The organism is Streptomyces sp. NPDC017676 (assembly GCF_044329325.1).
Classification (GTDB): domain Bacteria; phylum Actinomycetota; class Actinomycetes; order Streptomycetales; family Streptomycetaceae; genus Streptomyces.
In genome coordinates this window covers 56,983-114,653 of the sequence record NZ_JBIRJA010000012.1, presented here as the reverse complement: position 1 = coordinate 114,653, position 57,671 = coordinate 56,983, and the positions used below count along the sequence as shown (strand labels likewise).

The following is a 57,671-nucleotide window of genomic DNA, read 5'->3' as shown; positions in this document are numbered from 1 at the left end:
ACCATCCGGACGCGATCACGCTCGCCCGCAGCCGCCGCCTCTACGTACGCCAGGAGTACGCAGCCTGGACGGCTGCCGGACACCCCGGAACCTGAACCGGCCCCAACCGGCCAGGAGCAGGCTCCAACCCGACCGGAAGAAGGAAACATGACCAGCAACGACTGCGACACCTGGCACGGCTCCGCGCCAGCCGGCCAACCCCACTCACCCCACCTTCCCCGCCCGACAGTCGTGCGGGAAGGAGCCGACCGGCAGCAGGAGCGGTCACGCGGTATCGGCGCCGACGCGTTCGAAAGGGCGGTGTGACGATGTTCCGCAACGCGCTGGAGCCCTGGCACCTGCTGGTCCTGGTCGCGGTGGTGATCATGATCTTCGGCTCCAAGAAGCTGCCCGACACCGCCCGGGCGCTGGGCAGGTCCATGCGGATCCTCAAGAGCGAGACCAAGGCGATGCAGGACGACGGCGCCTCGGACGAGGCACGCCCCGAGCCGGGGTCCGCACCGGAACCGCGGACGCCCCCGGACGCTCCCACGGACGCCGCCACCGCCCGCACCACGCCCACGGAGGGCACGACCGGCCACCATGCCTGAGCCCGGCCTTCCCCGCTCGCGGCCTTCCCCGGTCCCGGCCCACCCCACTCCCGGCCCACCCGGTCCCGGCATTCCCCGCTCCCGGCCCTCCCGGGCTGCCGGTCCGTCCGCGCGGGGGACTGCCCGAGACCGTTGGCGACCGGTCCGCCGCACGAGAAGAGGACATGGCATGCCCCAGTCGGTCCGCGACAAGGAGAAGGACCCCGAAGGGCGGATGCCGCTCGCGGAGCACCTTCGTGAGCTCCGCAACCGGCTCGCCAAGGCCGTCCTCGCCATCCTGGTCCTCACGGTCGCCGCGGCCTTCTCCTACAAGGGGATCATCAACTTCCTCACCAGGCCGGTACTGGCATCGGTCGGCTGCCCGACCTCCTTCGCCGCTCTGGCCAGACGGCCCACGCACACCACCTGCGCCCACATCACGATCAACGGCCTGCTCGCGCCCTTCACCCTGGCGCTGAAGGTCTCGCTGGTCGGCGGTGTCGTGCTGGCCTCTCCGGTATGGCTTTACCAACTGTGGGCGTTCGTCGCCCCCGGCCTGCACAAGCGTGAGCGGAGATACGCCTACGCGTTCGTCGGAACGGGCGTCCCGCTGTTCCTCGGCGGCGCCTTCTTCGCCTACCAGGTGCTGCCCAGGACCGCGAGGGTGTTGATCGGCCTCACACCGCACGGGGTGAACAACCTGCTGCCGCTGGACGATCTCCTCGACCTCGTCACCCGCATGGTGGTCGTCTTCGGTCTCGCCTTCGAGATGCCGCTGCTGCTGGTGATGCTGAACCTCACCGGAGCGCTGTCAGGCCGGCGGATGCTCGGCCGATGGCGCGCCATGGTCGTGGGCATCACGGTCTTCTCGGCCGTGGCGACGCCGAGCACGGACCCCCTGACCATGCTGGCGCTGGCCGCGCCGATCTGGGCGCTCTACTTCGCCGCCGTCGCCTTCTCACTCCTCGGGGACCGGCGCAAGGCGCTGAGAGAGCATCCGATCTAGATCAAGCACTCTCGTTCGGATCACCGGCGGACCATTCGGGTCAGCGGCGGACCAGAGGAAGATTCGTGTCCTCGGTGCGTTCGCCGGCGCCGTCGACAGATTCTCTCGCGGCACGGTGATCAACAAGGGCCGGAGGCGCCGCGGGCCTAGGCGCTGTTCAAGGAAAGCAGGACGGCTGCGGGCGCGGTGATGCGGCCGGGCGGCCGACCGTGGACCCCCACCGGCGCTCCTTGCACCAGTTTGCCGTCTGAGCAGGTGGGGACCCGGCTGACCATGAGTACTACGCCACGCCGCCGCCCGCGGACGCGGCAGAACCGCCTCCTGTGGCTGCTGGACCGCCTGGAGCGGGAGCCCAGGGCCGACGCGCTGATCGCTACGCTCCGCAAGGGGGTGCAGGCCCTGCCGCTCGGCGACGGGCGGGATCTCCTGCACGGCAGGTGGCTGGGCCACCCGGTACATCCGCTGATGGTGCAGGTGCCGATCGGCAGCTGGTTGTCGGCGGCGGTACTGGACCTGTACCCCGGCCGCTCCCGCGAGGCGGGCCTCCTGGTCGGCGTCGGACTGGCCTCGGCCGCACCAGCGGCTCTGGCGGGCTGGGTCGACTGGGCGGAACTGCACCGCCAACAGCAGCGTGTCGGACTGGTGCACGCCCTCGCGAACTCGGCGGCCGTCGGTCTGTACGCCGCCTCGCTCACCAGCCGCGTCCGAGGACGGCACGCAGCAGGCCGGGGCTATGGCTTCCTGGGACTGACGGCGGTTGCGCTCGGCGGCATGCTGGGCGGCCACCTGGCCTACCGCCAGGCATCCGGCGCCAACCACGCCGAAGAGGTCCCGCACGTCGTCACTCAGGGCTGGCACCGGATCGGATCCGTGACCGAGTTCCCGGTCGACCGGCCGGTACGGCGCAGCGTGGACGACGTTCCGGTCCTGGTCGTCCGGGAAACCGGAGGGCAGATCCACGCCCTGGCCGAGCGCTGCAGCCACCTTGCCGGACCGCTCTCCGAAGGCACGATCAGCGACGGATGCGTCCAGTGCCCCTGGCACGGCAGCGTCTTCCGGCTCTCGGACGGCTGGAACGTCCGCGGCCCGGCCACCGCACCCCAGCCGTCCTTCGACACCCGGATCACCGACGGCCACGTCGAGATACGACTGCGCCAACAGGACCGGGACGGGCAGGCGCCGGACGAGGTCGAAACGGGGCAGCGACGCACGGGCAGCTGACGGCTGCCTCACACCACGTCTGTACGGGCTGCCGCAGCGCACCAGGGTCAGTACGCGCCAGGTCGGGACCGGCCGCCGGGCGGCTACCTCGCAGCCATGGCAGGCTCGGCCACGTACACGACGGCCCGGCGGGCCTCCGCTGCAGGGCTCCGCGGCCGCCCGCAACGGTTCGCCGAGGTCCGTGACGCGTCACCAACGACACCGGCTGCGGCGATCGGGAGATGCTCCTCGCCGCCGCCGCGCGCGATGCGGCCGAGACCGGCACCCAGCTGACCATCGCGAGGCCCGCGTCCTCCACCCGACATACGCCCCTCGTCAGCGAGTTGCAGCCCTGCCTCCGCAGCACGGTCATCTTCGCCGACGAGGCGGCTCTGCAACCGGTGGGCAGCATCACCGGCGTCCCAGCCGTGTACGCCGTACGCCGTGTACGCCGTGGCGGTGGCCTCCCCTTGTACCCCCCGTGCGCGGCACCGGTCTCGGCCTCGCGGACACCATTGCGCCGCGCAGTACCGCCCTGGGTACGCCCAGTGGAGCCGACCTCGCGCAGACACCGACGCCGCAGCCTCTTGACGTCCAGCCCGACCGGCCGTTGGTGGCACCCACACGAGTCACAGTGATCCACACCACATCGCCCTCGGGGCCCGTGATGTTTGACGGCCGGGGTGCGCTGGACGGATGAGCCGCCCATGTGACGGGTGTGCTTCCTGTGTTCTTCTACGGCCCTTTGCGGGCCTTGTGTGGGGTGGATACGTCGTGAGCCGTCGTACGTCGCATGCGTACAGACCGCTGAACCTGAAACGCCGGGTGTGGCTGACGCTGGGCGCCGTGGTTCTGGGAGGAGGAGGGGTGGTGACCTACGCCGTCGCCAGCCCGTCGGCCGATCCCGGCGCCACTGGCCGGGCCAAGCGGCCGGTCAGGGTCTATGACCTCGCGCTGAAAGGCACCGCCGCCGACCGTCAGGACCTGGCGCGCACGGACACCTCGCAGTTCTCGATGCTCGGCGTCTCCTGGACGGGTGCCACCACGCGGTTGCACGGCACGGCACAGGTGCGCACCCGCAGCACGGCGACCGGGGAGTGGAGCGCCTGGCACGACCTGGAACTGGACGTGGATCCGCTGGAGAAGCCGGGGCGCCGCGTGCGCGGCGCGTCCGAGCCGTTGTGGGTCGGATCCTCCAACGGTGTTCAGGTACAGGTCGTCCGCAAGAACGGCACGACCGCCCCCCTGCCCAAGGGACTCCAGGTCAACCTGGTCGATCCGGGTGTGGTGACCGACGCCGAGGCCAAGGCGCCCGGCAGCGAGTCGGCCGCGTTCGTCGCAGAGGGAAGCCCCGACGCCACGAGCAGCAGCACACCCGCCGATCCTGCCTCTCCCGGCGACGGCACCGCCGTGACGCCGACGGATGGCCAGACCGCCACGTCCCCGGCCCCGACCGCTCCCACCGACCCGAGCTCCGCCTCCGCTTCCGCCACGGCGAGCGCCTCCGTCACCGGGAGCGCCTCCGCCGGCCCATCGCCCACCGGGCCGACCGCGCCGCCGTCCACGGTGCCCGAGCCGCCGATCGTCGACCGCGCCGGCTGGGGCGCGGACGAGTCGATCAGCCCGCAGGCGCCGGAGTACAACGCGGACGTGAAAGCCGTGTTCGTCCATCACACCGACGGCGCCAACGACTACTCCTGCACCGACTCCCCGTCGATCGTGCGGAGCATCTACGCCTACCACGTACAGGTCGAGGGCTGGAACGACATCGGCTACAACTTCCTCGTCGACAAGTGCGGCACCATCTTCGAGGGCCGCAAAGGCGGCGTAGGACTGCCCGTGCTGGGCGCCCACACCTACGGCTGGAACCGGGAGGCCGCGGGCATCGCAGTCCTCGGGGACTACACCACCACCAGCGCCTCCAACGCCGCGCTGGCCTCGATCGCCCGTCTGGCGGCCTGGAAGCTGGGCCAGTACGGCGCCGACCCGGCCGGGACCACCCAGCTCACCGCAGGCGCCACCCAGAAGAACTACTTCGGCACCGGTTTCACCGCAGGAAGCGCCTACACCTTCCAGCGGATCTCCGGCCACCGCGACGGCTACAACACCCAATGCCCCGGCAACTCCCTCTACCCCCAGCTGCCGACCATCCGGGCCTGGGCGGCCGGACCGGTACAGGGCCTGAAGATCACGTCACCGGGCGGCGCGACCGCGTCCGGATCGACCTACTACACCAAGGGCGCGATCACCGCGCACTGGACAGCCACCACACCTGCCGCGCTCATCAAGAACTTCCAACTGCTCGTCGACGGCAAGACCGTGGCCACCACCTCCGGCACCGCCACCTCCGTCGGTGCCACCCTGCCCCTGGGCAGCCACACCATCGCCGTGCGGGCCGTACACCAGTCCGGCAAGGCCGCGACCAGCTCCGCGCTGAACGTCGTGGCGGAGACGACCGCACCGACCTTCACCACCACCCCGAACCTCTCCCTGCGTTCCGGCACCGTCAACACCTCCGCCGTGCCGGTCACCCTCGGTTGGAAGGCCACCGACGACAAGGCGCTGCAGAGTGTGAGGCTGCTGTCCCCGACCACGGCGACGTTCGGCCCGACCACCACAAGCTCCAGCCGCACCGCCAACTCGGGGACCGCCACGACCTGGTCGATGCGCGCCTACGACTACGCCGGCAACTACCGCACGTCCTCCCCGGCCTACACCCCGGTGATCCTGCAGGAGAGCTCCGCCACGAAGACCGGCAGTTGGACCACCCGGTCCTCCACCAGCTACCTCGGCGGCAAGTCCTACTCCAGCGCCTCCAAGGGCGCCGGCCTCACCTGGACCTTCACCGGCCGCTCCGCGGCCTGGGTGGTGTCCCGGGCCTCCAGCTCGGGCCAGGCGTACGTCTACGTCGACGGCACCAAGGTGGCCACTGTCGACCTCAAGTCGGCAACGACCCTGTACCGGCAGGCGATCTGGACCAAGAGCTGGTCCAGCAGCGCCAAGCACACGATCAAGATCGTCGTCGTGGGCACCAGCGGCCGCCCCACCATCACCACTGACGGCCTCGTCTACATCAAGTAACCGTCTGAGCCGAGCTGAGCCGCCCCAAACTGCCCACTGCGACAGGAACGGCGAAGCCAGGGGAGATCCACAGCAGACAGTGACGGCTACGGGGACTCTCCCAAGGATCGAGGGCACCGGACACCTGTTGTGGTGTCATGCCGCCGGCCCGGCACCGGATCCGCTCCCAGGGCCCGCGCCCGGAGATGCGCTCAACTTGCTTCCGGGACGCGGGCCTCGTGCTGCCACCGCCCGCAGCCCGTGGCGCCGACCGCCGCGGCCGCGATGAGCCCCCGGCACCGGCCGCACGCTTGCCGCGACCGCCCGGGCCAGTGGGCGGCAGCGGCAGTACCCAGTGCGGCAGCCGCTGCGTGCCAGCCGCCGGCGCAGCCAACCACGAGCGCCATGGTCGTGCTGCGTGCGCTTCACGGCCGCTCCTCATCGGTGGCAGGGGCTGGGGAGAACGGGGTGCAGCCGGACGGGGGACCCAGGTGCCACGGTACGAGGGCGTCCGGGAGGTGGCTGATCATTGGTCCGACTGTCGGGATGTGCCCGTCAGGCCCTCGACCGGGTGCCGCTTCGACGGAGGATGGGGAAGAGAGCGGTCTGTGTGGTGAAGTGTGGGCCTATGACAACTCCGACAGCAGGGAGCGTTTCTTCGGATGACCACACAGCCCGCACGCCCTGAGCACAGCGGACCCGGGACCGCTTCGGTCATGGATGTCTCGCCGTTCAAGCCTTCTCTCGTCAAAGCGGTGTTCAGGGACGTGACTTCGATGCACGTCTCTCAGTCGGCCGCGTGGGCCGCCGCGTCGGTGACGCGGACAGTGCTCACGGAGATCATCGACGGCGCGCGGAGAGCGGCGGCGGAGGAGGCCCGGAAGAAGCTGATTCCCGCTGACCTTCTCTCGGCGATCGACCGGAACGTCGAACTGGAGGTGGGGAACAAGTGGTACGACCACAGTCCGACGTTCCAAGGCCTGACCGGTGTCCTGTACGACGCCGAGGGCATCGTCGTGTCTCCTCGTAGGCGCAGCAGGTCGCGCAAACCGAGTGCTGTGGTCGGCGCCCACAGGTTCGAGGCCGGGGTCAAGAAGCTGCTGCGGAACCAGGGAGCGACGGCCGTCCCACAGATGGTCCGCGACCTGGACGGGATCGCGAGCGTGTTCCTGACGGACCTCGCCCGGGACGCGGCCATGGTCGTCCGCGAGGGCGGGGTCAAACGCTTTGGTACGGTCGCCCCAGTGATGTCGGGCGAACCAGCCCCGCCCCCGTTCTTCAAGGGCCCCCTCCCTGCCCTCCCGGCCCTGTCCACCCGCAGAGGGGACGAGCGGACCATCGGCAGGGATGACATCCTGGCCGCGGCCACGATTCAGCTGTTCGGCGGCGACCTCAGGCAGCGAGCCCTCACCGAAGCACGCGCGGTGACACGGAACACGTCGTTCGGCTGAGCGGGTGCGACCAGCATTGCCGCCTGCCCGGTCATCTGTAACCGCAGGCTCGCCACATGAGATGGCCTCTCTGCGGCGGTGGCCCCGCTGAAGGGCGGGGCCATCGAGCGGGAGCCGGCGTCTTCGAGTGGCATCGACACCGTACGGTCCCGGTTGTCGCGGAGTGTCCGCGTGGTGTGCCTGGTGAGAACCACGCATATTGGATTGACCGATCCAGAAAAGGTTGTACAGTGTGGGTATGGGCCGCACCAGGGAGTTCGACGCAGATCAGGCCATCGACCGCGCGATGGACCTGTTCTGGCGCCGCGGCTACGCCGACACATCCCTGCAGGACCTCCTCAAGGAACTGGCGATAGGCAGTGGCAGCCTCTACGCGGCGTTCGGATCGAAGGAGCAGCTTTACGCCAGGGCCCTGGAACGCTACTGCGCGCTGCAGGCCGGGGCTCTCGTGGAAAGCCTGGAGAACGCGACCGAGATCCGGCCCGCGGTGCGCCAGGTCCTCATGGGCATGATCGAAGCGGACCTGACCGACCCGTCCCGAGGCTGCCTCGTGGTCAGTGCCGCCACCGAGCGCGGCGACGATCCTGCCACCGTGGAGCGCGTCGCTGCCGCCCTGCGGCACGTCGAGTCGGCCCTGGCGGGGGCCCTGGAGCGAGCGAAGGTGCGGGGTGAACTGTCGGCCGACAAGAATCCCGTGGAGTTGGCCCGCTTCCTGACCACCTTCGTCCAGGGACTCCGCGTCGTCGGCCAGGCGCGTCTCGGCCGGCCCTTCACGCAGGACGCCCTCGACACGGCCATGCGCGTCCTGGACTAGGTCCGCCGCTTCTGCACCATATCGTCACCCCGGTGGCGCTCAACGCGCCGCCGACGTCCACCCCTGCACTCATACTTTAACAATCAATCCAGAAAAGGATGTCGTCATGGAACTGCATCTGAAGGACAAGGTCGCCGTCGTCACCGGGGCGAGCAAGGGCATCGGCCTGGCCGTCGTCGAGGCACTGAGCCGCGAGGGCGTCCGCGTCGTCGCCGGAAGCCGCACCTCCACGCCCGAACTCGACGCGCTGCGCGACACCTACGACGTCACCGTCGTCCAGGTCGACCTCTCCACCGCCGAGGGAGCCGAAACCCTGGTCCGGCACGCCACGGAACGGCACCACCGGATCGACATCCTCGTCAACAACCTCGGCGCCGGCGAGCCGCGCAACGGATTCCTGGAGATCGACGACGCGGAGTGGCGACGGATCTTCGATCTGACCTTCTTCAGCGCCGTGCGCACCAGTCGCGCCGCGCTGCCCCACCTCATGAGGGCCGACGGCGCGGCGATCGTCAACATCAGCTCGATCAACGCACGGCTCCCCTTCCCGATGGTCGTGGACTACTCAGCCGCCAAGGCCGCGCTGACCAACCTCAACAAGTCCCTGTCCGAGGAGTTCGCACCACGCGGCGTCCGCGTCAACGCGATCTCCCCCGGACCGGTCCGCACGCCCTTCTGGACGGCGCCGGGCGGCTTCGCCGATGCCACGGCGGCGGCCGCCGGCACCACGGCCCAGGAGGCGCTCGACGTGGTGGTGCCACAGAGCATGGGCATCAGCACGGGCCGGATCACCGAACCGCAGGAAGTCGCCGACCTCGCCATCTTCCTGGCCTCACCACTGGCCGCCAACATCACCGGTACCGAGATCCTCATCGACGGAGGACAGACCAAGACGCTCTGAGGCGCCACTGGCGCAAGGCCGGCCGCGACGGGCAACACGGCACGGCCGTCACCAGCACCGTCTTGACCGTCAGCGGCGGCCGCCACGGATCTGACGGCCGTCGCGCTTCACCATCCTCAGCACCATGTCCCTGACGACCTGTCGCCCGAGCCGCTCCAGGCCCAACGCCGTAGCAGTACAGACGGAGCAGTGCTGAAAGGTCGTAACATCACCTCTTGGCCTCAGAGAGGGAGCACCGATGCTCACTTCTCGGAGTCGGGCCAAGTCGCCACAAGTGCTCGCTGATCTGGAAAGCGGGGACCGGAGAGCATCTCCTGGGTGGGTTCACCGTTGAGCCGACACACCTGCTCGGGGGCACCGTCGCCAGTGTCGAACAGGCAGCACACTCCTCCGCTGTCGGCGGTGAGGTCGGTGAACGCCTTGCGGATGTCGGCCGACCGCGCAAACAAGCGGCTCATCCCCGACGTCGCTGCCCAGCACTCCAACGACGTGCAGCCAGGGTGCAGAAGGGACTCGAACCGGATCGTCGCGTAGATGTACCCGATCTGGATGCGCCCGTCCGCCTCGGATTCAGGACCGTCCGTCTGCGCAAACTCACGCAGTGCGTCATCGACGTCGAACATGAGAGAGGTGTCGAGGTCCAGCGTACTGCTCGTGGAGCAGTCGACCGGCTCGCTCCTGAAACGGGACGTGAAGGGGAGGACGAGCCGCTCACCGCCGGGCAAGGTGACCTCAAGCGGCGGCACGGCACGGGCCGGTGGCGCCAGCTCGGCCAGATTGGCCAATGCCCTGGCGACATTCCGAGGACGCAGATAGATGTCGTAGCCGTAGACCAGCCCCACATCTCCTCCCGCCCTGGATCGCACCACACCCTCTCACGACACACCCCTTGGGCGCTTGCCGGTTCAGAGCTCGCAACACGTTCACGAGTGGTTCCTTTTGAGGCGCCGCCAGCAGATCAGGCCGCCGGCCAGCGGAAGGAAGGCGTCGGCACCCTGGGCCCCTGCTCCACCTCAACGCCCGCATCCCTAGGGGCGTTTCGCTCACCGGCTTCGACGAGGCGGAGAAGATCCCGGGGCGGCGCTCGGGCCGGGCCGGTGGGCCGGGCGGGGGATGGCGGTCGCCGGGCAGCTGGGTGTGCCCATCGGCAGCAGACCCCGTCGGGCGGGCGCGGCCCGCCGGACGCGTCGTTCACGAGACCGGTGACATTGCCGGTCCCGTCATGCCCCCCGACCGTCGACAGTGACACCGCCAGCCCCATGGCGGTGTCCTTCGGCCGTCGGACGCGTGTGCGTGCCGGCGGGGCCGAACGGGCAGCTCGCCGCGACAGAGAGGACGACTCGTCGTGCCGCAGCCCCACACCAGCACCACGTCACCGGTCCACCCTCCGCACCCGGCCCTTCGTGACCCGCGCACCAGCCGTCGTGGTCCCCGTACGGGACGGCTCGCGGCCCTCGCCGCCGCCGTCAGCGCCGTGTTCGCCCTGACCACACTCGGCGGACCGGCGGCCCACGGCGCGGACAACCCCTTCGAGCGCGGTCCCGCGCCGACCGAATCGAGCATCGAGGCGCTCCGCGGGCCGTACGCGGTGTCGGAGACCACCGTCTCCAGGCTCGCCGTCAGCGGATTCGGCGGAGGCACCATCTACTACCCGACCAGCACCGCCGACGGCACCTTCGGGGCCGTGGCCGTCTCACCCGGCTACACCGGCACCCAGTCCTCCATCTCCTGGCTGGGCCCGCGTCTGGCGTCGCAAGGGTTCGTGGTCTTCACGATCGACACGCTCACCACGCTGGACCAACCGGACTCCCGGGGGAACCAACTGCTCGCCGCGCTCGACTATCTGACGAAGAGCAGCTCGGTCCGCGGCCGCGTCGACTCCACCCGTCTCGGCGTGATGGGCCACTCGATGGGCGGTGGCGGCAGTCTGGAGGCCGCGAAGTCGCGTCCCTCGCTGCAGGCGGCGATCCCGCTGACCCCGTGGAACCTCGACAAGACCTGGCCCGAGATCAAGACACCCACCCTGATCTTCGGAGCCGACGGCGACACGATCGCTCCCGTCGCGACACACGCCGAACCCTTCTACACCACTCTCCCCAGCTCCCTCGACCGCGCGTACCTGGAGCTGAACGGCGCCACCCACTTCACGCCCAACACCTCGAACACGACGATCGCGAAGTACAGCATCTCCTGGCTGAAGCGGTTCATCGACAACGACACCCGCTACGAGCAGTTCCTGTGCCCGCTGCCGCGGCCGAGCCTCACCATCGAGGAGTACCGGGGCAACTGCCCGCACACCGGCTGACCGAGTGCTCGTACTGTGCATGGACCGCCCGTCCATGACCCGGCGGCGGTCGCCCGTGACGGCGACCGCCGCCGGCGTTGTGCCGGAGCACCGCCCGCAGCGGCGCGCGGTGTGCCACGGCACAAGCCGTTCCCCGGCGGCCTCCACGGAATGCGCAGGTGACGTCCCCGAAGCCTGGAGCGGGAAGCCCGGACGCACGCCTTCCACGCTTCCTTACGCGTCAGTAAGGTCGTGGGAATGACCGGACAGACGCCCCTGGGACTCGCCTCACCGCGGTACCGGCCGGGTCCGCAGCGGCACGTGATGGCCGCGTTGTCGGACCGGCTGCGTCGCGGCGGCTCCTGCGCCGTGACCGGCGAGCCGGGAAGCGGTCGCTCGGCCCTCCTCACCCACGTCGCCCGCACGTTCACCGCCGGGCCCGTCGTGACCGTGCGCGCCGGCGCCGGGGAGTTCCGGGAGCCGCTGGCCGGGATCCGCTCGTTGTGCCACGCGGCCGGGACGACCGTCGTGGCCGAGGCCGACCAGGTGCCGCAACTCGTCGGTGCGCTGCGGCCGTCCACGGCCGCGCACCGGACCGTTCTCCTGTGCGTCGACGACGCCCACCTGTGGGACGCACCCTCCCGGTCCGCACTCGGCCGACTCGCCGCTCAGCTACCCGACGGGGGCCGTGTCGCCCTGCTGTTCACCGTCGCCGGACACCGCCCCCCGGATCCGGAGTTCGCCGGCCTGCCGCTGCTGCGCCTGGCCCCCCTGCCACCGCCGGACTCCGCCGCCCTGCTGGACGACCTCGCACAGGGCGGGATCGATCCCGGGGTGCGCGACGAGATCTCAGCCGCGGCGGAAGGCAACCCGGGCCTCCTGCTGCGGGTCTTCCACCGCCTGACATCGGCCCAGCTGCGCGGGCTCGCACCCCTGCCGCGACCCGTGGTCGACGCCGAGACGCTGACCGCGCTGGCCGGCGGCCACCTCACCGGGACGCTTCCCGGGCAACGCGACCTCCTCCTGGTGACCGCCGCTGCCTTACAGGTGACGGGCGAGACCACCGTCGACGCCGACCTCGCGCGGCGCGCAGCCGCGCGGCTTTCCGAGGGAGTGTCCTCCGGCTTCGGGCCATCGCCGCGGCCACTCGCCGACGAGAACCGTTCCGCGCCCAACTCCGGCCCGCCGTCCCAGCGGTTCGACAGCTCCGGGGTACGGCGTGATGCGCGTCGGGTGTCGCCGTACGGGCCGCGCCCCGCTGTGCACGGCGGCGGTGACAGCGGGCACTGCGGTGACAGCGGGGACCGCGGTGCCTGTGGTGACCTCGGGGACCGCGGCGACCTCGGGGACAGCCGGTTCCCGGCGCAGGACGCCCCGCTGCCCGAGCTGCTCCGTGCTCGCGACGGCCGGATCGGTTTCCGCAGCGCATTGCTGTGCCGCACGGTGTACGCGGAAGCGCCGGCCGAGCGGCGCCGTGCCGCCCACGACGCGCTGGCCCGTGCGCTACCCGACGCACGCGGCGTCATGGCACTGCTGCACCGCTCGTGGGCCGCCACGGCTCCGGCTCCGTCGCCGGCGTCCGACCTCGCCGCCGCCACGGCCCGGGCGGATCCGGCGGTGTCGCCCATACTGCGCTGCACGGCCCTCACCCGCGCCGCCGACCTCACCCCGGACAGCGCTCAGCAGGTCCGGTGGTACACCGCCGCCGCCGAACAGGCGCTGCTGGCCGGGCAGTCCGACCGGGCTCTGCGGCTGCTCGACACGGCCCGCGGCCGCCCGGCGCCGTCGACCGTTCGCGCACGTGCCGAGCTGCTGCGAGGAACGGTGCTGCGGTGGGACGGCCCCGTCGACGACGCCCGCGAGACCTTGCTGCTCGCAGCGGAGCTGTTCGCTCCGCACGACCCCGAGCGGTCCGCCGAGGCCGCCCTGGCCGCCGCGGCCGCCGCCTGGTCGTCGGGCGACCTTTCGGCGTGCCTGCGCGCGCTGGCGGGGGAGAGCCCGGACCGGGACTCCTCCTGGTCCGGCGCTCACAGTGCGGGACACGCGGACGGTCCGGGTGGCGGGGGGCGGCCGTCCGGGGGCCTTCGCCCGTTCGCCGGCCGCCGCCTCACGGGGGAGCCGGTTGGCACCGCCGTACCGTCCCCGGCCCTGCGCGACCACATGGCGGGCATGCGGGCGGTCCTGCAAGGCCGCTTCGACCTGGCCACCGCACCCTTGCGGCGGGTGGTGGACCGCGCGTGGACGACGGCCGAACGTGACCGGTTCGCACAAGCGGCCGACTTCGACCCGGACCGGTTCGCGCACGCGGCCGACTTCGGCCCGGACCGGTGCGCGCAAGCATCCGACTTCGGCCTCGACCGGTGCGCGGACAAGGCGGAGGATCGCCTCGACCGTTCCGCGCACGCAGCCGATGCCGACCAGGACCGTTGCGCGCACAAGGCCGAGGACCACCTTCACCGGCTTCCGCGCACCCCCCACAACCACCACGAAGAGCCGCACACGGCCGGTGACGGCCCCAGGCAGGCGCCTACCGCAGTCCGCGCCCAACAGCCTCCGCCCCCCACGGCCGAACAGCCTCCCCCCTCCACGGCCGAACAGCATCCACCCCCCACGGCCGATCACCCTCGACAACCACGCAGCACACACGCCCCCGACCGGCGCCCCCGCACGGCCGACGCCTCCCGGTGGTTCCCGTCCCCGCCACACGACCCCGACACGCTCTTGCGAGCGGCCTCCGCGGCCCTGCTGCTCGGTGACACCACCGCCGCGCGGCGGACCGGTGCGCGGGCGCTCGCGGTGGCCCGCGCGGACGGGTCCGCCGTGCACGAGGCGCGGGCCCTGGAGTTCCTGGCCTACGGCGAACTCCGGGCGGGACGGCACGCGTCGGCGCGGGCCCATGCCGAGGAGGGCCTGGGCAGCGCGTACCGCACCGGACAGCGCAACACCGCCGCCCATCACCACGCCGTGCTGGCCCTGGCGGCGTCGATCGAGGGCGAGGCGCACACCGTCACCGAGCATGTGACCGCCGCGCTGGCCACCGCCCGACGGCACGGGCTGGCGCAGGCCGCCACGCTGGCTCAGTGGGCCACCGCCCGCGCCGATCTGGGCCACGGCCGTCCCCGCGAGGCCGCTGAGCGGCTCGGCCCGCTGGTGCGGCCCGGCCCTGGGCGCGGGCACTTCGCCGTGTGGATGCTCGCCGTGCCGTGTTACGTGGAGGCGTGCGCGCTGGCCGGGCAGCCGGACGAGGCCCGGGAGGCGGTCGAGGACTTCGCGCGATGGGCGGCGTGCGACGCCGACCGCCAGGCCCCGGCCCAACTGCTGCGCTGCCGCGCCCTGCTGGCTCCGCCCGAGCCGGCCGACGCGCTGTACCGGGAGGCCCTGCGGCGGCACGGGGAGGCAGCCGGGGACTTCGAGCGGGCCCGCACCGAGTTGCTGTACGGCAAGTGGTTGCGCAGACGCCGCCGACTGCGCGAGGCGCGCGGCCATCTGCGGGCCGCCCTGCTCGGTTTCGAACGCTGCGGTGCTCGCCCGTGGGCGCAGCAGGCGGCGGCCGAACTGCGGGCGAACGGCGTGGCCGGGACGGCGGGGACGGCCGGAGCGGACGCGGCGGTGGGCGGAGGCGGCGCGTGGGCCCCGGGCGGGGTCCTGCCGGAGGGGCTGGACCGGCTCACCCCGCAGCAGTTGCGCATCGCCCGCCGTGTCGCCCAGGGCCTCACCAACCGTGAGGTGGCCCTGAGCCTGTCGGTGAGCACCCGCACCGTCGACTATCACCTGCGCAACGTCTTCGCCGCCCTCGGCGTCCGCTCCCGGGTGGAGCTGGTCCGCCTGGTGGAGCAGGCGGAAAAGACTGGTGCACAACTCTAGGGACCGACCGGACGGTATGTCATTCTTCGGAGCACGACGCGTCAGCCGACCCTGGGGGAGACTCCTATGCGTCCTGCCGTACGGCCACGACCCGCGTTCCGCCCGGCGCCCCAGCCGGCGTCCCGGCCGCGCGCACCACACCCCCGGTCGCTGATCGACGCAGAGGCCCTGCGGGTGCTGCACCGCGCCGCCCGGGCGCTGCTGGACGACCTGCCCGGTCTCACCGACCGGCTGGTCTGCGCCCTCCGGGAACGGGAACCGGCCTACCGGGCCGCGCTGGAAGACGACCACCCCGGCGTCTGGCAGGAGGTGCACCGCTCGTTGCGGCACAGCGTCTCCTCGCTGCTCGACCCGCGCGGTACCCGCGACTCCGCACACCGCTGCTCCTGGCGCATCGGCGTCGGCCGTGCCGAACAGGGGCTGCCCCTGGACGCGTTGCTGCACGCCTTCCGGCTGGGCGGCTCGCTGGTGTGGCAGGAACTGGTCGACGTCACCTCCCGCACCGCCCCTGAGGACGTACGGCTGCTGGTGCATGTGGCCGGCGACGTCTGGGACTTCGTCGACGAACACTGCACGCTCGTCGCGGACGCCTACCGGCAGACCGAACGGCGGCTCGCGTGGCGGCGCGAGAACCGGGTGCGGCTGCTGGCCGCCGCGCTGCTGGACGGTACCGGCCGCATCGCCGACCTGCCGGAGACCGCGCAGGCCCTCGGTCTGCCCGAGCAGGGCCGTTACGTCGTCGTCGCGGTCGCGGGCGAGCGGTCCGCCGAGGCCGTACGGGCGCTGTTGCCCCCGAGCGTGCGGGCCCACTGGCACACCGGTCCGGAGACGGACCACGGCATCGTCCTGGCCGAGGACGGCGTCGTGCCGGTGCCGGACCAGCCGCCGCACGGGCTGCGCGTCGGGATCGGCCTGCCCTGCGACGGACTGGCCGGGGTCGGCGAGGCGCGCCGGCTGGCGGACACCGCCCTGCGGCTGTGCGATGACGCGGGCCGCACGGTACGGCTCGCCGACCATCTCCCCGAGGCGCTCGTCGTGTCCTGCCCGGAACTCGCGGGCCTCCTCGTCGAGCGCGCGTTCGGCCCGCTCGCACGGCTGGAACCGGCCGACGCGGACGTGCTGCTCGACACGCTGGCCGCCTGGCTGGCCTGCGACGGCTCCGCCCAGCGGGCGAGCAGAGGGCTGTACTGCCACCGCAACACGGTGCTGAACCGCCTGCGCCGCTACGAGCAGCTGACCGGCCGTTCCCTGTCCCGCCCCGCCGACCTGATCGAGATCGCCCTGGCCCTGACCGCCCGTCGACTCGTCCCTCAACAGCCGACCTCCTGACGACCGAGCGACTCCACCGTCGGCGGCTGCCCCCGGCTGCCGTGTGGCTCCGCCCAGCTAGGTCGCCCCGCGAACCCCGCTCGGACCATTGGTCAACCGGCCGCCCACCGGACCGTGCCGCCTGCAATGCGCCCGTGGCTCCGTCCACCGCCCCCGCGCGCGACACGCCGCCGGCACCGACGCCACGCTCCGCCGCCCTGCCCGGAAGGCCACTTCCCGCTTGGAAGCGAACCCCGACGGCAAGGCCACCCGTACCCGGAGAGCCACCCCATGCCCCGCTCGCCGGCCCGCCCCCCCCGCAGCCAACCTCCTGACCGCCCAGCGACTCCACCGTCAACAGAAGCCCTCCGGCTCCCGCGCAGTTCCGCCCGGCCACCGCCCCGCGTGCTCCACCCGGCCCGCCCTCCGGACCACCCACCAGCTCGGCACGGACCCGCCCCCACCCCGACCGCTGGGCACCCGCACAGCTCCCCGGTGTGCTCGTTGGGCCGCCGCACCGAACGCGCCCCCTTGCCTGTCCCCGCTTCGGCCACCCGTGGTCTCGTGAGCTTCCTCCCAGCCCCGAGCACCCAGCCCGGGCCGTACGCCGGCCCGGTTCAGAGGAGCCGCGATGCCCCAAGCACCACCGGACGACTTGCCCGCCCTGCGCGTCGAGCACATGGACGTGACGTACGGGCGTGCCGTCTCCGCTCTGCGCGACGTGTCCCTGACCGTGCCGCACGACAGTGTGGTCGCGTTGCTCGGTGCCAACGGCGCCGGGAAGACCACGCTGCTGCGCGCCCTGTCGGGCACGCTCCGCCTGCACCGGGGCGCGATCAGCGCCGGCCGCGTCCGCTACGGCGGCACCGTCCTCGACGGCCGCGACCCCGTGGCCGCCGTACGGGCCGGGGTGGTGCAGGTGCCCGAGGGGCGGCGGGTCTTCACCGGCCTCACCGTCGACGAGAACCTGCGCAGCGGCGGCCTCGGTCTCAGCCGGCGCGGCGCCGCGCAGGTGGCCGAGGCCCGCGACCGCGTCTTCACGCTGTTCCCGAGGCTGGCCGAACGCCGCCGGCAAGCCGCCGGGCTGCTGTCCGGCGGCGAGCAGCAGATGCTGGCCATCGGCCGCGCCCTCATGGCGGCCCCGCGTCTGCTCCTGCTGGACGAGCCGTCGCTCGGCCTCGCCCCGCTCATGGTGGACCGGATCGCCGAGGTGGTCCGCGAGATCCACGCCCAGGGCACCGCCGTACTCCTGGTGGAGCAGAACGCCGGCATGGCCCTGTCCCTCGCCGACCACGCCCACGTCCTGGAGACCGGCGAGGTGCGGCTGTCCGGCCCCGCCGCCGCACTCGCCGGCACGGACGCGGTGCGCCGTCTCTACCTGGGCGAGGAGGGGGCCGCATGACCGTCCCCGTTCTGAGCGTGCGGGACGTCACGGTCCGGTTCGCCGGTCTGACCGCCCTGGACGGCGTCTCCTTCACGGTCAGCCCCCGCACGGTGCACGCCCTCATCGGGCCCAACGGCGCCGGCAAGTCCACCTGCTTCAACGTGCTGTCCGGCCTCACCCGCCCCGCCGGCGGCACGGTCCGGCTCGGTGACACGGACCTGACCAGGCTCGCCCCGCACCGCATCGCCCGGCTCGGCATGGCCCGCACGTTCCAGAACATCGTCACCACCGCGGGCACGGTCGCCGACAACCTGATGCTCGGCCGGCACCTCCACGCGCGGGCCGGCTTCCTGACGAGCGCCCTGCGTCTGCCGTGGGCGGTGCGCGAGGAGCGCGCACACCTCTCCCACGCCCGGCGGATCGCCGAACTGACCGGCCTGGGCGCGCTCTTCGACAGTCCGGTGGGCCTGCTGCCGTACGGCGACCGCAAGCGCGTGGAGCTGGCCCGCGCCCTGTGCCTGGAGCCGCGCGTGCTTCTCCTGGACGAGCCGGTGGCCGGCATGAACGCCGCCGAACGCGCCCGCACCGCCGAGGTGATCGGGCGGATCCGCACCGAACTCGACCTGTCCGTCCTGCTGGTGGAACACGACATGGGCCTGGTGATGCGCCTCGCCGACGAGGTGACGGTCCTCGACTTCGGCCGTCGTATCGCCCACGGCACACCGGACGAGGTCCGCCGCGATCCCGAGGTGCTGCGCGCCTACCTCGGCACGCCACAGGAGGGAGCCGCGTGACCGGTCTTCTCGACGACCTGCTCGGCGGACTCGCCCTCGGCGCGGTCTACGCCCTGGTCGCACTCGGCTTCGTCGTCATCTTCAAGGCGTCGGGCGTCCTGAACTTCGCCCACGGCTCGCTGCTCCTGCTCGGCGGCTACCTCACCGCCGTGCTGCACGACGACATCGGCTTCGCCGGGGCCCTCGCGGTGGGTGTCCTCGCCACCGCCGTCCTCGCCGGACTGATCGACCGGCTGCTGCTGCGACGCGGAGATCCCGACCCGCACACCGCGCACGTCCAGACCATCGTCACGATCGGTGTCGACATCGTGCTGCTCACCGACCTGTCCCGGCGCATCGGGGGAGACCTGCTGTCGCTGGGCGATCCCTGGGGTGACGCGGTGACCAGGGTCGGGCCGGTGACGGTCGCCGACAGCAGACTCGCCGCGATCGCGGTGTCCGCAGTGGCCATCGCCGTCGTCTTCGGCCTGTTCCGCCACACCCGCTGGGGGTTGTCCCTGCGGGCCGCCGGGGAGGACCTGGAGGCGGCCGCGCTCATGGGCGTACGCCTGTCCCGGGTGCGCACGCTCGCCTGGTGCCTGGCGGGTGCGCTGGCCGCGCTGGCGGCGGTGTTCCTCGCCGCGTTCCCCGCGCCGGGCCTGGAGCGGACCACCGGTCAGATCGCGTTGAAGGCGTTCCCGGCCGCCATCCTCGGCGGCATGGCCTCACCGCCCGGCGCGCTCGCCGGCAGCCTGCTGATCGGGCTGACGGAGGCGCTGGTCGCCGGTCACCAGTCGGAACTGAGCCTGCTGGGCGACGGGTTCGGCGATGTCGCCCCCTACGCCGTGATGGTCCTGGTCCTGCTCGTCAGGCCCACCGGACTGTTCGGCACGAAGGGAGCGGCCCGTGTCTGACCGCCGTCTGCCGGGGCCGGCCCGGACGCTCCTGGTCGCCCTCGTCCTGTGCGTTCCTCCGTTCTACCTGGACGCCTTCTGGCTGCGCATCGGCCTGTTCTCGGTGGCCGCGGCCATCGGAGCCGTCGGGCTGTCACTGCTCAGCGGCACGGCCGGCCAGCTCTCCCTCGGCCACGCCTTCTTCCTCGCGGTCGGCGCCTACGGCTACACCTGGCTGGCCGGAGAGCCGGGGCCTGGGCTCCCGACGGCCGTCGCCGCCGTCCTCGCGGTCCTGCTGGCCGGGGTCGCGGGAGGTCTGTTCAGCCCCGTCGCCGGCCGGGTGCGCGGCATCTACCTGGGCGTCGCCACGCTCGCCCTGGTCTTCCTCGGCCACCATGTGCTGCTCACCGCGGACTCCGTCACCGGCGGCTTCAACGGCCGCTCCGTGCCACCGCTGCGTCTCGGCGGTTTCGGCTTCATGGCGGACGAGCCCGAACTCACCGTGCTGGGCGTGCCGTTCGGTGCCGAGGAGCGCCTGTGGTTCCTGGCCGTGGCACTGCTCGGGCTGACCTGGTTCACCGGCCGGGGCCTGGTGCGCTCCCGCCCCGGCCGGGCCCTCGCGGCGCTGCGGGACAGCGAGATCGCGGCCGCCGTGATGGGTGTGGACGTGGCCCGCCACCGTGCGACCGCCTTCGTCGTGTCGTCGATGTACGCGGGCACGGCCGGCGTCCTGCTGGCCCTGACCTTCCGGCGCATCGTCCCCGACTACTTCTCCCTCGCCCTCTCGGTCGACTACCTCGCCATGATCGTGCTCGGCGGCCTGGGCTCGGTCGCCGGGGCCACGGCGGGCGCCTTCTTCGTCACCGCGCTGCCCCTGCTGCTGACCCGGTACGCCGACCAGCTGCCCCTGGTCGCCGCCCCGGGCTCCGCCGACGGCACGGTCGGCCCGACGGAAGCGGCCCGCTACCTCTACGGGGCCGCCATCGTCGTCGTCCTGCTCCACGCCCCCGACGGCCTGCACGGCCTCACCCGCCGCCTGCGCGCCCGCCTCCGCCCCGGCCCGCACGCCCACCCCTCTGCTCATCCCTCCACGCGCCCGCCCGGACATCCGCCCGCCCACCCGCCCGCGCCCCCCATCGCCCCCGTACGACCCGAGGAGCAGACCCCGTGAACACCCCGCACCCCAGACACCGCGTCACCACGGCCGTCGCGGCCGGAGCCCTGGCCCTGCTGGTCGCCGCCACCGGATGCAGCGCCAAGGCGGGCGGCAAGAGCGGCACCGAAGGCGCCGACGGCGTCCGCACCGGCCCCGGGGTCTCCGCCGGGACCATCAGACTGGGCGCCCTCACCGACCTGACCGGCCCCTACGCCACCCTCGGCAAGAGCATCGTCCAGGCCCAGCAGATGTGGGCCGACGAGACCAACGCGGCCGGTGGCATCTGCGGCCGCAAGGTCGAGATCATCGTCAAGGACCACGGTTACGACGTCCAGAAGGCGGTCACCGCCTACGCCGACATCTCTCCCGACGTCGTCGCCCTGCCGCAGGTCATCGGCTCACCCGTGGTCGCCGCCCTGCTCGACGACGTCCAACGCGACCACCTGCTCACCTTCCCGCAGGCCTGGGCCGCCTCCCTGCTCGGGAAGGACTCCGTCCAGGTCCTCGGCACCACCTACGACCTCGACATGATCGCCGCCGTCGACTTCCTCACCCGCACGAAGAAGCTGCGCAAGGGCGACACCATCGGCCACGTCTACTTCGAAGGCGACTACGGCGCCAACGCCCTGGAGGGCTCCACCTGGGCGGCGAGGAAGGCGGGCGTGAAGGTCGTCGGACAGAAGATCAAGGCCACCGACACCGACCTGTCCGCACAGGTCTCGGCGCTGCGCAAGGAGGGGGTGAAGGCGATCCTGATCAGCGCCGGGCCCGCGCAGACCGCGTCCCTCGTCGGTGTCGCCGCCTCCCGCGGCCTGCGCGTCCCCGTCGTCAGCAGCGCGCCGGGCTACGCCCCCCAACTGATGAAGACCCCGGCCGCGCCGGCCCTGACCGCGATGCTCCACGTGGTCAGCTCCGCCCCTGCGGTCAGCTCCCAACTACCTGCTGTACGACGGATGGTGACGACCTACCAGGACAGGTACCCGGATTCCCCCGTCGACTCGGGCGTGCTGTCCGGCTACAACGCCGCCAAGCTGCTCGGCGCCGACCTCAAAAAGGCCTGTGCCGCGGGCAGTCTCGCCCGCGAGGACGTCGTGAAGGCCCACCGCTCGCAACGTCACGCGGACACCGGTCTCGGCGTCCCGCAGGACTTCTCCGACGTGCACCGTCCGGCGAGCGTCGCCGCCTACACGCTCAAGCCGGACGCGGACGCGCCGGGCGGCCTGGTGGGCGCCGAGGACGCGCATCGGATACCGGGCGCGGAAGAGTACCTGTCCGAGCACGGATCCGCTGGGTCGCGGCCGTAGGGCGTTGAGCAGGCCAGAGCGGAAGACGCCGGCAACGGCGTGCAGTTCCCGCCGCCGGACCCCACCGTAGGGGCGGGTCCGGCGGCACGGCCGGCGTCCGCCTGCCGTCGGCGCAGCCCGAAAGGCGTGCGCATGCGCGGGACCGCCGTGATGCGCTTCGTCGCGCCCATGCCGAGAGACCGCCGACGGCGCGCAGGAGGCTCCGGCCCGCATCGGTCACGCCGACCATGCCGTTGACAACGACGGTCCGCCGCACCCGAGTTGACGAGGAGCCGATGCCCGAGGAGGCCGGGCCCGGGCCCGAGGCAGACGTTTTCGGCGCGGAGCGTCACCCATCGCCGGCCCGGCGCCGAGAACTGGCGACAGTGCGCGGCGCGGTAGCGGACAGGAGTCATGGCGGACGGGTCGGGGTGCGCCTGTACCGCTGCTGATCGACCCGCACGAATCGTCCCGGAGCTCGGTAGCGTGGGGGCGAAGACAGAGGAACGGGGACGGCACGATGACGGATGTGCTGAAGACCGCATTCCCAGTCGAGGACCGCCTCGGCGCGTTCGCCGCGCTGGATGCCGCCATGCGCCAGGCCGGGGCGGTGTGCGCCCTCTTCCCCGGATGTGAGGACGCCGAGGACGAGGAAGAGGAGTTGGCGAGGCGCCTGTTCACGGCGGTGGGTGAGCATCTCGGACTGTCGCTGCCGCGCCGGGAGATCGAACAGGGGCTGCTGCCCGCGGTACACCTGCCCTCACCGGTGTAAGCCGGTAGTTGCGGGGCACCGCGTCCTCTCGGCGCGGCGCCCCTTGTGAGCGACGTGGATGGAGGGGCGGTGCCGTTGTCGATCAGGTGATGCCCTCATGACGAGGACGCGTCCGAGGGCTTCCAGGGCAAAGGCCTCGCTCGGCTCGCCGGTGTCTGCGCCGGGCAGCGCGGTGACGGGAACGCCCAGCGGGAGGCGCGGCAGCCGATGTGCTCATGCTCCGGGGCGAGGTTCACCGACCAGCACTGGGAGCAGGCAGCGGCAAAGCGTCCGGCCGCTCGACAAGGCCTCGGTGCGGCTGAGGTCCTGTTGGGCCCAGTAGCCCAATGGGTGCGTGCGCCTGCTGGTGTCATCGTCTGCTGCGAACAGGAGGAACCCCACGTGCGCTCCTCGTTGACCGAGCACTCGGGCAGCGTTTTCGTCGCCCGGCGGATACCGTCGCTCCTGCCTCGCGTGTGCCAGGACCGCGAGGTGGGGGCGGTCCTTCTTGCCCGTGGGCCCTCGTACGGGCCGCCCGTCGGCTTGCCTGTCGCCGGCCCACAATGCTGCACCAGCCGCGCCCGGCACGTCTTGATGAGCCCCTTGTGGGACAGCAGCCCCCGCTTGCCGGACCACGGTGCGCGCCGACCGGATACCGGCCGGGGTGGACGGCCCGGACGTCGGTGCCCGCGTACGCCTCAGGTCTCCGGCCTCGGTGGCCTCGCCGCCGTCCCCACAGTGACCGGGGTGGGGCCCGTGGCGCTGTCACGGTCGTGGACGGCCACGGGAACGTGGACGTGGACGAGATCGAGTTCGCGTCGATGGAGACAGCGGGCGAACGACTGCCCCTGCTCACGCCTCAGGAGGCACACGACTTGCCGAACCGGCTGCGCCGTACCGCGGCCGAGTCCGGCGCCCATGCGGCGGAGGCCGGCGGAGGCCGGGCGCTCCTGGCCGCCTCCGCCACAGACGCCACCGTCATCGCGTCGGCCACCCGACAACAGTTCCCCGGCAACGACTCCTCATCGCCCCGGCTGAGACAGCGAGGTCAGAGCGCTGGTGAGACGTCCGGCCGGCCGCGCCTACGGGTGCGTGTCCGTGATCGCGATGACCTCGTCGAGGCGGTCCAGGGCGGCCTGCAGGTCCTCGATCTTTGCCGCGATGCGCTCGCGCTCGGCGCGCAGCATGGCTCGTTGCTCGGCGTCGGTGTGCCCGGAGTCCCAGCACGGAAGGAGTTCGGCGATCCTTCGGCTGGTCAGGCCTACGGCGAACATCTGCTGGAAGAAGCGGACCAAGGGGATGGCGTCCTGCCGGTACAGGCGCTGGCCGGACGGGCTGCGCTCCGGGATGAGCAGCCCCTGCTGCTCGTAGTAGCGCACGGCGCGCACCGAGACACCGGCACCCCGTGCCACCTCGCCGATGCGGATCAACCGCTCGGCCGCGGCCACTGTGGCAGTCATGGTGATTCCTCTCACCCATGGCCCTGACGACCAGCACTTGCCTCTGACGTCAACGTCAGGTTTTAGCGTACCGGACATGGACATCAACAACTCCGTCGCCCTTGTCACCGGAGCCAACCGCGGCCTGGGCCGCGCCTTCGCCCAGCGCCTGCTCGAACGGGGCGCCCGCAAGGTCTACGCGACGGCCCGCCGACCGGAGACCGTGGACCTGCCCGGGGTCGAGGTGCTGCCCCTCGACATCGTCGATCCCGCATCCGTGAGGGCCGCCGCCGAGGCCGCCCCGGACATCTCGCTGCTCATCAACAACGCCGGAATCAGTACGGGGACCGACCTGGTCACCGGTTCGATGGACGCGGTGCGGCACGAGCTGGAGACCAACATGTTCGGCCACCTGGGCATGATCCGGGAGTTCGCGCCGGCGCTCGCCAGGAACGGCGGGGGCGCGATCGTCAACGTCCTCTCCGCCATGTCGTGGTTCGGGACCAAGGGTGCCAATGCCTACCACCTGACCAAGGCCGCCGCCTGGGCCATGACCAACGGCGTCCGCCTGGAGCTCGCCGAGCAGGGCACGCTCGTCACAGCGGTACACCTCGGCCTGGCCGACACCGACATGGCCGCGGGCTGGCCCGTGGACAAGATCGCGCCGTCGGACCTGGCCGACGCGGCACTCGACGGTGTCGAGGCGGGCTCTGCCGAGGTCCTCGCCGACCAGTGGAGTCGGGACGTCAAGTCCCGTCTGCCGCTGACGCCGGAAGAGTTCAACGCCGCGATGGACCGCGCCCTGGCGGCGTTGACAGCGGCCTGAGGGCCCCTCGGGCCGCACGGACTTCGGTCGGCTGCTCGTCCAGCTGCGGGCCGGGGTCGTCGTGGTCGCTGCCGCACACCCGGCGGCCCGCCCACCGGGCCGCGCTGCTCACAGACACTCGGGCGGCAGGAAACACCCTGCCGCCCGAGTTTGTCCGGCGGGCTCGGTGAGTGCAGGCAGGCCGCGCACGCCAGCTGGTCCACGCCGGCGTCGGGGACCAGGTGGGCGAGTTCGGCGAGCAACGCGCCATGCGCAAGGACCGGCGGCGGGAGAAGGCCGACGGTGGCCTCGCGGGCGGCCGAGTCGCGGTCGCGCCCGAGGCACGCGGACGCGGCGTGGGCGAGCCCGGCGTACACGTCGGCCTGGGCGTACCCGCCGGCTCACCGGGTACGGGCCGCTGTCTTCGGTATCCGCGCCGCGCCGACCAGGCGGCCGGTGGCTGCCGTGGCGGGCCGGGACGCCGAGTCGGTGTCCGGGCTCGTCTTCGCCCGGAAGGGCTCACGGTCTGCCGGGGCACACATCATCGGGCCGGTCAGGTCGGCCGCCAGGTCGACGCCCTCGCAGGGGGCGACGGCCTCCGGGGTGTCGGGTCCGGCGTCTCCGGCATCGGGCATGCGGCGGTCCACCGCGCTCGACGGCCCTGGTGGCCAGGATCCGACCGCCGACGACGGCAACGCCCCCTGTGTGGGGCCGTCGTCCGCCGACGTTGCCGTCAAGTACTGCCGTCAGACAGCCGAGAGGCCCCTTTGGGGTCATGTCACCGAGCCCGGCCTCCGCGGTGTCGGCTCGTAGGCGGCCTCGGCGGCGATGTCCCGGAGGCACCGCGCCGCGATGAGGAGTTCCCGGTGGGTGGTGTAGAGCGCGTTGACACCGAAGCGCAGCAGATCGGGGGCGCGCATGTCCGCGATCACGCCGTGGTCGGCGAGCGCTCGTGTCAGGGCGTGGGCGTCGGGGTGCCGCAGCGAGACCTGGCTGCCGCGGCGGTCGGGGTCGGAGGGGGTGACGGAGGTGAAGCCCAGGGGAATGAGCAGTTCGTCGGCGCAGCGGAGGAGGAACCCGGTCAGGGACAGGCTCTTGGCGCGGACCTCGGCGAGGTCCACGCCGTCGTAGGCGGTCAGGGCCGCCTCAAGGGCGAGCAGGGACAGGATCGGGGGAGTGCCGATACGGGCCCGGGCGATGCCGGGGGCGGGTGCGTAGTCCCGGCCCAGCCCGAAGGGGTCGGCGTGCCCGGTCCAGCCCGGCACCGGGGTGCGCAGGTCCCGGTGATGGCGACGTGCCACGTACAGGTAGGCCGGGGCACCCGGGCCTCCGCAGAGGAACTTGTAACCGCAGCCGACGGCGAGATCGACATCGAGGGCGTCGAGTTCGACCGGCAGGGCCCCGGCCGCGTGGCACAGGTCCCAGAGGACCAGCGCGCCGGCGCGGTGCGCGTCCTGAGTCACGTCCCGCATGTCGTACAGCTCCCCGGTGCGGAAGTCCACGGGCGAGTAGCTGACGACGGCCACCCGGTCCCCCTCCGTCGTGAGGAAGCGGGGCAGGTCGGCCGGCGACACCCGCCGCACCTCCAGGCCGCGGCGTTCGGCGACGGCGGCGGCCACATAGCGGTCCGTAGGAAAGTGGTCGGGGTCGGTGACCAGCAGGGAGCGGCCGGGTCGGAGCGAGGCGGCCGCGTCCAGGGCGGTATGGAGCTGCACGCTGGTGGAGTCACCCGCCACCGTCTGGCCCGGCGCGGCCCCGATGAGCGCGCCGATGGCGTCGCCCACCCGCAACGGCGCATCCCACCAGCCGTTGTCGTTCCAGGAGCCGATCAGGTCGGTGCCCCACTGCCGGGTCACGACGTCGGTGAGGACCGGCGGGACGGCGGCGGGCAGCGGGCCCAGGGAGTTGCCGTCGAGGTAGACGACGTCCGGGGGGAGCAGGAAGCGGTCGCGCAGGTGAGCCAGCGGATCGTCGGCGTCGAGGCGCGCGGCGACCTCGGTCAGGTCGGTCGTCGGCATGGTGGTCATCGGTGCGCGGGCTCCTCGTGTGCCGGCCCGGGGCGCTGGGCGGGGAAGGAGGCCGCCATCTCCCGGAGGGTGTCGGCGACGGCACGGGCGCCGGGCGCGCCCGGTTCGATGAGGGTGTAGTGGCCGGTGCCGGGCAGGACGACCGTGGTGAGGTCGCGGTGGACAGCCGCGTAGTCGGTGAACTGGGTGAGGGGGACCTCCTCGTCGGCGGCGCCGTGCAGCAGCACGGTGGGCACCCCGGTCGTGCCGGCGTCGCGCAGCAGGGTCAGGGGGTCGACCTCGGCCATGCGCTCCTCGAAGTGCTCAGCCCCGCCCAGGAGTTGCAGGGCGGCGCCGTTGCTCAGGCCGTCCCGGCGGGTGGCGGCGAGGTCGGTGAGGGGGGCCAGGGCGAGCACACCGGTCGGCAGGGTGCGCGTGTGCCAGCGCGAGCCGGCCGGCAGCAGGCCGCGGGCGGCGCACCACAGGGCCAGGTGTCCGCCCGAACAGTGGCCCGCCAGGACGTACGGCCGCCCCTGCGGAAGGGTGTCGACGATCCGGGCGACGTCGTCGAAGGTCTCCGGATAGCCGCCCGCGCCTCCGGAGCGACGGAAGCCGGGCAGCAGGACGTCGAAGCCCTGTTCGGCGAGGTAGGCGGCGAAGGGGGTCAGGTGCATGCGGTCGTAGCGCCAGTAGCCGCCGTGCAGCAGGATCACGAGCGGGGCGTCGGGGGTGTCCGAAGGCCAGGCGTCGTAGACCTGGTGGGGATGGTCGCCGTAGCGGCCGTGCACCGGTGCCAGGACCGGCTTCAGGCTCAGTACCCGCTGCTCCTCCTCGGCCGCGAAGGCGGAGATGGCCCTAGATGTCACCGCGCACCTCCCACAGCTCGGGGAAGACCGGGCGGGCGGCGCGCTGCTCCAGCCACGCCAGTCCCGCGGAGCCCGCGCTGCCGGGCTTCGCACCCATCGCGCGGCGCACCACCAGGACGTGCTCGAAACGCCACCGGGTGACGAGCTCCGCGATGTCGGTGAGCAGTTCGCCCAGCGCCAGGTGCGGGTGGTGCTGTGGTCCGGCGTAGATCTCCCGCCACATCTCCACCACCCCGCGGTCGCAAGTGTAGGGACCGGTCATGTCCCGCTCGCGGACGTGCAGCGGTACGTGCAGGCCCTGGCGGTGCAGGAAGGCCAGCACCTCGTCGTAGAGGGACGGTTCACGGTAGGTCTCGTCGAGTGCCTCGTGGACGGCCGGGTCGCCCCGGTGCGCGTGCAGCAGCCCGGCGGACTTGTCACCGAGGAGGAACTCCATGTGCCGGTACATCGCCGACTGGAATCCCGACGCCTTGCCGAACGCCGCCCGGAAACCGTTGAACTGGCACGGCGTCAGCGCGGCGATGGGCGCCCAGGCGCCGTTGAGCGCTGTCAGGGCCCGGCGGCTGCGGATGAGGGCGTCCATGGCCGCGCGCAGATCGTCCTTCGCGAAGGCCACCCGTGCGGTGCGCCACTCGTGCACGATCAGGGTGAACCACAGCTCCATCACCTGGGTCGTGACGAGGAAACCCATCTCGTCCGGCGCGTCGGTGAGCGGGTGCTGCATGGAGTTGAGGACGGAGGCGTGCACATAGCTGTCGTAGGGGCTCGCGCCGGTGAAGGGCCGGGTCAGGACGTCGTCCGTGACCGGCTCGGCGAGAGCGGTCGTGCGGTCGTTCATTGCGTCTCCTGTGCTGCGGCCGTGAGGCGGGACGGCCGCGTGAGGGTGCCGGGGATGGTGGGGGAGGGGTTCAGGAACCGGTCGGCCGGAGCCGGAGGCGGGGGTCACACGCCGAGGTGGGCTCCGCCGGAGGCGTCGATCCACTGACCGGTCACCCAGCGGGCGTCGTCGCTCGCGACGAAGGAGACCACGTCGGCGATGTCCACGGGCTGGCCTAGCCGGCTGAAGACGGATGCCTCGGAGTACCTGCGGCGGATCTCCGGGACGGCGAGCGTGGGGTTGATCTCCGTCTCGGTGTAGCCGGGGGCGACAGCGTTGACGGTGATGCCCCGGGGCCCCAGCTCCTGGGCCAGGGCGAGGGTGAGGTAGTCCAGGGCGGCCTTGGTCATGGTGTACGAGACGATGGCGGGGAACGCGACCCGGGTGGCCACGGAGGAGATGTTGACGATCCGTCCGCCGTCCCGCAGCCGGTCGAGGCCGCGCTGGACGATGAAGAACGGCGCCTTGGTGTTGATCGCGAACACCCGGTCGTAGTCGGCCTCGGTCACGTCGGCGATGCGGCGCGGGACGGTGATGCCCGCGTTGTTGACGAGGATGTCGAGACCGCCGTCCGCGCCCCGGTCGGCAAGGGCCCGGTCGAAGGCGGACCAGAGGGTGTCGGCGTCACCGGGCACGCCGAGTTCGGCGTGCACGGCGACGGCGCGGCCTCCGTCGGCCTCGATCTCCTTGACGGTCCGCTCGGCGGCGCTCACGTCGTGGCCGTAGTGCACGGCCACCAGTGCCCCGTCCTGGGCGAGGCGACGGCTGATGGCCCGGCCGATTCCCCTGCTGCCTCCGGTGACCAGGGCGGTCTTTCCCGCGAGGCGGGCGGTGGTGCTCAACGTGCGTCTCCTTCGGTGCGTGCTGACGGGGTGCGGTGGTTGCGGGCGGGTGCCCTGAGTCGGACGCCGGGCGGGCGTCATGCGTCGAAGTCGAGGACCACCTCGGCGGAGTCCGGTCGTGCCCGGCACACGAGCGTGTAGCCCTGGGCGCGGTCGCGGTCGTCCAGGGCGTGCTGGCGGTCGGCTCGTACCCGTCCGGACAGGACCTTGGCGCGGCAGCTGCCGCACACACCCTCGCGGCAGGCGTACGGTACGTCCGGGTGCGCGCGCAGCAGGGCGTCCAGGATCACCGTGTCCTGCGGTCCGACGGTGGTCCGCCGGCGGTGCCCGTCGAGCAGGGCGGTGACGCGGCTCGTCCCGGCGGTCGGGGCCGGCCGCAGGGCCGGTACGGTGCCGGCGGAGGGGGAAGTGGACCCGGAGGTGAACGACTCCCAGCGTACGAGCGCCGGATCGGCACCTCGGCCGTCGAGGAACCGCCGTACGGTGGCGATCATCCCCGGTGGTCCGCACAGGGAGAATGTGGTGTCCTCGGCGGGCCGGGCGCCGATGACGGTGAGCAGGCCGGACAGCTTGTCGGCGTCCAGCCGTCCGCGGAACGGCCCGTCGGTGCCCTGCTCGTCGCGGGTGAGGACGTAAAGGACGGTGAAGCGGTCGAGGAACATGTCCTTGAGGGCGGCCAGTTCGTCGGCGAGCAGGGCCTGCGCGGCGGTCGGGACGGAGTGGACGAGGGACACCCGGCAGGTGGCGTCCCGGCGCAGGGCGTCGGCGGCCAGCGCGGCCAGCGGGGTGATCCCGGAGCCGCCGGCGATCAGGACGTGGTGGGCGCCCGGCAGCTCGGGCAGAGCGAAGTGGCCTGCGGGCGCGGACAGTTCGAGCCGGTCGCCGGGCGCGAGACGGCGGGACGCGTAGGCCCCGAAACCGTCCGGGGCACCGCGTTTGATCACCAGGCGGAGGGCCGAGGTGTCGTGCGGGGGCGGGCACAGGGAGTAGGCGCGGCGCAGTTCGCCGTCGGCGCGGCGGTGGCGTACGACGACGTGCCGGCCGGGCTGGTGGGCGAAGACCTCGTGCAGGCCGGCGGGCACCTCCAGGGTGACGGCCACGGCGTCCGCGGTCAGATGGCACACCTCGCTGACCGTGGCGGGGTGCCAGCGGGTACGCGTGCCCCGGCGCACGTGCCGCTCGGCGGGCGTCTCCTGCCGGGCGGGCGGTGGGGTGGCGGCGGTGTTCACGGTGTGCCTCACAGCGCGGTCAGGTGGGGGAAGGGTTCGCGGCACACCGTGCACCACAGCACCGACTGGCAGCGGGACGGGCCGAAGGGACTGTGCGGCCGGGTGGCGCGCGAGCCGCAGTGCGGGCAGGCGACGGCGCCGAGCTCCACGGCGACCGGGCCGCCGGCCGCCGCGGGCACCGGCGGGGCGATGCCGTGGGCGGCGAGGGCGCGCAGCCCGCGTGGGGTGATGCGGTCGGTCGTCCAGGGCGGGGACAGCACCTGCCGCACCCGGCCGTCCGGGTGGCCGCAGTCGGCCAGGACTTCGCGGACGGCCGCGGTGATCGCGGGCAGTGCGGGGCAGCCCAGGTAGGTGGGGGTGATCTCCACCTCCAGGCTCCCGTCGGGTCCCGGGCCGACGGAGCCCACCACCCCCAGGTCGCCGAGACCGATCACGGGCAGTTCGGGGTCGGGCAGCGCCTCCACCCGCCTGCGTACCTCCTCCGCGGCGAGCGGCGCCGCGGTCCGTTCGGTGTCGTTCACCAGGTCCCTCCGGGGAACTGCCTGCGCACCGACTGCAGTTCGCCGATCAGGCCGGTGAACTCCTCCGTGTGCAGGCCCGAACGGCCGCCCCGGGCCTCCCAGGAGGGCACGGGCACGGTGAGCCCCGCCCCGGTGACGACCTCGGTGACGCGCTGCTCCCACACCGGGCGCAGTGGCGCGGGCGAGGGCACCGTGCCGGCGGCGGCCAGGCGTCGTACGAGGTCGTCCTCGTCGAAGAGTTCGGCGGTGTACGGCCACACCCGCTCAAGCCCCTGCTGCATCCGGCGCGCGCTCTCGGCCGTGCCGCCGCCCAGCCGGCGGGTCCAGCGGTCGGCGTGCAGCCGGTGGAAGGCGACTTCCTTGACCGCCCGCGCGCCGAAGGCGGCGAGTTCGGGGTCCGGGCAGCCGGCGAGTGCCTCGTAGTGCAGGGACGCGTAGTGGGTGTACGCGAGTTGGCGGGCGACGGTCACCGCGAAGTCGCCGTTGGGCAGCTCCGTCAGCAGAGTGTTGGTGAAGTCGCGCTCGTGGCGGGTGAAGGCGAGGTCGTCCTCGGTGCGGCCGGTTCCGTCGAGCCGTCCGGCGAGGGTGAGCAGGGTGCGGGCGTGGCCGATCAGGTCCAGGGCGATGTTGGACAGGGCCAGGTCTTCCTCGATCATCGGGGCGCGCGTGATCCACTGGCACAACCGCTGCCCGAGCACGAGGGCGTCGTCACCCAGGCGCAGCAGGTACGTGGCGAGGTCGGCGGGGCCGTGGGCGGCGCGCGTCGGACGACCGGATGCACTCACCCCGGGGGTGTCGCCGGACGAGGCCGGAGCCGGCCGCCGGTCCACCGCGCGGTCAGCCCGCTTGTCACTGGTCGTGGTCACCTTCCGACCCCTTCTCGGTCAGCGGCGGGAAGTGCTCGGGATACCGGTACGGCTTGCCGTGGGCGCCCGCGAAGTACGGGTCGCGTTCGTCCGGGGAGACCGCGTGCACGGCGTCCGAACGCACCACCCACAGCGACAGCGGGTCGCCGCGGCGCGTGTACAGATCGCGGGCGACCGCCAGCGCCGCGTCCGGACCGGCGGCACGCACCGAGCCCACGTGCTGGTGGGCCAGGCCCCGCCGGGCCCGCAGGAAGACCTCCCAGGACGCGGGCGCGCCCTCGTCGTTGCGGTTCATACGCGTTCCTCCTGCGCCTGTCGGGGGACGACCGGGCCGGAGCCGACCACGGATCCGGCGGTCTCCTCGCGGGCGGCGTACGCGGCGGCGGCCTCCCGTACCCAGGCGCCGTCCTCGTGCGCGGTCCTGCGGTGGTCGACGCGTCGGCGCGCCCAGTGGGTGTCGTCGGCCAGGGCCGTGCGGTAGGTGTCCCAGTCGATCGGGGTGAAGTCGTAGTGGCCGCGTTCCTCGTTCCAGCGGATGGCCGGGTCGGGCAGTGTCAGGCCCAGGCGCCCGGCCTGCGGGACGCACTGGTCGACGAAGCGCTGGCGCAGTTCGTCGTTGGTGTGGCGCTTGATGCCCCAGGCCATCGCACGTCGGGAGACGGCGGCCCCGAGCGCGGCGGTCCGGGCGTCGGCCCCGCCCGCCTCGGTGTCGGGTGGCCCGAACATCAGCGCCACGGCCGGCAGCCACCAGCGGTTCACCGCGTCCTGCGCCATCGCCTTCTGCTCTGGCGTGCCCTCGCACAGCGCGCGCATCAGGTCGTACCCCTGACGCACGTGGAAGGCCTCCTCCTGGCAGACGCGGCGCATCGCCCGCGCGTACGGCCCGTAGGAGGTGCGGCACAGGGGGGCCTGGTTGATGACGGCGGCGCCGTCGGTCAGCCAGGCGATGGCGCCGGTGTCCGCCCAGGTCAGCGCCGGGTGGTTGAAGGTGGCCGAGGCGCGCTGGCGGCCCAGGTGCAGGGCGTCGAGCAGGTCGGCGCGATCCACGCCCAGGGTCTCGGCGGCGGAGTACAGGTACAGGCCGTGGCCGGCCTCGTCCTGGACCTTGGCGATGAGCACCGACTTGCGGTGCAGGGACGGGGCCCGGGTCAGCCAGGCCCCTTCGGGCTGCATGCCGATGATCTCGGAGTGGGCGTGCTGGGCGATCTGACGGATCAGCATGCGGCGGTAGCCGTCGGGCATCCAGTCGCGCGGCTCGATCGTCTCGCCCCGGGCGATCTGCGCCTCGAAGCGCGTGAGCGACTCCTCCTGCCCGGCGTCCTCGGTGACGGCCGTCCGCGCGCTCACCCGGCACCGCCCGTGCGAGCGAGGTTCGCCGCGACGGTGGGGCGCACGGGGCGTCCTGCCGCGAACCGGACCTGTACCGGCTGCCTGGGCACGTGCATCACTCCCTGGTTCGGGGCCCGCCCGCGTCCCGCGGCAGCACGGGACGCACCGGGCGGAGCAGGTGTCTTCGCTTCGGTAAGGAGGCCGGGCTGGTGGCCCGGCTATCCCTGCCGCCCGCGGCCCGACGCGTGACAAAGCTCACGGGCCGCCCGGGGAGTGCGGGCAGCCGCGAGCGCCTCTTGAGGGGGTGACAGTTCAGCCCGCACGACGGCGGCCGGCATGCCGCGGCGAAAGGGGAACCCATGAGCACCATCAGGGAGTTGCTGGTCGAACTCACCGGCACCGCCGAGTACGCGGACGCGGTCGGCGACGACGTCGACCTCGCCGCCAGCGGCATCGACTCCGGTGACCTGGTGCGTCTGGTGCTGCTCGTCGAGCAGCGCCTCGGTGTGGAGATCACGGCCGAGGACATGGAGAAGCTGCACACGATCGCCGACTACGAGCGGTTCGTGGCCGAGCGCTCCGCCGCCGGCGCCGCCGGCGGTGCGTGATGTGGCTGACGCAGCTGCTGGAGCGCAACCGGCAGTGCTTCCCCGACCGGACCGCGCTCGTGGACGAGAACCGCAGCGTCACCTGGGCGGAGTTCCACGACCGCACGGCCGAACTCGCCCACGGCTTCGCGGAGCTGGGCATCGAGCGCGGTGACCGGGTCGCCGTCCTGTCCAAGGACCGCATCGAGGTCCTGGAGAGCTACTTCGCGCTCGCGCGCCTGGGTGCCCTGTTCGTGCCACTGAACCACAGCCTGGCCGAGCCCGAGGTCGCCGGCATCGTCGAGCGCGTCGGCGCGGTGGCGGTGCTCGGCGAGTCGGACCTGCTGGACCGCCATCCCCGGCTGCCGGAGTCGGTGCGCGTCCGGATGGCGCTGGACAAGCCCGCCTTCGCGACGCTGGGCACCCTGGCGGCCGAGCGGGAGCTGCCCCGGGTCGCCGACACCGACCCGATCGCCGTACTGCACACCTCGGCGACCACCGGACAGGCCAAGGGCGTCACCGTCGACAGCGGCTCGTTCCGGGCGATCGCCCTGGGCTGGCTGGTCATGGCCCGGCCCGGCGACGACATCGTCCTGGTCAACTGCTGCCCGCTGTACCACGGCAGCATGGTCGTCTCGCTCACGTACATGGCGGCCGGTGCCACCGTCGTGCTGATGCCCGGCTTCACCCCGCAGCGGGCGCTGACCGCGGTGGAACGTCACCACGCCACGCACATGTGGATGGTCCCGCAGATGCTGCGGTTCATGCTCCAGGCCAAGGCCGCGCAGCGCACCGACTTCTCCTCGCTGCGGGAGATCCTCTACGGCGCCGCGCCCATGCCGCTGGACGTGTACGCCGAGGCGGTGGAGCGGCTGGGCTGCGGCTTCCGGCAGGTGTACGGCATGACCGAGGTCGGCGGCCCCTTCGTCACCCTCGGCCCCGACGAGCACCCCGCTCCCGGGGACGTCACCGCCCGCATCCCCTGCGGACGGGTCGTGCCGGGCATGTCGGCCCGCGCCGTCGACCGGGACGGACGGGAGGTACCGCGCGGGGAGATCGGCGAGATCGTGGTGCGCGGGCCCGGCGTCATGCAGGGCTACTGGAACGACCCGCGGGCCACCCGCGAGATCACCCTCGACGGCTGGACCAGGACGGGCGACCTCGGATTCGTCGACGACGAGGGCCGCATCAGCCTGGTGGACCGGACCAAGGACGTCATCATCCGCGCGGGCCAGAACGTCTACCCGTCGGAGATCGAAAACGTGCCCTGATGACCCACCCGGCGGTCCACGACGCGGCGGTCGTCGGCACGCCCGACGAGGACTACGGCGAGGTGCCGCTGGCCTACGTCGTCCCGGAGCCGGGCGCGGACGTGAGTGCGGCGGAGCTGCTGGGCCACGTCGCACGGCTGCTCGCGCCCTACAAACGCCCGCGGTACGTGGAGTTCATCGAGCAGGTGCCGCGCAACCCCGCCGGGAAGATCATCAAGAAGCTGCTGCGGGGCTGACGGTGGGCGGTGCGCGGAGCGCGGCGTCTTGACCGGCCCCGGCGGGTCCGCCTGCGGCCGGGGCGCAGACCCGGGCGGGCAGGGGACGTACGGCCGCGCGGCCCCCGGCGTTCTCGCCGCGGCGCCCGGCTCTCTTCACCGTGAGCGGGACGGGGCCTTGGCCGCCGGCGCCGAGTGCCTGCCCGCGGCCGTCGCCGCCTTGGCCCGGCTGCGCCCCCTGCCGGACGCCGCCGGGCTGGGTCTGGGGCTCGCCCATGTCGGTGAGCCGCGGTTGGGGCCGGGCGGCCCGGCGGAGGCGGCCGCGGCGGCACCGATGGCGCCACGCCGCCGCCGGGAGTTCCTGGCCGGGCGGCAGGCCGCCCGCCGGGCCCTGCGCGCGGTGGGCCTGGACTGCGGCGAGATTCCTCGCGCGGGTCGCCTGCCGGTGTTCGCGCCCGGACGGGCGGCGTCGATCTCGCACAGTGCCGGGATCGCCGTCGCCGTGGCCCGCGGGCCGGGGAAGGACGCCCCGCTCGGCTGCGACCTGGAGCTGCGGCCGCTGCCGGCCGGCGCGGCACGTCTGGTGCTGCGCGCGGACGAGGCACGGCTGGTGGACACCGCTGCCGGGCCGGAGGGCACGCCCTGGCCGTTGACGGCCCTGTTCTCGGCCAAGGAGGCGGCGTGGAAGGCGCTGTACCTCGCGGTGGGGCAGGCCACGGCCACGTCGATGAGGACGCTGCGGGACCTGTGGGCCAGGCCGAGCGGCGAGGAGTTGCGGATCGCTCTGCGCGCGGATCCTGCGTACGCGGTGCGGGTGCGCTCACTGCGCGTCGGCGCGGGCGTGTTCAGTTACGTGGTGGGCTGGGCCGACGCCGCGCCCGCATCGGCCGAGGGCATGTGCGACGCGGCTGATTAGGGGGTGCCGGGTCCGCTTGCGCCTAGGAAGCCGTCGGCCATGGGGACACCCCCGGCCCGCCGGAGCAGGAGCGCCCGCGCACGCGTGTCCTCTGCCGGCCCGGCGCGCCTGCCGGCCCGGTTCGCCGGCCGTCCGAGCAGCGGACGACCGCCTTCCGGCAGCCCCGTCGACGCGCGCCCGGAGGCGTGAACTCTTGCCTCCGCGCAGCCGGTGGACCGGGCCGATCTCGTGCCAGGCGAGGGCGAGGGCGAAGGCGGCCGCCTCTGCCGCATCCACAGAGAGCGCAGGCCCACGTCACCGTCGTAGCCGGTGGTGCCGCCGCGGCTGACGACCATGCCGCCGCTGTCGAACAGGTGCGGGGACGTGGGTACGGTGCCGCAGCCCGAGCGCTCCGGCACGACACGCGGGTTGCGGCGCTCGCCGAGCACGTTCCGGAAGCGCCGGCGAAGGCGCGGGCGCCGCTCACCCACCGACTCATGGCCCCCCTCGTCGGAGATGTCCGGCAGCCGGCCCCAGTGCTCGGCCTCGTGCCGGCCCCGGCTCACCCGGCGCCGCCCGGACGGGTGGCGGTCGACGCCCGTCGCCACCACCTCCACCGCGACCCGCCCGAGGCCGGACGGGTGGGGCGTCCACCACGTCGGTGCGGGAGGCATCAGCGGACTCGGTGGACGGAGGGGGCGCACGGGCGGCGGTCCGGGGTCGGTCACGAGCGCGGGCGGCCGTGGGCTTCAGTACCTCAGGGCGCGCAGGGCCTTGGCGACCGTCTCTCCGATGCGGGCGATCGGCTCCGGCTCGGTCATCTCGTAATGACCGCACGGCAAGCACACTGCTCCCCCCGGCCGACGAGGCGGACACCGCCGCCTACCTCGACGCCCGCGTCACGCAGACGAAGCGGCACCCGGTCGAGCTGGTGCCCTACGACGCGGCACACACCCCGGACCAGGCGACGGCCGCCGGGGCGGGGGAGGGGCACATCGAGGTGTGCCGGCTCACTCTGGACACCGAACACACCACACGCCTGCGGGAGAGGGCGCGGCAGGCCGGCGTGTCCGTGCACGCGCTCATCGCCGCGGCCCTGCTGAGCACGGCCCGACGGCGCCTCGACGGTGAGGGCCCCCGCACCCTCGGCTGCCTGTCTCCCATCGACCTGCGCTCCCGGCTGACGCCACCGCTGCCGGCGTCCGTCATGGTGCCGGCGGTCACCACGCACCTGCAGACCCTCGACGTGGCCGCGAACTCCGACCCGCTGGATCTGGCGCGTACCGTCCACGCCCGGGTGAGTGACTTCATCTCCGGCGGCGGTCACTTCCGCGAGATGCGCATCACCCCCGAGATCCCCCGCAACCCCGCGCTCCAACTGGCCACGGTGATCGTCACCAACATGGGTGTCGTCCCGGGACCCCGCCTGCCCGGCGACCTGCGGATGGTCGACGTCCGCCTGGTGCCCGCCCGCGAGCACTACTTCCCGCAAGCCGGCCGCAGCCCCGTCATGGCGTGCGTGGTCTCCTTCGAAGGCCGCTTGGCCATCGAGTTCCCGCACTACACCGCCTGCTTCAGCCCGTCCTTCATGCGGGCCTTCCGCGACGAGGTGCTCGACGGCCTCCTCGCCTTCGCGTCCGCGGCCCAGCGTGAGCCCGCCACCGCCGACGCGGGCTGAACGCCACCCCACTTCCGCATCACGCCCGGTTGCCGTAAGGAGTCTTCCTGCGACATGTCCACCGTCAGCGAACTCGCCTCCCCCCTGACGCTGCTGCCGCGCGCCCAGTCGGGCGATGAGCACGCCATGAACCACCTGCTGAACCACATCACGCCCTACGTCACGCGGATCTGCCGCTCCATCACCCGTGACGACGCGGCCGATGCCACCCAGGAGGCGCTGCTGGCCATCTACCGCGGGCTGGGCCAGCTGCGCGAACCGGTGGCCTTCTACGGGTGGGTGCGCGCGGTGACGGTCCGCGAGGCCGTGCGCACCGCCAAACGCTTCGGCGAGGAACAGACCTGCGGACAGGTCGAGTCGCAGCAGCAGGCGAACCCGCTGGACGCGGTGCACATCAGCGATGTGCTCGAACGTCTGTCGCGGGCGCACCGGCAGGTCCTGACCCTGCGCGCCTACGGTCTGAACGAGGAGGAGATCGCGGAGGTGCTCGCGCTGCCCGTGGGCACGGTACGGTCCCGCCTCTTCCGCGCCCGCCGCCGCTTTCAGGAGGCCTGGCAGCCCTCGGCGGCGTGAGCCGGGGGCACGACGACCCCCGGGGGACAGGGAATGGCCCGCACCGTCCTTCCCGGAGGCGGCCACGCCCTGATCCCACGGCGACCTCTCGATGGTGGCTGTGTGCGGCGCCTCCCAAGGGCGGCCGCAGGCGGCCGTACCACGAGGGCCGTGGCGTTCCTGACGCCACGGCCCTCGTCGAGGGAGACTTCCGCGCCTAGGACTTGACGCGGTCCGGCCGTACGCGTGGTGGCCACTGACCGGCGGCGAACATTCCCAGCGCGTGCGCACGAGAGACCAGCGCGGGCCGGTTGGGGGTGTCGAACCTCCGCAGCATCTGACCGATGCGGTACTCGATGCCCTGGCGGCTCAAGTACAGGCGGGAGGCCAGCTGCACTGTCGATTCGCCGCGTGCCACACCCTCCAGCACCTGCGCGTCGAGAGCGCTGAGCACAGGTGTGTCGCCGGCCGCCGGTGCGTTGTCCTGCTGCGGTGTGGGTGATGCAGGTGTGGGGGCGGCGGCGAGGCTGCGAAGAAGAACGACGACGCCGGACGTCTCACCGGACAGGCCGTGCACGGCGATGCCGGTGAGGTCCGCCCGGAAGAGTCCGCCGGCACCGTCCTTGCCCATGACCTGCTCGGTGAATCGGGGCCGGCGGCCCGAGGAGAGAGCGAGGAACCGTTCCCGCAGTTGGGCGGGTGTGGGTGAGTGCACAAGGTCGAGGAGGCGATACCCGCGTATCTCTTCCGCGCTGAGGCCGAAGTGCCGGGCGAACTCCGGCTCAGCGGCCGTGATGACAAGGTCGCCGGACAGAGTGCGGGCCGTGCAGACGGCCCGCGACGCGGGAGCGGGGTGTGAGCTGTTCGTGAGCGGTGCGTGGCGGAGGGGAGGGGCCGGGTGTGCGGTGGGATGGTGCTTGCGGGGCGAGGCGTCGGGGAAACTCGTGGTCGCCACGGACGTACCGTCCTTTTGCTGCGCGTGGTGGGGGCGGGGTGTGGTGCGGGACGGACCGGCGCGTAGGTGCCAGGGTGTCGGCGAGCGTCCGGCGCACAGGCGGGCCACCTCGTTGGCGGCCGGGGTCTGCTGTTCCGCGTGAGGGTGGGCCGGTGGGCGTGTGCGGAGGGTCCCGGACGGCTGGTCACGGAGGGCGAATGCGCCCGAGGTTCGGCCGATCGCCGGATAACGTTGTCACGGCCACTCGATCTCGCCAGGTGGCGTGCGGACCGATCGTGGACCGAGTGCGGCGAGCCGTAGGACGGACCTTCGCGTTGAGCCCGGTCGGGCGTGGCGCGGCACGGAGACCTCCATGAAACGAGTTGGGGGAATCGCGTCAGGACGGCACCTTCGAGGCTAAGGGGTGGCAACCCCCTTGGCAAGGGTTTGCCAGATGACCTGAATCTCGTGCCAACTTCTCTGTCCGGCCCAGTCGTTGTGGTGGTTCACGGTCACCCATCGGCCGGTCGCCGGACAGCAACACGCCCACTGACCAGGTGAGTTGCTGCCCGGTTATCGCCTTGCCGCCCCTCAGGGGGATTCGTAAAGTGTTGACAACTCCAGATCTCCGATCGAACGGGCCGAGGGGCGGAGGTCTGGCATGCGTCACGGGAGCAGAGGTGGGAGATGCTCGAACAGCCGCACTTCGGCCGTCGGCTCAAGAGGCTCCGGCTGGAGCGAGGCCTGAGCCAGGCAGGGCTCGTCGGCGACGGTATGTCGACGGGGTACCTGTCGCGCCTGGAGTCGGGGGAGCGCCGGCCCACCGAACGCGCCACCGCGTATCTCGCCGAGCGGCTGGGCGTCGACGCGTCCGCCCTCACCGCCCCTTCACCCCAGCGGTCGCTCACCTGTGAACTGGCGGCCGTGTTGTCGGCGCCGTCCGGCACCTGCGACATCGCGGCCCTCGGCAGGGCGGTCGACCAGCACGCGGACGACGATCCCGCCGCCCGCTGGCAGGCTCTGTGGTTGCTGAGCCGCGCGGCCGGCCGTCTCGGCGACTACCCGCAGGAGCGCGGACGTCTGCTGCAACTCCTTGAGCTGAGCGAGCTGTTGGAGGTGCCCGAACTGCGGGTGCGGTCATACGTGCAGTACGCCCGTTGCATGCGCGCCCTGGGCGACATGCGCACGGCGGAACCGGCGGCCGCCCAGGCGTTCTCCCTCGCGCGCGCCGAGGAACTGCCCGTGTCCGACACCACGGCTGCCCTCATGGTGCTGATCGGCATCGAGACCGAGCTGGGCAGGCTGGACGTGGCCGCGAGGCACGTCGACGAACTCGTGCGGGACTGGCTGCCCAAGACCGAACCGGCACAGGCGGCCGAGGGGTGGTGGACCGTCGCCATGGTCCGCAACCGTCAGGGTGACCACACCTCCGCCCGGACCGGACTGGAGACGGCCCTGCGACTCCTTGAGGGCAGGGACGACCTGACCCTCTGGATCCGGCTCCGGGCCGCGGCCACCGCCGCCGCGCTGGAGATGTCACCGCCCCGACTGGCCGCGGCAGAGCGGTGGCTGACCGAGGCCGCGTCCGTCGTGGACCTGATCGGCACGCCGGTGCAGATCCAGGAGCTGCGCGCACTGCAGGCCCATCTGGCCTTCCACCGGGGCCGGACGGACGAGGCCCGCGCGATCAGCGGCACACTGCTGGCCGAGGAGGACCTGCGTCTGTCCTACCGCGACCGGGTACGGCTGTCGGTCCTGGACGGTCGGCTGATGATCCTGTCCGGGCGTGTCGACGAGGGCATCGACCGCCTCCAGCGGCTCGGCCGTCAGGCGGCGGAGTCCCAGAACCTGGACCTGGCCGCGCATGTCTGGCAGTCCTTGGCCCAGACCCTGGCGGACCTACGCCTCCCGCACACGGCGGACAGCGCTGACCCCACACCGCAGCCATCCGATCGAGGCGGCCGCGCCAGCCCGTGATGCGGTCCACCGCCGGCCCCGCCCTCCGCCCCCGCGCAGCCGACCGACCGGCCCAGAAGAGGCTGCCGAGCATCTCGTCTCGACGCGAGAACCGCCGGCACGCACCGACGCCGCCCCGACACAGCAGTGCTTCGATCAGTCCACGGGGCCATCTACCGCTGGGACGTGTGGGCAGCCGGCCACATGATCGGCGGAGGCTCCTCCGACGACGCCTTCATGGACTTCCGCGCCGGCTCATCGCCCAGGGCCGCGAGCGGTACGACGAGCTGCCACTGCACCCGATCTTCCCGCCCAGCATCCAGACGTCACCGCGGCGGCGACCGAAGGCAGCGACGAGGCGCTGTTGCACGAAACCGTCAACTACGCGGCCTCCTAGGCCTACGAGCACGTCAACAAAAACGAGACGACTGCACCTTCTATGAGGTGGAAGAACCGTGCCTGGGGTGGGTCCTGCCCAGCGCGGGCGCTCGCTCTCTTACTCGGTCGGCATGGTGATCACCGAGGAAGGTTCCTGCCTCAACTGGGCCCCGGCTGTCAACACGGACGACTCCCACTCTGCGTGTCGCCGCCGGCTTCAGGACTTGGGACAGGGTCCCGGGGTGGCGGCGCCTGGAGGCAGGAGGCGACGCTCCTGGGCGGTCAGGGGGCGGTTGAAGCCGCGGCAGAGTTCTCGGTACCAGAGGCCGGGGTCGAGCGGGAGCGCCAGGGTGCCCGAGGTGGTCACAGCTACCAGGTCGTCATCTCCCAGGAACCATTGCGCGGAGATTCGCCCGACGGGCAGCTTGGCGATCTCCAGTGTTCTCCCCGCCTGCCACAGTTGCAGGTTCTCGAAGTCGGTGGAGATCAGATGCCCGTCGCGGGTCAGGCCGATGAGGTGGCCGGTCCTACCCGCGGAGACCGTGGGCGCTCGCAGACGGAAGTCCGGCACACTGCGGAACTCGATCCGCGCGCTGTCCAGCGTTTTGATGTTGTTGAGCGTTGCGAGGGAGCTCCCCGAGGGATCGAAGACTTCTGTCTCCCAGTTGCTGATGGCGTCGGGGTTGGCCTGGAACGCGCCGGCCAGCCGGCGTTCGCGGAGGTCCCACAGGCACATCTCTCCGTCGCGGCCACGGACCAGCACCTGCCCCGGGTGTCGTGGACGCGGCCACAGCGACTGGCCGTTGGCCGCCAGCCACTGCTGTGACGTGTCCCTCGTGTGCAAGGGAAGGGGGGAACCGATGGCCCGCCCGGTGGAGGGGTCCCAGCGTGCCAGGATGCCCGCGTAGAGGGTGAGGACGCTGCCGTCATCAGCGGCGGCAACGGCCCCGGTGGCTTGTGCACGCGACGTCGCGGGGCCCGGCAGCCGGACCAGATGCTGCAGTGACAGCCGGGGCAGGGAGTAGACGGCGAGCTGGTCCTCGCTACGGGCGACCAGGTGGCGGCCGTCGGAGGTGATGGCGTTCTGGCGCAGTGCCGCATACGTCGGAGAAAGCCTCTGACGCGCTGCCGCCCCGGCTTCGTACCTTCTGCCGGTGCGGGTGTCGAGGACGGCGAGTGTGGCCTTGCCCGCGTCGTCGCCCTCCAGGATGCGGAACCGTCGGTCGGGGGTGAGTAACGGGATGGGACCACCTCTTGGTGTGGGCAGGTCCGGGTAGTCGTCCGACTGTGGCAGGGTGAAGCGCAGCACCGTGCCACCCTTGATTCCGAGTACGGTCAACTTCCCGTCCCTGCGTGGCAGCACCAGGAAGCCGGCTTCCTTGGCACCGTCTGTCTCGGGGACCATGCCGTGAGACACCCGGCCCGTCCGCAAGTCGACCGCCGCCATCGACTGCACGCCGTCGTCCCCGGTCTCGATGACGGCGTAACGGCCGCTGGCGTCAAGGGGTGTCATGCCGTCACAGTGGATGCTGTCGATCTCGTACCTCGGTGTCCGCCTGGTCAGGGGCCGCACTCGGAGCCGGTCATTAGGGCAGTCGACGACCACTTGAGCGTCGAGCCCGAGGCCGTCCAGACCGAAGGCGGAGACCTTGCCGAGCTGAGTGCCGGTGCGTAGGTCGAACCGCTCATAGCGTTCCGTTGTCTTGAGTACGACTGTTCCAGAGGGCCGGGAGAGGCGCGCGGAGTAGAAGGAGCGGCCGGCGGGCAGCGGTGTGCTGGACACCAGCGTCCGGCGCTGCAGGTTCCACAGCCCCAGCCGGTCTCCGGAGTTGTCATCGTCCGCCGCGAACAGGGCGAGCACCTGGGACCCGTCGGGGGAGAAGGCGAGGTCGGTCGTGTTCTCGGCCGCGTTCCAGGAGGCGGGCACGGGCAGCCGTACAGGGCGGTCCGGATGGGCGACGTCCCACACCGACAACCCCTCCCTGTCATCGAGTACGCCGACCTTACGGCCGTCGGGGCTGAGCCGCAGCAATGGTTCGTGGGCGGTGACCGACCTGATCCGAGGAAGCCTGTGTACGGTCATCCGGCCGGTGAGATCCGTGAGGACCTGAACCGCTCCCACCTGGTCGACCACCGCCGCGGCCCGGCCGTCCGGGGTGGCCGTGAACAACAGGGCGTGGTCGGTGCCGGGAAGGTCCAGCGCGTACTCAGTGTTGCGCAGTTGGGAGTACAGCGTCAGCAAGGCGCCGTACGAGTCCGGTTGACTGGAGTCCGTGCGCCAAGCCGCCAGGGCCAGTAGAGCCGCGGTGCTCGGGCTGTCGGCGGCCTTGCGTACCGCGTCCTGCCCAAGCAGACGCGCCGCCTGGGCGCGTAGCTGCCGGGTCAGTTCCTGGGAACGCTGATAGGTCAGACCTGCCATGGTGGCGGCCAGAACGGCGAGTACGGTGATCACCGCGGTGATCAGCCGCCACCGTCGCACCTCCCATCTGTGACGGTCCAGCGAGGTCTGCACGAAGGCGTGTTCGTCCCTCGTCATCTCCTGCGGCCGCTGCTCGCGCCACCGGAGCGCCTCCGCCAGCACACTTCCCCGTAACAGCGCCCCCTTGCTTCCGCCGTCGAGCTGCTGCCACTGGCGCAGACCCTCTCGGAGCCGTTCCTGCCAGTCCCGGAAGTCACGGTCCGCAGTCAGCCAGGACAGCAGCCGGTCCCAGTGGCGGAACAACGCCTCATGGGCGACGTCCACCATCTCTGCACCGTCCACCGCCTGGGTGGAGACCAGCAGCTTGCGGTCGGTCAGCAGGCTCGCCACCCGTCGCTGGTCCTCGGGCAGGGAACCGACGCGCACGGTGCGCCGGGTGAAACCACCGTCGTCCTCCGGGCGGGCGAGCTGGACGAGCAGTCGCCTGGCGGCCTCCCGTTCCGCGTCCCGCAAGTGGCGGTGGTACAGCTCCTCCGCATACCCGGCGACCGCGCCTGAGACGCCGCCCATCGCGTCGTAGGCCTCATGAGTGAGCCGTCCGCCGCGACGCCGGTCCCATAGCCGGGTCAGCGTGAACTCCACCAGCGGCAGACGTCCGGGGCCGTCGCCGGCGTCGTCGAGGATCCGCTCGACCAGCCCCGCCTGGTGGGCGACACCGGGAGCAGCCTTCAGCGGACCGGTGATCGCCGCCCGCAGTTGCTCCCTGTCCATGGGGGCGAGGAGCATCATGCCCTCCTGCAGCCCGCTCCGGTTCTCCTGAGTCAGCAATCGGTCGAGGGAGCCGGACCGCACTGTCAGCAGCGCCCGCACGGGCCGGGACCGCGGGCTGCCATTGGCCAGCGCGGTCACGAGCCGGAACAGTTCACGGCCGTCGCGCGGCTCGGCGGTGACGACTTCCTCGAACTGGTCAACGAACAGTAGGACGCCCGCGGGATGACGGCGCGCCAGCCGTGCGGAGATCTCGCCGATGTTTCCGGCCAACCGCCCAGTCAGCTCCGCCAGGCTGAGTTCACCGTCCAGCAGCGGCTGTACCGCCCCGGCCAGTGCTTCCCTCGGACCGAGCCCCGGGGGCGGCCGGAATTCCGCCGCCACGTGCCCGGCCCGTCTCAGCCGGGGCAACAGCCCGGCCCGGACAAGAGAGGACTTCCCGCTGCCCGACGGGCCGGACAACACGACGACCGACTGCCGGGTGATCAGTTGCTCCAGACGCACGACTTCCTGCTCGCGACCGCAGAAGAAGGGCTCGTCCTCCTCGGTGAACGGTTGCAGGCCTCGGTAGGGAGATGACGGCTGCGCATGTTCCGCAAGCTCCGGCCAGGCGCGCAGGATCGATGAGGCGGGATGCAGGTATGCCGTTCCGATCGTGCTTCCCCGCCCGGCGGCGACCGCCATACCGACGACTCCCCCGAGGTCGACGTCCCATACCGGCGTTCCACTGAACCCCGGCTCCACCTGCGGGCCGGCCTCACTCTGCATCTGCAGCCAGCCGGCCCCCTGCACGGCCCTCAGCCGGCCCGCGACCCACACCCCGTGATCACTGCCCGAGGGAAATCCCAAGAGCCGCACGTTGTCGTCCCAGAGCTCGTCCGCCTCCACCAGCCATGGTGTCGCCGTGCCGGACGGCAGATCCCCCTCGATGCGCAACAGCGCCATGTCCCCGGTATCATCGGGCCGCACTGGACGCCAGCCGGCCACGACTGCCTGGACGGACTGTGGGCCGTCGCCCGCGTCCCCATCCGCCAGCAGCGGGAAGTCGAGCCCGACCCGGCCGGGCGGTGGGACGGTATCCCGTGCGTCCGTTCCCAGCGCACGCGCCACGACATGGGCGCAGGTGCAGAGCAGTCCGGGCGCCACGAGAAAGGCAGCGCCGACGATGCCGCCGTTCCTGCCGTGCACCCGGGCGACGGCACCGGCTAACGCAGACTCTCTGGCGGTCATCGACCAGCGGGGCTGTCGGCCGGACGATTCCACTCCACCGCGACGGTGAGGTCCGCCTCCGTGGCCGTCCGTGCAAGGATGACACCCGCGTCCGCGGAGAACCTGATGCCGAACTCCACACTGATCCTGTCCGGGGGAGCGACGCCCGCGCGTAGCTCGCCGACGACCGCCTCCATGGCGGGTCGCAGGGGAGCAAGCGTCTCCTGAAGGGTCCTGCCGGCTGCCGGCGCGGCGTCCTGCGCCCGGACGGTTCGGTCCCAGACGTTGTCGTCCCGCTGTTCGACCTCGACGTGGAGCTGCCGCCCGCCGTCCAGTGCAATGGTCAATACGTTCGGCATCACGCCCCCAACTCCGGTGCCGTACAGCTCGATTGTTGATTCTAGTGAGTCCTGGACACAAAGGGCTCCTCCGGCGGAGGCACCCGGGCGGTCAACGTCCGCACAGCCCTCAGGCGTCACAGCCGACCACGGCAGTAATGCCTTCGCCCTCAGGACGGCCTGGGAACGATCTCACCGTGGAACGGGACAAGGACCTTCCCGGCAGACGCATTACAGGCTGACGGAGACGGAAGACGGGCACGCTTGGGCATCTGTGGACACCTTCACGCACCTGGTGAGAGCTTGTGGCTGCCGGGGGAAGACACACACACCGCGCAGTTCGTGCGGGTGTAGTTGATGCCCGTCCGGTGGCAGGAGCCGGGTCCCCGGTGGGACACCCTTCCTGCGGCTGGGAATCACTACGGCGACCGGACTGGTCCGTGCCGCAGGGCCTCCTGCGGCATTTCGCAAGGAAAGAACGGTCAGCCGTCCCCGGCCCTTGTACGCAACAGCCGTGACAATTCGGGGCGGATCCGCTTGGCCAGGTATGCGTGGCCGGCGTTCGTGGGGTGCACTTCGTCGCTTCCGATGAACTGGTGAGCGGATCCGGTGAACCACCCACGGTGCACTGGGGACAGGTGAGGCAGGTTGAGTTTCTCTGCCGCGGCCGAGACCGCGGCGTCGATCGGGTGTGAGCCGATCGGTCGTCGGAACGCGTAGATGGGCCCGATGACCAGAATGCGCGCGTGGGGCAGCCCTACACGCAAACGGCGCAGGGTGTCTACCGCGGCGGCTCGGGTCTTCGTCGGGCTGGTGTCGTTGCGGGAGCCCTCGACCACGACCACGTCCGGCTTCGCGGCAATGGCCTGCTTGATCCGCTGTGTGTACGGCCGTCCGCCTTCTTGCCGGCCACCAGTGGTGTAGCCGGTGCCACCCTGGGCGTCGAGATTCAGCGTCAGTCCCAGTTGTTCAGCGACCAGTGAGGGCCAGCCGTGCGATCCTCTACCGCCCTGGGCGCTGCCACCGGCAAGGCTGTCACCCAGGACATACAGCCTCAGATGTGGGGCGGTCGCCTCGGCATGAACGTCGACGCCTCCGGCCAGGAGGGAGCACAGCAGGCTCGCCAGCACCGTTGCGCGGCCTGTTAGCCGGACTGCACTCACTCCCATGTTCTGAAGCTAATGCGCCTGACGGAGGTCTCACCAATGGGTTGGTCCGAACAGGGCACCGTGGGAGCGGCCACAGCATGCACCGACCGGATGCGGGCTGGCGCCACTCGGCATGCCGAGTTCGAGTTCAGTAGACGATTCGCGGCCGTGAGCCGTCTGGCGGCCCGACACCGTCCCATCGGGCCCTCGACAAAAACCTCTCGGCGACCAGCTCGATCGCCGGAACGCGAAGGAGCACAAGGAGCTGTCGCAGCGCGAGCTGACCGCCCTCGTGCGGGCGGAGCCAACCGTCCACCTGGAAGCCGCCCACCGCCCCGAGCAGGCGAGTCCAGGAAGGGACTCAGTCCGAGACGGTCGCGGTGCTGCGGTGCTCGATCCGCTCGTACATGTGTTTGTTCGCAGGTGGTGGCGGCTACTCGGGGTCGGAAGCCTGCGTCGCAGTGAGGGACGGCGTCGACGGGACCGCGCAGAGGCAGACGGGCAAGGGGTTGGTCGCGATGACCGTCGCGCCACAGCAGGGCGGCGGAGGCGGTACCAGCGGCCTCTACGACGTCCTGGAACTCATTCTCGACCGGGGGCTGGTGATCGACGCGTACGTGCGGGTCTCCCTTCTCGGGATCGAGATACTCAAGATCGAGGTACGGGTCGTGGTCGCGAGTGTCGACACCTACCTCCGTTTCGCCGAGGCGTGCAACCGCCTCGATCTGGAAGCGGGGCCGGGTAAACCGGCCGGGCTCACGGAGCTCACGCAGTCCGGCGCCCGCGGCAAGAGCAAGCCGGCCCTGCCCGGCGCCCAGGAGTCCGGTGCCTTCCAGCAGGCGGGCCGGGAGCGTCGAGGCGACCGGGGCGCGCGCGGAAGAGGGGGATGACAGATGAGCATCTACGTCTACGGGATCATCCGCGCCTCGCACTCCCCTTTCCACGAGGACCTGGAGGGCATCGGAGATCCTCCGCGGCCGATGCGGGTGCTGCGCCAGGGCGAGCTGGCCGCGATCGTGAGCGACGCCCCCGATCAGTTGCGGCCCAAGCGCCGTGATCTCCTTGCCCACCAGCGGGTACTGGCCGAAGCCGGGGCGGGCGGCGTGGTGCTGCCGATGCGGTTCGGCAGCGCCTCCCCAGACGACGACACGGTGACCCGGGTGCTCGCCGAGCGTGCGAAGCACTTCCTGGAGCGGCTGCGAGCACTGGGCGGCACGGCGGAGTACAACATCAAAGCCACCCACGACGAAGAGGACGTTCTCCGCCTGATCATGGCCGACCACGACGACATCCGGGCCCTGGCGGAAGCGAACCGCGAGGCCGGCGGCGGCACGCAGGAAGAGAAGATTCGGCTTGGAGAGATGATCGCCGCCGCCGTCCAGGCACGCGAGGCCACTGACGCACAGCTGCTGACGCAGGCGCTACAGCCGATGGCCAGAACGGTCAGCACCGGCCCGCCGAGCACCGGCTGGCTGGCCAATGTCTCCTTCCTGGTGGACCGCGGTTCAGCAGAGCGATTCCTGGCGGCGGTCGACGAATTCCACCAGGAGCACTCCCACCTCGAACTACGAGTCAACGGTCCGCTGCCGCCCTACAGCTTCGTCGACACCCCCTCGCCCCCGCAGGCCGAAGGCGGTACCGCGGAAGCGTTCGGAGCCGCGGCAGCCCGGCCACACGGGTAAGGAGCTGCGAAGCCTCAGCAACGGCAACCACCCGTTGCGTGTGATGTGCGTCGGCCCAATCCGGTTCAGGGCGGTGGGCTTCACTCGGTGGAGTCCACCGAGCCGGGCGTACGACGTCGCCCGGCAAGATGGGCGCCCGCTACTACGACCCCCAGCTCGGCCGCTTCACCCAACCCGCCCCCAGTGGGAAAGAGAAGAACGCCTACCTGTACGCCCGCGGCGACCCCGTCAACCGGTCGGATCCGACAGGCACCCTTTCCCTGGGCGACCTCGACAAGTTCGTCGGATGGGCGGAGAACGCCGCAGAGTTCTGGAGTACGGGCAGGACCTGTTCTCAGGCAATGGCACAGCAGATGCTCGCTCGTCTGCGAGCCTCGCGGCAGGGTACGTGATAGGTGCCGTCTGCAGGGCGGCGACCGGACCAGAGACCGGGTTTGTGTCGACAGCGGGAGCTTTCGCGGCAGGTTATCTCCCAAGTAAAAGCGTCGAAGCCTGGCTTTCCTGACATCTCAGGCGAGCTTTTGTCCAGGCTCACGTGCCATTAGGAGGTCAGTATGGGGATCGGCCGCAGGATCGAGAACATCGAAGACAGTACTCGCGGTCATCCGTGGGGCAACTTGATCGCTGCGTTCCTCGCCGTCTACCTGCTGGTCGGCGTTGTGATGACCGTGACTGGCTCGTCGGCCCGGCAAGCATGGTTGGCACCGCTGCCTGTGCTGCTCGTTGTCGGAGCCGGCATCGGTACAACCCGAGCCCGCCGCCGATGATGCGCTACGATCCCGCGAACTCGAAGATCGGTACACACACCTGAGGGCTGGCTCATCAAGCAGGGCGTTCCGACAGGAGCAGCCTAGGGACGCCCTGCCGGCCCCGCCGCCGTACGCCACCGCTTCACCCGCCACACACTCGACCGTCGTCCGGGCCGCGCTGCTCGACTGGCGGACCCGGGAGGAAGTGGTGCGAGACGCGTTCCGCCGCTGTGTCGGCGAGTACGGGAGCAGGCCCGGCGCTCGGTCAACCTCTTCGACGAGGAGACGGGAGAGGTGCTGGCCACCTGACCCGACGAGCGGTAGAGGTTCGCGCCGGCTATTCGGCAGGCGGATCGTCTTGAACGTGCCGGACGGCCTTCTTCACGGCCTGCTCCAGCTCATACCCGTGCCGCAGCCAGGCGAGGGCTGCCGGAGAGCGATGCACCGGCTCGCCGGCCGGAACGCGTCCCGCTTGACAGGCACCTGAAAAGCAAATCCGGCCGCTGCTCGTGCATGACGGGACGTGCGGCTGAGTGGCCGTTCACCGCAGGTCAGGACCATGCGGCCTGTGTGCCGCGACGGAGCCGGTGACGGCGCCGACGATGGCCTCGGTGGTGATCCGCACCTTGTCGGTCAGACAAGGACCACGTCATGGCGAGATGCCTTCCACACGAGCCACCGCAGTCAGCGATGAGCGTCCAGCCGCCCGTCAGCCGGCCCCGGGCTGTCGAGGTCGGTCAGGGTCGTGGCCCGCGCATTCGGGGTGGAAGGCGTTCCACCCACCCCGGCGACTGGAACGCCCTACGGGCTACCCATCGCGGGCGCCTTGTCCTTCGCGGAATACCGCACCGGCCTCGAAGCCGCCGGATTCACCGACGTCGAAATCACCCGATGACATGGTCCCGGCCCGCATTGCGGGGCGTCCACGACTGGACCAGTCTGGAAGGAGGGGAGTGACGGGGGAGCCGCCTCTGACGGCAGGTGAGCGGTGATGAACTGGGAAGAGACACAGCAGCAGGAAATAGACAGTGCGATATCCCACGCCCTGGAGAACGACCCGGAAATAATATCAGGTATGGCGGATGCCCACATTTCTCCCGACGAATTGAGGAAGGAGATAAAGAAGAAGCGGGACAAACTGGAGTCCGCTTATGCGCCCGAGTTCAGCAGGCTCCAGGAGCTTGGGGCGCGGACCCGGGCCATGGGTGAGGCACTCGCCGCGAAGACTCGATGGGCCACACCGAGGAGAGTCCTCATGCTCCTGGTCGCGTTCGTCGGGGCCGCGATCGGCCTGCTCTTCGCCGTGGCCTTCTTCGCCATCGGCGGAATCGCCGGAAACGCCACCGGTGTCTTCACCGTCCTCGCCATGGGCGCGATCGGGTGGCGTGCTGTACACAGCAAGGTCCGTGGCCGCCGGCGCGGGGCCGCCGCGGCGGAACGGTACCTGGTGCTGAAGAGCAATCTGGAGACCGCGCGGAGGGACTGGAAAGCGGCCCTGCGGTGGCGAGCGGTGCCCACGCTCCTGCGGGAGGAGATCAACGATCGGAAACCCTCGTACTCCCTCTCCCTCGACATCCGCGACCCCAAAGGGCTGGCGGAACTGGAGGACCCGCAGTTCCTCATCACGGTGCCCGCGGTGCGGGAGATCGACCAGCTGATCTCGACGATGCCCGGCGGCAGCATCGGCATCTCCGGGCCCCGAGGCGTCGGGAAGACCACGTTGCTGCGGCACTACTGCTCCAAGGAGCATGCCCCGGTCGCGGAGTCGCTGGCCGACAAGCCACCGGTACGAGTGCTGGTCCCGGCGCCGGTCAAGTACGACGCGCGGGAGTTCATCCTGCTGCTCTTCTCCAGGGTGTGCGCCGCCGTCGTACCCGATGACTACCTGTCCCGGCGGTCCCGCGGGGACGAGGAGGACGAGGAGGACGAGGGCTCAGCGGCTTACACACCCCTGGACATCGTCGTCATGACCGTCCTCGCGTTCGCGGGCTGCTGGGGGGTCGCCCTGCTGATCATCGCCGGCGTGCACTGGACACCGCCGGCCCATCTGGCCTCGGCCATCATCCTGATCTTCGCCTCCTGTCTGGGCTGGGTCTTCTGGACGACCCACCGCGGGGACCGCCGGCGGGGCGCCGACGAGTCCGCCGCGATCGAGGCGGCTCACGGCTCGGAGGCGGCCGAGGCTTCGATACTGCTCCGTGGGCTGGTGTACCAGCAGTCGATGTCTCGCACATGGTCCACCGGGATCAAGACCCCCGTGGGCATCGAGGCCGGTGCCTCCGCGAATACGACGATGACCGAGAATCCCATGGGATTCCCCGAACTCGTGGCCCGGCTGAACGGATTTTTGCGGACACTGAAGCGCAGCCGCCGCAAGGTCTTCATCGGCATCGACGAACTCGACAAGATCGACGCCAATGACCAGGTCTACCAGTTCATCAACGACATCAAGGGAATCTTCGGGCGGGAGGATTGCTTCTACCTGATTTCCGTCTCGGACAACGCCATGAGCTCGTTCGAGCGGCGCGGGCTGCCCGTCCGGGACGCTTTCGACTCGTCGCTGGACACCGTCGTGGACGTCCGTCCGGCCGACCTCTCGATGTCGCGGACCCTGATGAGACAGCGCGTCATCGGTCTGCCCGAAGCCTTCCTCTGCCTCTGTCACGTCGTCTCCGGAGGGCTGCCGCGGGACCTCATCCGCGCGGCCCGCAGCCTGGTCTCGCTCGCGAAGGGGAAGCCGGGACCCGATCGTACGCTGGAAGTCCTGACCCGGGCCATGGTGCGGGCCGACCTGGAGCGCAAGGTCCACGCACTGGAGATCGCCGCCCAGCACTCCGACCTGGAACCGGACACCGGTGTCTTCCTGTGCACCCTCCACGAGGTCCTGGACCGTACCCAGGCACCGACCTCCGCCTCCCTGCTGGCCGAGATGGACCGCGTCGCGGTCGGTACGGCTCCCCGTACCACCGATGCCGAGGCGGTACGGAGTGCCCATGAGAAGCTGAACCGGCTCCGTCTGGAGATGGCCGCCTACCTCTACTTCTGCTCGACGCTGCTCGGGATATTCGACAACTCCCTGAAGGAGGAGGAGGTACGGCGTCTGATCCGGAACGCCGGCCCCGGCCGTCTGGCACGGCTCGCGCAGGTGCGCTCCGAATTCGCCGTCAATCCCAGGCTGGCCTGGGCGACGACATCAGCCTTCCGGGAAGCGCACGGCCTGCCTGCCAAGCCCTACCCGCATCCGGCACCGGAGGCGCCAGCCGCCGGTCCCGACGGGACCGCCCCCGGCCGGCTCAGGCCGCGCGCGGCGCGCGGGAGGGGAGCGGCCACCCGGCCGCGGTGGCGCAGCGGCGGCTCCGACTGGGCGATGGCCCCCGGATCCCGGCCGGCCACGCGGCACCGTCCGCGGTCCCGGTCGGAGGACCACTGGCTCTGACAACCTGACGACCGGTGCAGTCCAGGCCCAGGACCACCGGGCCCACGGACGCAACTTCTCCGGGTTGTGGACCGCCCAGATCCGGGTGACATGCCCGTCGGAGAGGTCGAACGAAGCCACAGTTTCCGGTTCCGTGGTCGACGGGCACAGCGTCCATGGCGCGAAAGAGCCGGCGGGCGGCGAACAGGGCTTTCCAGTCCGTGTCGATCGAGGCACCGCAGTGCGGGCAGCCGATCCGTGGACGTCGTCGCTCACGGGCTCACTCAATTCGTCGGGCACAAGCGTTCGGCGGGGTGCCGCGATCGTAGGGCCAGGTGTCGGCTGGCCGTTCCTTGGGTTCGTCAGTCGTGGATGGCAAGGCCAGTGCCGGCAAGGCAGCCGTCGACTGTGTCCGGTCGGTACTGGATCTGCTTGAGCCTGCGCTTGCCAGGGCGTCATCCACGACGACGAGGCCACCTGCCGAATCGCGCGCTCTGACGCCTGCCGGGACCCCGGTGGCGCCCTCGCCTTCGCCTGTCTCCTGCTCTTGGCCGTTGCGAGGAGGGCGCTCAGTTCTGGCTCCAGTACGCCGCCGGCGGCGGCCAGGCCACCAGTGCAGTATGCCTGCACCTTTTCCACCCGCACCGGGGGGGGGTGGTGTGACGCGCAGTTCTGGGCGGAGCAAATCACCGTCCTCGTCGAGGCGGAGCCCCACCAGTACGCGCCCGTCGCCCACGAGGCCCTCGACATCACCCTCGGGCCCGGAGGCGTGACCGTCCACCTCGACCTGCCCACGTTGCGGCCGTACCGGAGGACGGGGTCAGGGACGTCGTCGACGACCTGGCCGTCGACACGCTCGACGGCTCGGGCCGTCCCACAGCCAAACCCGGAGCTGGCCCGAGCACCTCTCGCCGGAGCAGCGGGAGCTCCTTGATCAGTTCGCCGACGCGCCCAGGCTGCGCGCGACGCTGTACCCGTCGTCGATGCCGCCGCCCTCCGGCGCCGCTCCCGCTGACGGCAGTACCCCGGGCGGCTCGCCGAGCCCGTCGCGCACATCCACCGTCCGGCCCGGCCGTACCCACGACAACACCGCCGCCCGCCAGGACCACGTCCTGGCCCCCCTGCGTGCCGCGGGCCTCGGGGCCCTGGCGGACCCCGGCTTGCGCGGCCTGGACAACGGCGTACTCGACCCCGTGATCGTCACCAGTCCATGATCACACGGTGCAGCCGGGCCCACACCCGTGCGCGGCTCCACTGGGCGAAACGCCGATAGACCGTCTGCCGGCTGGGGCCGAACACCGGCGGCAGCTGTCGCCAGGTGCAGCCGGAGGTGGCGACGAAGATGATCCCGGCCAAGACCTCGCGATCGCCGGCTCGCTTTTCCCTCCGCCCTGCGGGCGGACCACCTCGGTCGGCGGCACGACCCGCCGAAACAGTTCCCACAGCTCCTCTGGCACCAGCCGCTCCACGAGGCCTGCCATACCTCGACAACGAGATGCACCCGCCATCAGAAACGGCGTCTTATGAGGCATTGCCCCTGCCTTGGCCACCCGACCCACGCATTTGGAGCGGTACCTGGCTCCCTGACTGCTACTGAATCCAGCCGTGGGTTCGGTACCGTCGCCCACCGCACGTACCTGGGTCACGCGTCATCAGGACCCAAGCGGCCAGGGACTCTTGTGGCCACCGATTCTCTCTTCCGGCGGTCCTGACCTGCGACAAAAGTAGCTCCTGCCACCGGGCGCCACACCCACGAATGTCTCGCGCAGCCGTACCTGCAGAGCGGCTGCGCGGGCCATGGACGTGCGTGCGCCCGCTCGACTTTCGTGCCGCAGGAGGAACCAATGAAGCTGAGCCATGCCGTTCGCCGTACGTTCGCCGCGCTCGCCGTCGGCGCGACGTCCCTGGGTCTGGTCACCGTCGCCGGCGGGGCCGCGCAGGCCGTCGCCTCCTGCACCGGTGACGTGTCGATCTACGGCACGCTGACGGACGGCAGACTGACGTACACGCAGATCGAGCCGAACACCGGCGACCGCGTCAAGACGCTCATCGGCCCGAACCTCGGCTTCACGCCGAAGGCGATGGCGACGCTCAACTTCAACACGGTGCTGGTCACGTCGACCGCCGGGGACCTCTACCGCGTCGACGTCCAGACCAACAACACGTCCCTGGGGCTCGCCGGGGTCGTCAAGATCTGGGACGGCGGCTGGACCTTCGACAAGATGGTGTACGACGGCGCCGGCCACCTCTACGGCACGGTCGACGGTCAGCTGCACCAGTACCTGGTGTCGCAGGACAAGCCCTCCGGGTCGGCCCACATAGGCCAGCACGTCGTGATCGACACGGGCTTCGTCCTCAAGACGCTGGCCGCCGCGGGCGACGACCGCATCATCGCCTCCACCTCGGACGGACGTCTGCTCAGCTACAAGATCAACGGCCGGGGAGCCGTAGCGGCCGTCGATGTAGCTCAGGCCCCATCGGTAGCGCAGCAGCAGCCCGGAGGTGGTCGTGCCGTAGAGGTGGCCGGTTCCACCGCCAGCCGCTCTCGTGGTCCCAGAGGGTCTCCAGACACGCCCACTGGGTGGTGTTGGCCCAGGCCGCGTCCTTCTCGTTCATCAGCTGCCGCCCGGCCGCCTTGACCTCGGTGATGTTGCTGCGGTCGACGGTGTCCACGGAGGTCGTGCAGGTGTAGGTGCCCGGCTGCGCGGACAGCAGCTTCTACGGCCGGGTAAGCGCCTACCCACGCGAGAAGCGGACCTCGCCACGGCCGGTCACCGCGCAACCGCCGGCACCCCGCGTGGTGACGAGTCCTCGGCCGACCCGAGACGCTGACCGAGATCTTGGGGAACCGGCCCGTTCGACAGCGACCTCGCCGCAGACTTCGTCGATGAATTCGAGGGACTCACCCCCCAGCAGGTCATCTACGTGCTGGAGCGGGCATTCAAGCTCGTCGCCGACTTGGGAGAACGCGTCGATGGCGGAGACGGGGCCGAAGCCGTTGCCGCCGGCGCTCTCGTCGCCAGCACCCTCCCGGACAGCCCCATCGTGATTGACCCCGATGACGGCCCCAGGGAACCACTGCCCGAACTGCCGGCCTCGCTTCGTTCGTCGGCGAGACTCGCACTGAACCGGGTTCTCCAGGACGGATCAGAACTGGCAACCGGCTGGGTGGACAGCACCGACGCCGATCAGTGGCGCCAGAAGGTGCGACAGATCCTCCAAGCACCCGAAACACCCGCTGATCACTGATCGTGACCGCTTCACGGAAGTCGTGCCAGAACCCAAACCCGTGCACAGAACCAGGCGTCGATGGGTTCAGTCATCGTAAAGTCCCCCGCGCACCGCTGGTCGGACTGGTACGCCGCCTCAATGGCGGCCCGCCAGAACGGACGCACCCTTGACGAGGCATCCGCCGGCGCCCGGCTTCACGCGGACTTTCTGCGACGTCAGCCGGCCAAGTCCGCACGCTCAGTCGGCTCTTCCGGCCTTCGCCGATGTGCGGCGAGAAGCCGGGGGCATGCAGGTCGCGGCGGTACGGGCGGGGGAGGCCGCATCGGCTGGAGGCCTCGACGGTGAGCTCACGCAATCCCTGCGTGCTCGGCGCCCCCACGATCGTCATTGCCGTCCCTACGAGATCGCACCCTCGTCGAAAGCCATGGTGTCGCTCTCGGGGTTGGGTACATCGGGTTTCGGTGCCCCCTTTCCCGTACGGCCCGCGGTGCTTGGCAGCGTGGCGGTGGTGGCGAGGACTGCGGCGACAGACTCTTCGTTCATGCCACGGCGCAGGATACGGGTGAACCCCTCCTCGCCGAGCTTGACCCGTTGCTTGCGCAGGGCGTTGATGTTGAGGACCGCGTTGTCCGAGCTGATCTGTTGGTTGATGGACAGAGCTTGGACCATCAAAGGCACCGCCTCCTCGAAGCGTCCCTGCTCCGCGCGGAGGTTGCCGAGTTCGCCGTAGTCGAGTGCCAACTCCGGCCATGCGCGCAGTTCCTCGTCG

Annotated in this window: 49 protein-coding genes and 5 pseudogenes (2 of these 54 only partly in view); 34 read left to right on the top strand and 20 right to left on the bottom strand. The window is 71.5% G+C overall.

The window, feature by feature from the left end; all coding sequences use genetic code 11:
- The 8 genes from ACH4LD_RS26045 to ACH4LD_RS26010 form a co-directional block, all read left to right on the top strand.
- Nucleotides 1-95: the end of a hypothetical protein gene (locus ACH4LD_RS26045; protein ID WP_398056767.1), read on the top strand. 322 nt of this gene lie to the left of the window's left edge; 95 of the gene's 417 nt are visible here — the last part of the coding sequence; its start codon lies off the left edge, out of view; its stop codon occupies nt 93-95.
- A 213-nt stretch (nt 96-308) separates the two neighbouring features.
- The gene (gene tatA, locus ACH4LD_RS26040; protein WP_398056768.1) at nt 309-590 is read left to right on the top strand and encodes a Sec-independent protein translocase subunit TatA; all 282 of its coding nucleotides are present in this window, start codon (nt 309-311) and stop codon (nt 588-590) included.
- A 169-nt stretch (nt 591-759) separates the two neighbouring features.
- A complete protein-coding gene (tatC, locus tag ACH4LD_RS26035) occupies nt 760-1,575 on the top strand; it encodes a twin-arginine translocase subunit TatC (protein ID WP_398056769.1) in 816 nt (271 codons plus the stop codon).
- A 273-nt stretch (nt 1,576-1,848) separates the two neighbouring features.
- Entirely contained in the window at nt 1,849-2,796 is a 948-nt protein-coding gene (locus tag ACH4LD_RS26030; protein ID WP_398056770.1) for a Rieske 2Fe-2S domain-containing protein, read from the top strand.
- A 792-nt stretch (nt 2,797-3,588) separates the two neighbouring features.
- On the top strand, nt 3,589-5,856 hold the full coding sequence (locus ACH4LD_RS26025) for an N-acetylmuramoyl-L-alanine amidase (protein ID WP_398056867.1): 2,268 nt from the start codon (nt 3,589-3,591) through the stop codon (nt 5,854-5,856).
- A gap of 641 nt (nt 5,857-6,497) precedes the next feature.
- Complete coding sequence (locus ACH4LD_RS26020; protein WP_398056771.1) at nt 6,498-7,286, top strand: hypothetical protein; 789 nt, start codon at nt 6,498-6,500, stop codon at nt 7,284-7,286.
- Between the two features lie 238 nt (nt 7,287-7,524).
- A complete protein-coding gene (locus tag ACH4LD_RS26015) occupies nt 7,525-8,100 on the top strand; it encodes a TetR/AcrR family transcriptional regulator (protein ID WP_398056772.1) in 576 nt (191 codons plus the stop codon).
- A gap of 106 nt (nt 8,101-8,206) precedes the next feature.
- Nucleotides 8,207-9,001 (top strand): SDR family NAD(P)-dependent oxidoreductase, encoded by a 795-nt coding sequence (locus ACH4LD_RS26010; RefSeq protein ID WP_398056773.1) that lies wholly within the window; start codon nt 8,207-8,209, stop codon nt 8,999-9,001.
- Between the two features lie 242 nt (nt 9,002-9,243).
- On the opposite strand, the gene ACH4LD_RS26005 is transcribed toward ACH4LD_RS26010, so the two are convergent.
- Entirely contained in the window at nt 9,244-9,843 is a 600-nt protein-coding gene (locus ACH4LD_RS26005; RefSeq protein ID WP_398056774.1) for a hypothetical protein, read from the bottom strand.
- A 503-nt stretch (nt 9,844-10,346) separates the two neighbouring features.
- On the opposite strand from ACH4LD_RS26005, the gene ACH4LD_RS26000 reads away from it, so the two are divergent.
- From ACH4LD_RS26000 to ACH4LD_RS25960, 9 genes are all read left to right on the top strand, one after another.
- Nucleotides 10,347-11,306, top strand: a complete 960-nt coding sequence (locus ACH4LD_RS26000) for a dienelactone hydrolase family protein (protein ID WP_398056775.1) — start codon at nt 10,347-10,349, stop codon at nt 11,304-11,306.
- 237 nt (nt 11,307-11,543) lie between these two features.
- The gene (locus ACH4LD_RS25995) at nt 11,544-15,149 is read left to right on the top strand and encodes a LuxR C-terminal-related transcriptional regulator (protein ID WP_398056776.1); all 3,606 of its coding nucleotides are present in this window, start codon (nt 11,544-11,546) and stop codon (nt 15,147-15,149) included.
- Nucleotides 15,150-15,215: 66 nt separating this feature from the next.
- On the top strand, nt 15,216-16,478 hold the full coding sequence (locus ACH4LD_RS25990; RefSeq protein WP_398056777.1) for a PucR family transcriptional regulator: 1,263 nt from the start codon (nt 15,216-15,218) through the stop codon (nt 16,476-16,478).
- Between the two features lie 610 nt (nt 16,479-17,088).
- Entirely contained in the window at nt 17,089-17,859 is a 771-nt protein-coding gene (locus ACH4LD_RS25985) for an ABC transporter ATP-binding protein (RefSeq protein ID WP_398056778.1), read from the top strand.
- Nucleotides 17,856-18,635, top strand: a complete 780-nt coding sequence (locus tag ACH4LD_RS25980) for an ABC transporter ATP-binding protein (protein WP_398056779.1) — start codon at nt 17,856-17,858, stop codon at nt 18,633-18,635. The genes ACH4LD_RS25985 and ACH4LD_RS25980 overlap by 4 nt, the downstream gene beginning before the upstream one ends.
- Nucleotides 18,632-19,528 (top strand): branched-chain amino acid ABC transporter permease, encoded by an 897-nt coding sequence (locus tag ACH4LD_RS25975; RefSeq protein WP_398056780.1) that lies wholly within the window; start codon nt 18,632-18,634, stop codon nt 19,526-19,528. Before ACH4LD_RS25980 ends, ACH4LD_RS25975 begins: the two co-directional genes overlap by 4 nt.
- Nucleotides 19,521-20,678 (top strand): branched-chain amino acid ABC transporter permease, encoded by a 1,158-nt coding sequence (locus ACH4LD_RS25970; protein WP_398056781.1) that lies wholly within the window; start codon nt 19,521-19,523, stop codon nt 20,676-20,678. The genes ACH4LD_RS25975 and ACH4LD_RS25970 overlap by 8 nt, the downstream gene beginning before the upstream one ends.
- Nucleotides 20,675-21,967: an ABC transporter substrate-binding protein gene (locus tag ACH4LD_RS25965; protein ID WP_398056782.1), complete on the top strand. Its 1,293-nt coding sequence runs from the start codon at nt 20,675-20,677 to the stop codon at nt 21,965-21,967. Before ACH4LD_RS25970 ends, ACH4LD_RS25965 begins: the two co-directional genes overlap by 4 nt.
- A gap of 508 nt (nt 21,968-22,475) precedes the next feature.
- Complete coding sequence (locus ACH4LD_RS25960; protein ID WP_398056783.1) at nt 22,476-22,718, top strand: hypothetical protein; 243 nt, start codon at nt 22,476-22,478, stop codon at nt 22,716-22,718.
- 1,061 nt (nt 22,719-23,779) lie between these two features.
- Here the strand turns inward: ACH4LD_RS25960 and ACH4LD_RS25955 are convergent.
- Entirely contained in the window at nt 23,780-24,157 is a 378-nt protein-coding gene (locus ACH4LD_RS25955) for a MerR family transcriptional regulator (protein WP_398056784.1), read from the bottom strand.
- 76 nt (nt 24,158-24,233) lie between these two features.
- Here ACH4LD_RS25955 and ACH4LD_RS25950 point away from each other — a divergent pair, with 76 nt between their 5' ends.
- On the top strand, nt 24,234-24,962 hold the full coding sequence (locus ACH4LD_RS25950) for an SDR family oxidoreductase (protein ID WP_398056785.1): 729 nt from the start codon (nt 24,234-24,236) through the stop codon (nt 24,960-24,962).
- 380 nt (nt 24,963-25,342) lie between these two features.
- Here ACH4LD_RS25950 and ACH4LD_RS25945 read toward each other — a convergent pair whose 3' ends face one another.
- The 10 genes from ACH4LD_RS25945 to paaA form a co-directional block, all read right to left on the bottom strand.
- Nucleotides 25,343-25,576, bottom strand: coding sequence for a hypothetical protein (locus ACH4LD_RS25945; protein ID WP_398056786.1), 234 nt, complete (start codon nt 25,574-25,576; stop codon nt 25,343-25,345).
- A gap of 138 nt (nt 25,577-25,714) precedes the next feature.
- Nucleotides 25,715-26,968 carry a kynureninase gene (gene kynU / locus ACH4LD_RS25940; protein WP_398056787.1) on the bottom strand — a complete coding sequence of 418 codons (1,254 nt, stop codon included), beginning with the start codon at nt 26,966-26,968 and terminating at the stop codon, nt 25,715-25,717.
- Nucleotides 26,965-27,813: an alpha/beta hydrolase family protein gene (locus ACH4LD_RS25935; RefSeq protein WP_398056788.1), complete on the bottom strand. Its 849-nt coding sequence runs from the start codon at nt 27,811-27,813 to the stop codon at nt 26,965-26,967. The genes kynU and ACH4LD_RS25935 overlap by 4 nt, the downstream gene beginning before the upstream one ends.
- Nucleotides 27,803-28,651, bottom strand: a complete 849-nt coding sequence (locus ACH4LD_RS25930; RefSeq protein ID WP_398056789.1) for a tryptophan 2,3-dioxygenase — start codon at nt 28,649-28,651, stop codon at nt 27,803-27,805. The genes ACH4LD_RS25935 and ACH4LD_RS25930 overlap by 11 nt, the downstream gene beginning before the upstream one ends.
- Nucleotides 28,652-28,755: 104 nt before the next feature.
- Nucleotides 28,756-29,532 (bottom strand): SDR family oxidoreductase, encoded by a 777-nt coding sequence (locus ACH4LD_RS25925; RefSeq protein ID WP_398056790.1) that lies wholly within the window; start codon nt 29,530-29,532, stop codon nt 28,756-28,758.
- 77 nt (nt 29,533-29,609) lie between these two features.
- The gene (locus ACH4LD_RS25920) at nt 29,610-30,761 is read right to left on the bottom strand and encodes a 2Fe-2S iron-sulfur cluster-binding protein (protein WP_398056791.1); all 1,152 of its coding nucleotides are present in this window, start codon (nt 30,759-30,761) and stop codon (nt 29,610-29,612) included.
- A gap of 8 nt (nt 30,762-30,769) precedes the next feature.
- Nucleotides 30,770-31,282: a 1,2-phenylacetyl-CoA epoxidase subunit PaaD gene (gene paaD / locus ACH4LD_RS25915; RefSeq protein WP_398056792.1), complete on the bottom strand. Its 513-nt coding sequence runs from the start codon at nt 31,280-31,282 to the stop codon at nt 30,770-30,772.
- A complete protein-coding gene (gene paaC, locus ACH4LD_RS25910) occupies nt 31,279-32,067 on the bottom strand; it encodes a 1,2-phenylacetyl-CoA epoxidase subunit PaaC (RefSeq protein WP_398056868.1) in 789 nt (262 codons plus the stop codon). Before paaC ends, paaD begins: the two co-directional genes overlap by 4 nt.
- Before the next feature lie 64 nt (nt 32,068-32,131).
- Nucleotides 32,132-32,443: a 1,2-phenylacetyl-CoA epoxidase subunit PaaB gene (paaB, locus tag ACH4LD_RS25905; protein WP_398056793.1), complete on the bottom strand. Its 312-nt coding sequence runs from the start codon at nt 32,441-32,443 to the stop codon at nt 32,132-32,134.
- Nucleotides 32,440-33,495, bottom strand: a complete 1,056-nt coding sequence (gene paaA / locus ACH4LD_RS25900; protein WP_398056794.1) for a 1,2-phenylacetyl-CoA epoxidase subunit PaaA — start codon at nt 33,493-33,495, stop codon at nt 32,440-32,442. Before paaA ends, paaB begins: the two co-directional genes overlap by 4 nt.
- Before the next feature lie 341 nt (nt 33,496-33,836).
- Here paaA and ACH4LD_RS25895 point away from each other — a divergent pair, with 341 nt between their 5' ends.
- From ACH4LD_RS25895 to ACH4LD_RS25885, 3 genes and pseudogenes are all read left to right on the top strand, one after another.
- Nucleotides 33,837-34,085 (top strand): acyl carrier protein, encoded by a 249-nt coding sequence (locus ACH4LD_RS25895; RefSeq protein ID WP_014669884.1) that lies wholly within the window; start codon nt 33,837-33,839, stop codon nt 34,083-34,085.
- Nucleotides 34,085-35,571: pseudogene (locus ACH4LD_RS25890) on the top strand (class I adenylate-forming enzyme family protein). Before ACH4LD_RS25895 ends, ACH4LD_RS25890 begins: the two are co-directional and overlap by 1 nt.
- A gap of 157 nt (nt 35,572-35,728) precedes the next feature.
- A complete protein-coding gene (locus ACH4LD_RS25885; protein WP_398056795.1) occupies nt 35,729-36,466 on the top strand; it encodes a 4'-phosphopantetheinyl transferase superfamily protein in 738 nt (245 codons plus the stop codon).
- Here ACH4LD_RS25885 and ACH4LD_RS25880 read toward each other — a convergent pair.
- Nucleotides 36,463-37,119, bottom strand: a complete 657-nt coding sequence (locus ACH4LD_RS25880; RefSeq protein WP_398056796.1) for a hypothetical protein — start codon at nt 37,117-37,119, stop codon at nt 36,463-36,465. The two genes, ACH4LD_RS25885 and ACH4LD_RS25880, sit on opposite strands and share 4 nt — an antisense overlap.
- A gap of 257 nt (nt 37,120-37,376) precedes the next feature.
- On the opposite strand from ACH4LD_RS25880, the gene ACH4LD_RS25875 reads away from it, so the two are divergent.
- Both ACH4LD_RS25875 and ACH4LD_RS25870 read left to right on the top strand, forming a co-directional pair.
- A complete protein-coding gene (locus tag ACH4LD_RS25875) occupies nt 37,377-38,123 on the top strand; it encodes a hypothetical protein (protein ID WP_398056797.1) in 747 nt (248 codons plus the stop codon).
- Nucleotides 38,124-38,177: 54 nt separating this feature from the next.
- Entirely contained in the window at nt 38,178-38,696 is a 519-nt protein-coding gene (locus ACH4LD_RS25870; RefSeq protein ID WP_103811346.1) for an RNA polymerase sigma factor, read from the top strand.
- A gap of 196 nt (nt 38,697-38,892) precedes the next feature.
- Here ACH4LD_RS25870 and ACH4LD_RS25865 read toward each other — a convergent pair whose 3' ends face one another.
- A complete protein-coding gene (locus tag ACH4LD_RS25865; protein WP_398056798.1) occupies nt 38,893-39,630 on the bottom strand; it encodes a PAS domain-containing protein in 738 nt (245 codons plus the stop codon).
- A 666-nt stretch (nt 39,631-40,296) separates the two neighbouring features.
- Here ACH4LD_RS25865 and ACH4LD_RS25860 point away from each other — a divergent pair.
- Both ACH4LD_RS25860 and ACH4LD_RS25855 read left to right on the top strand, forming a co-directional pair.
- Complete coding sequence (locus tag ACH4LD_RS25860) at nt 40,297-41,586, top strand: helix-turn-helix domain-containing protein (protein ID WP_398056799.1); 1,290 nt, start codon at nt 40,297-40,299, stop codon at nt 41,584-41,586.
- 126 nt (nt 41,587-41,712) lie between these two features.
- Nucleotides 41,713-42,081: a DUF4240 domain-containing protein gene (locus tag ACH4LD_RS25855; RefSeq protein ID WP_398106189.1), complete on the top strand. Its 369-nt coding sequence runs from the start codon at nt 41,713-41,715 to the stop codon at nt 42,079-42,081.
- A 79-nt stretch (nt 42,082-42,160) separates the two neighbouring features.
- Here the strand turns inward: ACH4LD_RS25855 and ACH4LD_RS25850 are convergent, their stop codons facing one another.
- The 3 genes from ACH4LD_RS25850 to ACH4LD_RS25840 all read right to left on the bottom strand — a co-directional run bounded on the left by ACH4LD_RS25850 (nt 42,161) and on the right by ACH4LD_RS25840 (nt 47,846).
- Nucleotides 42,161-46,318 (bottom strand): trypsin-like peptidase domain-containing protein, encoded by a 4,158-nt coding sequence (locus ACH4LD_RS25850; RefSeq protein WP_398056801.1) that lies wholly within the window; start codon nt 46,316-46,318, stop codon nt 42,161-42,163.
- Nucleotides 46,319-46,356: 38 nt separating this feature from the next.
- Complete coding sequence (locus ACH4LD_RS25845; protein WP_398056802.1) at nt 46,357-46,686, bottom strand: CU044_2847 family protein; 330 nt, start codon at nt 46,684-46,686, stop codon at nt 46,357-46,359.
- Nucleotides 46,687-47,159: 473 nt separating this feature from the next.
- A complete protein-coding gene (locus tag ACH4LD_RS25840; protein ID WP_398056803.1) occupies nt 47,160-47,846 on the bottom strand; it encodes an SGNH/GDSL hydrolase family protein in 687 nt (228 codons plus the stop codon).
- Between the two features lie 497 nt (nt 47,847-48,343).
- Here ACH4LD_RS25840 and gvpJ point away from each other — a divergent pair, with 497 nt between their 5' ends.
- The 6 genes and pseudogenes from gvpJ (at nt 48,344) to ACH4LD_RS25810 (ending at nt 53,692) form a co-directional block, all read left to right on the top strand.
- Nucleotides 48,344-48,715, top strand: coding sequence for a gas vesicle protein GvpJ (gvpJ, locus tag ACH4LD_RS25835; RefSeq protein ID WP_398056804.1), 372 nt, complete (start codon nt 48,344-48,346; stop codon nt 48,713-48,715).
- A gap of 3 nt (nt 48,716-48,718) precedes the next feature.
- Nucleotides 48,719-49,507, top strand: coding sequence for a GvpL/GvpF family gas vesicle protein (locus ACH4LD_RS25830; protein ID WP_398056805.1), 789 nt, complete (start codon nt 48,719-48,721; stop codon nt 49,505-49,507).
- Between the two features lie 128 nt (nt 49,508-49,635).
- Nucleotides 49,636-49,899 (top strand): RHS repeat-associated core domain-containing protein, encoded by a 264-nt coding sequence (locus ACH4LD_RS25825; RefSeq protein ID WP_398056806.1) that lies wholly within the window; start codon nt 49,636-49,638, stop codon nt 49,897-49,899.
- Nucleotides 49,900-50,061: 162 nt separating this feature from the next.
- Nucleotides 50,062-50,274, top strand: coding sequence for a hypothetical protein (locus ACH4LD_RS25820; protein WP_398056807.1), 213 nt, complete (start codon nt 50,062-50,064; stop codon nt 50,272-50,274).
- A gap of 796 nt (nt 50,275-51,070) precedes the next feature.
- Nucleotides 51,071-51,151: pseudogene (locus ACH4LD_RS25815) on the top strand (arsenite S-adenosylmethyltransferase); the annotation flags it as partial.
- A gap of 96 nt (nt 51,152-51,247) precedes the next feature.
- Entirely contained in the window at nt 51,248-53,692 is a 2,445-nt protein-coding gene (locus tag ACH4LD_RS25810; RefSeq protein ID WP_398056808.1) for a hypothetical protein, read from the top strand.
- Between the two features lie 36 nt (nt 53,693-53,728).
- On the opposite strand, the pseudogene ACH4LD_RS25805 reads toward ACH4LD_RS25810, so the two are convergent.
- A pseudogene (locus ACH4LD_RS25805) lies at nt 53,729-53,815 on the bottom strand (RNA polymerase subunit sigma-24); the annotation flags it as partial.
- Nucleotides 53,816-54,654: 839 nt separating this feature from the next.
- Here ACH4LD_RS25805 and ACH4LD_RS25800 point away from each other — a divergent pair.
- The gene (locus ACH4LD_RS25800; protein WP_398056809.1) at nt 54,655-54,885 is read left to right on the top strand and encodes a hypothetical protein; all 231 of its coding nucleotides are present in this window, start codon (nt 54,655-54,657) and stop codon (nt 54,883-54,885) included.
- On the opposite strand, the pseudogene ACH4LD_RS25795 reads toward ACH4LD_RS25800, so the two are convergent.
- Nucleotides 54,878-55,152 (bottom strand): annotated as a pseudogene (locus ACH4LD_RS25795) (transposase); the annotation flags it as partial. The gene ACH4LD_RS25800 and the pseudogene ACH4LD_RS25795 sit on opposite strands and share 8 nt — an antisense overlap.
- Nucleotides 55,153-55,515: 363 nt before the next feature.
- Between ACH4LD_RS25795 and ACH4LD_RS25790 the strand changes: the two are divergent.
- Both ACH4LD_RS25790 and ACH4LD_RS25785 read left to right on the top strand, forming a co-directional pair.
- Entirely contained in the window at nt 55,516-56,310 is a 795-nt protein-coding gene (locus ACH4LD_RS25790; protein WP_398056810.1) for a hypothetical protein, read from the top strand.
- A 214-nt stretch (nt 56,311-56,524) separates the two neighbouring features.
- Nucleotides 56,525-56,920 (top strand): annotated as a pseudogene (locus ACH4LD_RS25785) (DUF4259 domain-containing protein); the annotation flags it as partial.
- A 378-nt stretch (nt 56,921-57,298) separates the two neighbouring features.
- On the opposite strand, the gene ACH4LD_RS25780 reads toward ACH4LD_RS25785, so the two are convergent.
- Nucleotides 57,299-57,671 carry the 3' end of a tetratricopeptide repeat protein gene (locus ACH4LD_RS25780; protein ID WP_398056811.1) on the bottom strand. Its footprint extends 3,905 nt past the window's final position, so 373 of the gene's 4,278 nt are visible here — the last part of the coding sequence; its start codon lies beyond the right edge, outside the window — the gene reads right to left on this strand; its stop codon occupies nt 57,299-57,301.

Coding starts and splice junctions, on each gene's coding strand:
- ACH4LD_RS25790 (WP_398056810.1), top strand. CDS start 55,516: ATGAAGCTGAGCCATGCCGTTCGCCGTACGTTCGCCGCGCTCGCCGTC.
- gvpJ (WP_398056804.1), top strand. CDS start 48,344: ATGACCGTCGCGCCACAGCAGGGCGGCGGAGGCGGTACCAGCGGCCTC.
- ACH4LD_RS25985 (WP_398056778.1), top strand. CDS start 17,089: ATGCCCCAAGCACCACCGGACGACTTGCCCGCCCTGCGCGTCGAGCAC.
- ACH4LD_RS25895 (WP_014669884.1), top strand. CDS start 33,837: ATGAGCACCATCAGGGAGTTGCTGGTCGAACTCACCGGCACCGCCGAG.
- ACH4LD_RS25800 (WP_398056809.1), top strand. CDS start 54,655: ATGCCGCCGCCCTCCGGCGCCGCTCCCGCTGACGGCAGTACCCCGGGC.
- ACH4LD_RS26020 (WP_398056771.1), top strand. CDS start 6,498: ATGACCACACAGCCCGCACGCCCTGAGCACAGCGGACCCGGGACCGCT.
- ACH4LD_RS26030 (WP_398056770.1), top strand. CDS start 1,849: ATGAGTACTACGCCACGCCGCCGCCCGCGGACGCGGCAGAACCGCCTC.
- ACH4LD_RS25945 (WP_398056786.1), bottom strand. CDS start 25,576: ATGCCCGATGCCGGAGACGCCGGACCCGACACCCCGGAGGCCGTCGCC.
- ACH4LD_RS25840 (WP_398056803.1), bottom strand. CDS start 47,846: ATGGGAGTGAGTGCAGTCCGGCTAACAGGCCGCGCAACGGTGCTGGCG.
- ACH4LD_RS25810 (WP_398056808.1), top strand. CDS start 51,248: ATGAACTGGGAAGAGACACAGCAGCAGGAAATAGACAGTGCGATATCC.
- ACH4LD_RS25930 (WP_398056789.1), bottom strand. CDS start 28,651: ATGAACGACCGCACGACCGCTCTCGCCGAGCCGGTCACGGACGACGTC.
- ACH4LD_RS26010 (WP_398056773.1), top strand. CDS start 8,207: ATGGAACTGCATCTGAAGGACAAGGTCGCCGTCGTCACCGGGGCGAGC.
- kynU (WP_398056787.1), bottom strand. CDS start 26,968: ATGACCACCATGCCGACGACCGACCTGACCGAGGTCGCCGCGCGCCTC.
- tatC (WP_398056769.1), top strand. CDS start 760: ATGCCCCAGTCGGTCCGCGACAAGGAGAAGGACCCCGAAGGGCGGATG.
- ACH4LD_RS25825 (WP_398056806.1), top strand. CDS start 49,636: ATGGGCGCCCGCTACTACGACCCCCAGCTCGGCCGCTTCACCCAACCC.
- ACH4LD_RS25820 (WP_398056807.1), top strand. CDS start 50,062: ATGGGGATCGGCCGCAGGATCGAGAACATCGAAGACAGTACTCGCGGT.
- ACH4LD_RS25830 (WP_398056805.1), top strand. CDS start 48,719: ATGAGCATCTACGTCTACGGGATCATCCGCGCCTCGCACTCCCCTTTC.
- tatA (WP_398056768.1), top strand. CDS start 309: ATGTTCCGCAACGCGCTGGAGCCCTGGCACCTGCTGGTCCTGGTCGCG.
- ACH4LD_RS25980 (WP_398056779.1), top strand. CDS start 17,856: ATGACCGTCCCCGTTCTGAGCGTGCGGGACGTCACGGTCCGGTTCGCC.
- ACH4LD_RS25860 (WP_398056799.1), top strand. CDS start 40,297: ATGCTCGAACAGCCGCACTTCGGCCGTCGGCTCAAGAGGCTCCGGCTG.
- ACH4LD_RS25995 (WP_398056776.1), top strand. CDS start 11,544: ATGACCGGACAGACGCCCCTGGGACTCGCCTCACCGCGGTACCGGCCG.
- ACH4LD_RS25950 (WP_398056785.1), top strand. CDS start 24,234: ATGGACATCAACAACTCCGTCGCCCTTGTCACCGGAGCCAACCGCGGC.
- ACH4LD_RS25955 (WP_398056784.1), bottom strand. CDS start 24,157: ATGACTGCCACAGTGGCCGCGGCCGAGCGGTTGATCCGCATCGGCGAG.
- paaB (WP_398056793.1), bottom strand. CDS start 32,443: ATGAACCGCAACGACGAGGGCGCGCCCGCGTCCTGGGAGGTCTTCCTG.
- ACH4LD_RS26015 (WP_398056772.1), top strand. CDS start 7,525: ATGGGCCGCACCAGGGAGTTCGACGCAGATCAGGCCATCGACCGCGCG.
- ACH4LD_RS25990 (WP_398056777.1), top strand. CDS start 15,216: ATGCGTCCTGCCGTACGGCCACGACCCGCGTTCCGCCCGGCGCCCCAG.
- ACH4LD_RS25880 (WP_398056796.1), bottom strand. CDS start 37,119: ATGCCTCCCGCACCGACGTGGTGGACGCCCCACCCGTCCGGCCTCGGG.
- ACH4LD_RS25870 (WP_103811346.1), top strand. CDS start 38,178: ATGTCCACCGTCAGCGAACTCGCCTCCCCCCTGACGCTGCTGCCGCGC.